Source organism: Sphaerisporangium flaviroseum (genome assembly GCF_039537005.1).
GTDB classification, from domain to species: Bacteria; Actinomycetota; Actinomycetes; order Streptosporangiales; family Streptosporangiaceae; genus Sphaerisporangium; species Sphaerisporangium flaviroseum.
Genome location: NZ_BAAAZR010000039.1, coordinates 57,672 through 99,225, shown reverse-complemented (window position 1 = coordinate 99,225; position 41,554 = coordinate 57,672). Strand labels below are relative to the sequence as shown.

Sequence of the window (41,554 nt, the reverse complement as noted above, 5' to 3'; positions counted from 1 at the left end):
CCTCACCGGTCATGATCATCCGCGTTTGGGGCTGGTGACACGTTCGTTAACGGCACCCCTGGACGCGCCGGTATGGGCCATGCTGGCGGTATTCGCGATAGGCGGGTTCGCCTGCGGGTTCCTGAACCCGATCCTTGGGGCGATCTCATACGAGCGGGTGCCGCGGCACCTGCTGGGTCGGGTCAACGCGCTGAAGGACTCCCTTGCCTGGGCCGGGATCCCGCTCGGCGGGCTGGTGAGCGGGGTGGCGGTGGCGGCCGCGGGGCTGGCGCCGGTGCTGCTCGCAGGCGGGGCGGCCTACGCGCTGACCACCAGCCTGACGGGGCTGCGGCCCGAATGGCGGGAGATGGATCGGCTGCGAGGCCAGGCCCCACCCGCCGTACCGGCGCAGAGCGAAGTGCTGACGACGGACGCACGCTGAGCGACGGTCACCTTGAGCGGACCTGGCGCCACCGCGGCCATGCATCACGTCGAACGTCAGACCGTCATCGCTGTGCGTCGATCAGGACTCGGCCCAGGAAGCTGACCAGGGTGGTGTCCTGTGCCCTGTTGAGGTACTGCCGGCGGACGAGCTGCGGCGTCAGCGCGGCTCGTACGGCGGGTTCGGTGTCGGGTCCTGAGGTGACCGGCTCCTCCGGGCGCCCCTGCCCTCGGCCGGATGGTGTCCTCGGTGACCTTTACGAGACCAGGTGATGCGGATCGAGGAAAGCCGCAGGCCAGGGCCTTGCGGGCGGCGAGGGGTCAGCGGGTCCACAGCGTCTCCTGGACGGCGTGAATCAGGGTCATCACCTCCGGTGAGACCCGTTCGGGGGACCAGGCCAGCCCGTAGGTCATGCGCAGGTCGCCGCCGTCGAAGGGGACGAAGCGGACGTCCTGGCGGCGGATCCAGGTGGCCAGCAGCTGGGGCACCGGCAGCAGTCCCGTTCCCGCGGCGACCAGGTCGAGCATGGCGGCGAAGTCGTCGATGTCGTCGGCCACGACATGGTGCTGGTGGGGGCCGTTCAGCGTGGCGGCGACCCGTGCCCACATGCCCCCGTGGGGCCGGTTGGCGGGGAGCAGGACCTTGTACCGCCCGAGCAGTCCGGGGGTGATCTGGGACAGGGCCGCCAGGGGGTCGCCCGCCGGTACGGCCAGGTGGCCGACCCGAACGCCGAACCGGGCGCCGGTGGTGAAGCCGGTGGGGAACGGGGCGCTCAGCAGGGCCACCGCGACCTCGCCGCGCGTCAGGGCCTGCGTGGCGGCGCGCCAGCCCGCCGGGCGCAGTTCCACCTCGATCGCCGGCTCGCGCTGGGCCAGCCGCCGTGCGGCCCGCGCCGCCAGGCTGCCGACCAGGGGTGCATAAGCAAGGCGAATGATCGGGCGGGGCGGTTCGGCCAGCCGCGCCGCCTCGGCGGAGAAGGCGGCGGCGGTGTCCAGCAGCGTGCGCGCGTACGGCAGCAGGGCCTTTCCCGCCGCCGACAGCTGGACCTCGCGGCTGGTGCGGTCGAACAGCCGCATGCCCAGCGACTGCTCTAAGCGGCCGATGGCCTGGCTCATCGCGGGCTGGGACATGCCGAGATCGGCCGCTGCGCGCGAGAAGCTCAGGTGCCGGGCCACGCGGGCGAAGCAGTGGATCTCACGAAGCGGCGGGGCTGGTTGCACGCTCCAAGTATGGTCACCCGGCCGGACTCCCCCGCCGGCCGATCCATAAGTGATGTGAATTGATCGCGGTGGTGGTGGTCGTGATCGGGGAGGATGCCCGCGTCCGATCCACCGCGACGCAGGGAGCCCGCATGACCACCGCACGCACATCGCCTTTTCCCGACTCCACGGTGCTGGGGTACCCGAGGATCGGGCCGCGCCGGGAGCTGAAGCGGGCGCTGGAGTCGTACTGGGAGGGCCGGTGCACCCTTGAGGACCTGCGGAGCACCGGGCGTGAGCTGCGGGAGCGGACCTGGCGGCGGCTGGAGGGGCTGGGTCTTGGCGCGGTGCCCTCCAACACCTTCTCCTTCTACGACCAGGTCCTCGACACCGCCGTGTCGCTCGGGGCGGTGCCCGCCCGCTACCGCGCCGGCTCCCCCGAGGACACCGTGTTCGCCATGGCCCGGGGCACCGACGGTGTGGCACCGCTGCGGATGACCAAGTGGTTCGACACCAACTACCACTACATCGTGCCGGAGATCGGCCCGGGCACCGAGTTCGCGCCCGCCGGGGACAAGCCGGTGTCGGAGGTGCGGGAGGCGCGGGCGCTGGGCCTGCGGACGCGGCCGGTGCTGCTCGGCCCGGTGACGTTTCTGCTGCTGTCGCAGGCGGCGCCGGGCAGCCCGGCCGGTTTCGTCCCGCTGGACCGGCTGGCGGACGTGGTCGGGGTGTACGAGCGGCTGCTGGGCGAGCTGGCAGCCGAAGGGGTCGAGTGGGTGCAGCTGGACGAGCCGGCGCTGGTGGCCGACCGCACCGGCGCTGAACTGGAGGCCGTCCGCACCGCCTACCAGCGGCTGGGCTCGCTGACCGAGCGCCCCGGGCTGTTCGTGGCCTCCTATTTCGGGCACCTGGGCGAGGCGCTGCCGGTGCTGGCGGGAACCCCGGTGGAGGCGATCGGGGTGGACCTGGTGCACGGCGCAGCCGGATACGGGTTCAGCGGGCAGGGCGAGACGGCGGAGCTGGAGGTTCTGGCGGGCAAGACCGTCGTGGCCGGGGTGGTGTCGGGGCGGGAGGTGTGGCGTACCGACCCGCAGCGGGCACTGGCCGCGCTGGTGGCCCTGCGCGCCCACGCCGGCCGGGTGGTGGTGAGCACCTCGTGCTCGCTGCTGCACGTCCCCTACGACGTGGAGCTGGAGAGCGACCTGGATCCGCGGCTGCGCCGGCGCCTGTCGTTCGCCGACCAGAAGGTAGGCGAGGTGGTGGAGCTGGCGGGCCTGCTCGACGCCGCTCCCCTGCCGGCGGCCCCATCGGTGGCGGCGGCCGGGCCCGCGACCGAGGAGCCGGGCCGCGAGGTGATGGGACCGGCGAGCCTGCTCGACGCCGCCGGGTCCCCCGGCGCCCACCTGCGGGTGACCCCACCCGGACCGGTGGCGGCGGCCCAACCGGTGGCGGCGGCCGGACCGGTGGCGGCACCCGGACCGGTGGCGGCACCCGGACCGGTGGCGGCGGCCGGGGCCGCGGCCGAGGAGCCGGGTCGCAGCCCTTATCCGGTGCGCGCGGCCGCGCAGGCCGAGCACCTGCGGCTTCCCCCGCTGGCGACCACCACGATCGGGTCGTTCCCGCAGACCGGCGAACTGCGGGCCGCGCGCGCCGCGCTGGCGGCCGGGCGGCTGGATCAGGACGCCTACGACCGGCGGGTGCGCGCGGAGATCGAGCACGTGATCGCCCTGCAGGAACGGCTGGGCCTGGACGTGCTGGTCCACGGCGAACCCGAGCGCAACGACATGGTGCAGTATTTCGCCGAGCACCTGGAGGGTTTCGCCGTCACCCGGCACGGGTGGGTGCAGTCCTACGGCTCGCGTTGCACCCGACCGCCGATCCTGCACGGCGATGTGCGCCGGCCGGCGCCGATCACGGTGCGCTGGGCCTCCTACGCGCGGTCGCTGACCGCCAAGCCGGTCAAGGGGATGCTCACCGGGCCGGTCACCATCGTGGCCTGGTCGTTCGTCCGGGACGACCTGCCCCTTCGCGATGTGGTGTTCCAGGTGGCCGACGCGGTGCGCGCCGAGGTCGCCGACCTGGAGCGGGCGGGCATCTCGATCATCCAGGTGGACGAGCCGGCCCTGCGTGAGCTGATGCCGCTGCGCCGGGCGTCACAGGAGTCCTACCTCGAGTGGGCCGTCCGGGCCTACCGGCGGGCCACCTCGAGTGCGGGCGACCGTACCCAGATCCATACGCACCTGTGCTACTCCGACGCCGAGCAGATCCTGGCCGCGGTCGACGCCCTGGACGCCGATGTGACCAGCATCGAGTCGGCACGATCGCACGCGCGGATCCTGGCCGAGCCGGCTGTGGCCGGTTTCGGGCGGGGGCTGGGCCCAGGGGTGTACGACATCCACTCCCCGCGCGTGCCGGGCGTCACGCAGGTGGAGGCCTGGCTCAGGGCGGCGGTGGAGGCGTTGCCGGCGGCGCGGGTGTGGGTGAATCCCGACTGCGGGCTGAAGACCCGTACCTACGCGCAGGTGGAGGCGGCGCTGGCCGCCATGGTCACGGCGGCCCGCCGCGTGCGGGAGACGGTCCCGGCGGGACGGTCCTGACGGTGGTCCTGGCAGGACGGTCCCGGCGGTGGTCCTGGCAGGACGGTCCTGGCGGGAGATCTCAAGGTCCCGGCGGGCCGAACCTGGCAGGACGGTCCTGGCGGGCGGGGCGGCCCTAGCCGGACCGTCCTGGCGGCGTGGTTCTAGTCGTGGGGCAGGCGGGCGGCCTGGGCGTGGAGGTAGCGCTGCTGGGGGAGGTTGGTGGTGCGCCGGGCCGCCTCCTGGTAGGACTCGCGCGCCGCCCGGTGCTCACCGGTCATCTCCAGCAGGTGGGCGCGGACCGCGTACAGGCGGTGGTCCCCGGCGATGCGCTCGTCGGCCTGGAGCTTGTGGAGCAGGCTCAGCCCGGCGTGCGGGCCGTGGGCCATGGCCACGGCGACGGCGTGGTTGAGGGCGACCATGGGGTTGGCGGACATGCCCATGAGCGCCTCGTACAGCGCGGTGATCTGTGGCCAGTCGGTCGCCTCGGCGCTGGGCGCCTCGTCGTGGAGCGCGGCGATCGCCGCCTGGAGCTGGTAGGGGCCGGCGGGTCCCCGGCCGAGCGCGCCGGTGATCAGCGCCACGCCCTCGGCGATGTGGCCGGCGTTCCACAGACGGCGATCTTGCTGGGCCATCGGTATCAGCCCGCCGTCGGGCCCGGTACGTGCGGGCCGGCGGGCGTCGGTGAGCAGCATGAGCGCCAGCAGGCCGGTGACCTCGCCGTCGTCGGGCAGCAGCCGGTGGACCATGCGGGCCAGCCGGATCGCCTCGGCCGACAGCTCGTCGCGGTGCAGGCTGGGCCCCGAGGTGCTGGCGTAGCCCTCGTTGAAGATCAGGTAGAGCACGTGGAGGACCGCGCCGAGCCGTTGGGCGCGCTCGGCGCCCGCCGCCAGGCGGAAGGGGATGCCGCTGTCCTTGATGCGTTGCTTGGCCCGGCTGATACGGCGGGTCATGGTGGCCTCGGGGACCAGGAAGGCGCGGGCGATCTCGGCGGTGGTCAGGCCGCCGACCGCCCGCAGGGTGAGGGCGATCTGTGAGGCCGGTGACAGCGTGGGGTGACAGCACATGAACAGCAGGATGAGGGTGTCGTCGGATTCGGCCGGTGGCCGGTCGGCGGCGGGTGTCACCCATTGGCCGGGGGGTGTCCAGCGGGCGAGGGTGTCCTCGCGGTGGCGGCGGGCCTGGTCGCTGCGCAGAAGGTCGGTGAGCCTGCGTGAGGCGACCGTGATCAGCCATGCGCGGGGGTTGTCGGGGATGCCGTCCTTGGGCCATTGGGTGGTGGCGGCCAGCAGCGCCTCCTGGGTCGCGTCCTCGGCGGTGTCGAAGTGCCCGTAGCGCCGTACCACCGCGCCGAGGACCTGCGGCGCCAGCCGGCGCAGCAGGTCCTCGGCACTGGTGTCGGGCATGGAAGCGGTCAGAGATCCATCTCGGCGTGGGATTCGGCGATGGGCCGTATGTCGGCGTAGGCGCGTGCGGCGACGTGGTCGGGGGCGGGGCAGTCGCCCAGCCGGGCGGCGATCTCGGTGGCCCGGTCGAAGCTGTCGCACTCCACGATCCAGTAGCCGGCCAGGACCTCCTGGGTTTCGGCGTAGGGCCCGTCGGTGACGACCGGGGTGCCGTTGTGCGATCCGATTCTCCTGGTGTGGACCGGGGCGGCCAGACCCCGCGTCTCGACCAGTTCGCCAGACTCCTCCAGGTCCTTGTTGAACGCTTCCATGAAGGCGCCCATCGCGGCGAAGTCCTGCGCGGACCAGGCCGGCTGGCCGCTCGCCTGACCGGCCATGCCGTCGTAGTCCTGCTGGGACCCGTAGGTCAAGATCATGTATTTCACGGTCTCTCCTTTCACCGGCACTGCGGTCTGTGCCTGTTCACCGGAGACGTCGGGACCGCCGGCCGATCCCGGACCTCCGCCGCCACCCGGTTCGCGAAAATCGCGAAAATCTTCGGAGCGCCGCCATCTCACGCGTGCGCACCCGAGCCTATGAGTTCCGGCGCGCTGCGGGAGTGGCGGCCTGCCCTGCCAGAGGCTCGGCAAGGTGGCCTGGATGGGGCGGGCCTGGCCGGTGAGGCCGGTGAGGCCCTTGGGTAGGGCTGGGTTATGGACCGTTCCGAGGAACCCGGTCGCGAGCCCGCCGGCCCGCGCGATCACTTGTATCGTCCGCCGCCGGCGGACCGGCTGGTGTCCCGAGGCCCGCGCCGGGCCGGCACGGCGGGCCGGGACCGCCGTTCGCCGAGTGCCGCGCTGGTCGCCGCGTGCGCCGGCGTGCTCGTCTTCGTGGTGCTGGCCGTGTACGGGGCGCTGCAGCAGGTCTGGTCGGTGTTCTTCGTCAGTTGCGTGCTGACCGCGGTGTCGGCGGCGTACGCGATCGTTGAGGGCGAACGGTGGCGCGGGGTCGAGCAGGCGGGTCAGGCCGACCTGCCGGGCCGCCGCTGAGGCGCGCATCACGCCTCGGAGCGGCTGACCGGTCAGGACGTGGGACCGGACTGCGCGGCAGGGCCATGGATGATCTGTTCCAGACAATCGCGGAACAGATCGTCGACGGTGCGTCCGGGTTGGAAGTACTCGGCCACACCGGCCGTTACGGTGGGGTACGCCGCGGCGTACGCGGCCATGTCGAAACCGTCCAGGGCGTCCGCGTCGGGGCGGCCGACCTGTTCCTCCAGGACGTAGCCGACGGTGAAGCGCAACACCGTCAACACGATCAGGCGAGCCTGCCGCAAGGGAATGCCCCGCCCGACCAGTGTGCTCATCGCCAGTTCGGAGATGGCGGCCATCTTGAGGGACAGCTGGGAGGCCGCGATGATCCGGGCTCCGTCCGGGTGGGCCAGCAACGCGCGCCGCAGCCGCCCGGCCAGGCCGATCAGCCAGTCCTGCCAGCACTCCTCCGGCGCGGCCGACGCCGGCTCGGGGAACTGCTGCTCAAGAATCGCCTCGGCGATCGCGGTGACCAGCGCCGCCTTGTTCGGGATGTGCCAGTAAAGGGTCGGCGACTGTACGCCGAGCCGGGCGGCCAGCTTGCGCGTGGTCACGCCGTCGAGACCCTCGGCGTCCAGTAGCGCGACGGCCTCGGTGACGATCCGCTGCTTGTCCAGAGCCAATTCCCGGCACCTCCCTTCCGGACTCTATCAGTGGTAGAGTCCTCTATCAGTGATAGAGACTGATGTACCAGGGGAGGCAACGATGAGACACCGGCACTCGCTCCGCGATCTGCTGCACTGGGCGACCCATCGCATTCCGGGGATTCCCGCGCACATCGAGCGGCCGGCCGGCCACCAGGGCCAGGGCCGCCACGGCCATGGGTGGCGGCACTCGCTCACGCACCACCGTTCGCACCACCACGGGTTCAACCACTCGCCGGCCCGTCCGCCTCGCGTCCTGGCGGCGTGGCAGACGCGGATCGCCCGCTTATTCGGTCAGGAGCTGGGATGAAGGCAGCGGTGCTCCACGAGGCCGGCGGCATCCCACGCTATGAGGACTTCCCCGATCCGGTGGCCGGCGACGACGAGGTGATCATCGACGTCAAGGCGGTCGCCGTCGAGAACGTCGACAAGGCGATCGCGGCCGGCACGCACTACGCCAGCGAGAAGTACATCGGCCGGTTTCCGGCGATCCCTGCCTTCGACGGCATCGGCGCCCTCCCAGACGGCACTGTCGTCGGATTCGGGAACATCCGCCTGCCCTACGGCGCGCTCGCCGAGAAGGCCGTGGTGCCCCAGGGCTCCTACGTGCCGATCCCCGACGGCATCGACCCGGCCGTGGCGACCGTGATGGCCTCGGGCATCACCGCAATGTCGATGAAGACGGCCGCGGGGTTCGTTCCCGGGGAGACGGTGCTGGTGCAGGGCGCCACCGGGGTCGCCGGGCGGCTCGCGGTCAAGGTGGCCCGGCTGCTGGGCGCCGGCCGGATCGTCGCCACCGGCCGCGACGACGACCAGTTGCGCGGGGTACAGGCCATCGGGGCCGACACGGTGATCAACACCGCGGTCTCCGACGAGGCTCTGGCGCAGGCGTACCTCGACGCCAGGGGGGACGGCTACGACGTCGTCGTGGACTACCTGTGGGGCAGGCCCAGCGAGATCCTGCTGCGCGCGCTGGTGCCGCGGTCGTTCGCGTTCGGCAAGCCGACCCGGGTGGTCCAGATCGGCGAGTCGGCCGGCACCGAGCTCGCCCTTGCCGCGTCGAGCCTGCGCACCTCCGGCGTGGAGATCTACGGCGCGGCCAAGGGCCTCGGCCCGCAGACCATGGACGAGGTGTACCAGCAGATCGTGACGTGGACGCGGTCCGGCGAGCTCACCTTCGACGTGGAGAAGGTCCCGCTGAGCGACATCGAGACCGCCTGGCAGCGAACCGACCTCAAAGGCAGGCGGCTCGTCGTGATGCCATGAACGGCCCGCGCCCATGACACACCAGCGATGATCACCGGTCAGCGTTCCGTCGCCGTCCTCACCCATTCAAGACCGCCAAGGACGAGCTGTCGCCGTCGCACCCGGTCGGCGGTGCCGCCAATCCCGCAGGGATCACGGGCGGGATAGGGGTGCCGGCCGGGTGGCCGATCAGTCCTCGACCGCGCCGGTGGTGTCCTTGGGCGGTGTGGTGAGCATGGCGCGGGCGGTCTCTTCCAGGATGTCGCGCATGGCGCGTTCGGCGGCCTCGGGGTCGCCCGCCTGTACGGCCTGCGCCACCTCGGCGTGCCGGCGGATGGCCTCCGGCTGGGGGTGGGCGGGCATGAGGTGGTGGTGGGTGCGGGCGGTGAGCACCTCGGCGACCACGTCGGTGAGCGCGCCCAGCATCTCGTTGCCGGACGCCCGCAGCAGGGTGCGGTGGAAGACGATGTCGGCGGCCAGGTAGGCCTCCAGGTCGCCGGCCTTGCCGTGCACGGCCATCTGCATGACGGCGCCGGTCAGCACCCCGCACTGCTCGGGGGTGGCGTGGCGGGCGGCCAGGGCGGCGGCCACCGGCTCGACGCCGCGGCGCAGCTCGCCCAGTGACAGCAGCAGCTGGTGGCGGTCGGCGCCGTCCAGGCGCCAGCGGATGACGCGCGGGTCGAACAGGTTCCATCCGGCGCGGGGGGCGACGGTGAGGCCGACGCGGCGCCGGCTGCTCAGCAGGCCCATCGACTCAAGGACGCGGATGGCCTCGCGGATGACCGATCGCGACACCCCGAAGCGGTCTTCGAGCTGCTCGATGCGCAGGACGTGACCGGAGGGGAACGCGCCGGAGGTGATCAGGACGCCCAGCTGGTCGAGCACGCTGGCGTGCAGCCCGGGATTGATCCGGTCATTGGCTCCCACGGTCGCCCATCTTGCCACGATACAAGCTCAACGCCGCCCAAACAGCTAAAAGATATGATTAATTAGGCGTTACCCCTTGATTACAGATGATTATTCGTGAAACCCTGTCGGGCAGTTCCATCCGAGAGGGCGTCCAATGAACCCCACCGATCCCCCGCCCCCGACTCCCCCGGCCGCGCCGCCTCAAACCCCCGCGCCGCCGCTGCTGGTGGTCATGGGCGTGACCGGCTCCGGCAAGACGACCGTCGGCGCGGCCCTGAGCCGTCGCCTGCGGGTGCCGTTCGCCGACGCCGACGACTTCCACAGCGCGGCCAACGTCGCCAAGATGTCGGCCGGCACCCCCCTGGACGACGACGACCGGCTGCCCTGGCTGCGTTCGGTCGGCGCCTGGCTGGCCGAACACGCCGTCGGCGGCGGGGTGATGAGCTGCTCGGCGCTCAAGCGCGCCTACCGCGACGTACTGCGCCAGGCGGCGCCGCAGGTGGTCTTCGTCCACCTGCACGGCGAGCCGGAGCTGGTGCGCCGGCGGGTCGCCGGCCGGCCCGGCCACTTCATGCCCGCCACGCTGGTCGCCTCGCAGTTCGCGATCCTGGAACCGCTGCAGCCCGACGAGCACGGCCTGGTGCTGGACCTCGGCAGGAGCGTCGACCAACTCGTGCAGGACTACCTCGCCGCCACGCCCCCGTCCCCCACCGCCCCCGCCGAGCCGTCGCCCGGCCCGCAGGGGGACTCAGGAGAGCCGAGATGACCCCCTCGTTGATCGCGCTGGCCGCGCCGCAGGCGGCGGTGTCCAGCGGGCGGCTGGTGCCGGCCGCGCTGATCGGCATCGCGCTGATCGTGGTGCTGATCACCCGTTTCCGGCTGCACCCCTTCCTCAGCCTCACCCTCGGCTCGCTGGCCGTCGGCGCCATCGCGGGCCTGCCCATGGCCGATGTCATCACCAGCTTCACCAACGGGTTCGGCAGCACGGCCGCGGGTGTGGGCACGCTGATCGCGCTCGGCGCGATGTTCGGCAAGCTGCTGGCCGACTCCGGCGGCGCCGACGAGATCGTGGACACCATCGTCGGCCGGTCCAGCCCTCGATCTCTGCCGTGGGCGATGGCGGCGGTGGGGTCGCTGATCGGCCTGCCGATGTTCTTCGAGATCGGCCTGGTGCTGCTGATGCCGGTCATCTTCCTGGTGTCACGCCGTTCGGGGTTGTCACTGGTCCGGGTGGGCATCCCGGCCCTTGCGGGACTTTCGGTGATGCACGGGCTGGTGCCGCCGCACCCGGGGCCGCTGGTGGCCATCGACGCGCTCAAGGCCGACCTCGGCATCACCCTGGGCCTTGGCGTGCTGATCGCGCTGCCGACGGTGGCCATCGCCGGCCCGCTGTTCGCCCGGTACGCCGCCCGCTGGGTCGATGTCCCGGCGCCGGAGCTGTACCAGACCCGCGATGAGCGCGAAGGCGCGCGCCGCCCCTCGTTCGGCGTCACCGTGGCCACCGTGCTGCTGCCGGTGGTGCTGATGATGGGCAAGGCCGTCGCCGACCTGGTCGCGGCCGAGGGCACCGTGGTGCGCACCGTATTGGACTTCCTCGGCACCCCGCTGGTGGCGCTGCTCATCGCCGTGCTGGTCGCGATCTTCACCCTTGGCCTGGGCGCCGGCATGGACCGCAAGGCCATCGCCACCTCGCTGGAGCGCGCGCTGCCGCCGATCGCGGGCATCCTTTTGATCGTCGCCGCGGGCGGCGGGTTCAAGCAGACCCTGGTCGACACCGGCATCGGCAAGCTGGTGGCCGACTGGGTGCAGAACAGCGGGCTGTCGGTGCTGTTGCTGGCCTGGCTGGTCGCGGTGCTCATCCGCCTTGCCACCGGGTCGGCCACGGTGGCCACCGTCACCGCCTCGGGCATCCTGGCCCCGCTGGTCACCACCTTGGACACCGGGCAGACCTCGCTGCTGGTGCTGGCCATCGGCGCGGGGTCGCTGTTCTTCTCGCACGTCAACGACGCGGGTTTCTGGCTGGTCAAGGAGTACTTCGGGCTCAGCGTGGGCCAGAACCTCAAGACCTGGTCGGCGATGGAGACGGTGATCTCGGTGGTCGGGCTGGTGCTGGTCCTGGCACTCAGCGTGGTGATCTGACGGTGTTTGTCCGTGTTAGCCTCGCAAGGGTCCACCCGCCGCCCGGCCGTTCGCTCCGGCCCTGTGCGGGTGGGCGCGACCGGACGACCGAAGGGGGGCGGGCCTGGTGGAGATCGAACAGACCGCGCTGCCGGGCATAGGGCTCAAGCACGAGTTCACCACCCACGCCGGCCGCAGGATCGCGGTGGTCTCCCACCGCACGGGCCGCCGCGACCTGGTCATCTACGACCGGCACGACCCCGACCGGGCTTGTGAGGCCATCCAGCTCAACGACGAGGAAGCCGACGCGCTGGTGGAGCTGCTCGGCGCTCCTCGCATCGTCCAGCGGCTCAACGCCCTGCACCGCGAAGTCGAGGGGCTGGTCAGCGTCCAGCTGCCCATCCTGGAGGGCTCGCCCTACGCCGACCGGCCGATGGGGGACGCCCGCGTGCGCACCAGGACCGGCGCCTCGATCGTGGCCGTGGTGCGGGGCGGGCAGGTCCACGCCAGCCCCACCCCCGACTTCCCGCTCGCCAGCGGGGACGTGGTGGTCGTGGTGGGCAGTCCCGAGAGCACCACCGCCGTCGCCGACATCCTGTCCAACGGATAGGCCGGCGTGCACACGGCGATACTCTTCATCGAACTCGGCGGCATCGTACTGGCCCTCGGCGTGCTCGGAGCGCTGGCACTGCGAGGGGGCATCTCCCCCATCCCGCTGTATCTGATCGCCGGGCTGGCCTTCGGCCAGGGCGGCATCCTGCCCCTCGCCACCAGCGGGGAGTTCATCTCCGTCGGCGCCGAGCTCGGCGTGGTGCTGCTGCTGCTGACCCTCGGCCTTGAGTACAACGCCGACGAGCTGGTGACCAGCCTGCGCGGCAACGCCCGCGGCGGCCTGGTGGACCTGGTGCTCAACGCGGCACCAGGGGTGATCGTCGCCTTGGTGCTCGACTGGGGGCCGGTCGCGGCGGTGGCGATGGCCGGGGTGACCTACGCGACCTCCTCCGGCATCACCGCCAAGGTGCTGTCCGATCTTGGGTGGATCGGCAACCGCGAGACCCCGGTCGTGCTGTCGCTGCTGGTCTTCGAAGACCTGACGATGGCGCTGTACCTGCCGGTCCTGACCGCGATCCTGGCCGGGGTCAGCCTGATCGGCGGGGCCGTCAGCGTGGCCATCGCGCTGGCCGCGGTCAGCGTCGTGCTGCTGGTCGCGCTGCGCTACGGCCGCATCATCGAGAAGTTCGTCGCCAGCCCCAACTCCGAGGTGCTGTTGCTGAAGGTCGTGGGCCTGGCGCTGCTGGTGGCCGGAGTGGCACAGCAGTTGCAGGTGTCGGCCGCGGTGGGCGCCTTCCTGGTGGGCATCGCGCTGTCGGGCGAGCTGGCCCACGAGGCGCGCACCCTGCTGATCCCGCTGCGCGACCTGTTCGCCGCGGTGTTCTTCGTCTTCTTCGGGCTGCAGACCGACCCCGCCGCGATCTTGCCGATGGCCCCGGTGGCGGTCCTGCTGGCCGTGGTCAGCATGGCCACCAAGCTGGGCACCGGCGTGTACGCCGCGCGGCGCGCCGGGGTCGGCAGGGCCGGGCAGGCCCGGGCGGGCATCGCGCTGATCCCGCGCGGGGAGTTCAACATCGTCATCGCGGGGCTGGCGGTGGCGGCCGGAGCGCATCCCGATCTGGGGCCGCTGGCCGCGGGGTACGTGCTGATCCTGGCCGCGTTCGGGCCGCTGGCGGCCCGGCTGCTGCAACCGCTCATCACCGCCGTCGCCCGGCGGGCGTGACCGGCGCCCACCAGGGCTGCCGGGCGGAGCCCGAAATGCGTTGGCGTCACGATCCTCCAGCGGGCTAGCGTTGGCCTTCGTCCTGCGCGGCGGGAGGTGCCCTGTCTGCGCCTTTGAGTCGACACTTTGGAGATGCGGGAATGACCTGTCAGCTCGTCGCGCTCTGCTTCGATGCGAACGACCCGCCGCGTCTGGCGCGCTTCTGGGCCGGAGTCCTGGGCTGGGAGATGGCCGACGACGCTCACGATGGCATCACGCTGCTGCCCAACGACGACACCGGGTTCCGGATCCGATTCCTTGCCACCGAGGAGAAGAAGACCGGCCCGAACCAGATCCACTTCGATCTGACGAGCACCTCCGTTGAGGACCAGCGGCAGACGGTGGCCAGGGCGCTCGAACTGGGTGGGCGGCACATCGACATCGGGCAACTGCCGGAAGAGCGTCATGTGGTGCTCGCCGACCCCGAAGGCAACGAGTTCTGCGTCATCGAGTGGGACAACAAGTTCCTCGCCGACTGCGGTTTCATCGGAGCGCTTTCGTCCGACGGTTCGCAGCAGGTCGGGTACTTCTGGAGCCAGGCGCTGGGCTGGCCGCTGGTCTGGGACCAGGACGAGGAGACCGCCATCCGCTCGCCGCACGGCGGCCCGAAGGTCACCTGGGGCGGCCCGCCGGTGGCGCCGAAGACCGGGAAGAACAGACTGCACTTCGACCTCGCCCCACCTGCGCATGGTGATCAGCAGGCGGAGGTCGACCGTCTCATCTCCCTCGGCGCCACTCGCATCGACATCGGCCGGCACGAGGACGGTCAGGTGACGATGGCCGATCCCGACGGCAATGAGTTCTGTGTGCTGACCCCCCGATAGCGTGACCGAGCGGTCACCAGGGCGTGGCCGTCGCCGGGCGCGGCAGGGGCCCGGTGGTCTTGACGCCGTCCGGACGCCAGACGTAGCAGAACGCCTGGCCCCCCCGGTTCCGGCGCTCGAAGTAGCCCCAGTACAGCGTGGGCGGGCCTGATCCCTCCTCCGAGGGCGTCCGTACCCCGGGGAACAGGCGATGCACTTGGGAGTGACAGCCGCCCTGTTCGTTCGCCCCGTCGGCGACGACCTCGAAGGTGTGCGGGGCGGAGCAGTCCAGCCGCAGCACCCGCCGCTGGTCCGGGCCACGCTCGAAGCAGTCGCCGATGCGCAGCAGGTCCACCTCGACCGGTGTCGGCGTGGTCGCCGTGGGGTCGGGCGTGGCGTAGGCGGGGGTCACCGGGCCGGGGATGGGCGAGGTGGGGCGCACGGCCTGCTCCTCGTCGGCCGGCGGCCCGCAGGGCGGGCTGTAGGTCCGTCCGGGCACGTACTGGCCCCACTCCGGCTCGCTGATGGGGGCGCCGAAGGACGCGCAGAGCCGGGCGACGAGCCGTTCGGGCGCGGTGGGGTACAGGGAGACCTTCCCGTCGGAGGCGGCCGCCAGCAGTCCGCCGGGCCCGAACGCCACGGCGGTGGCCTCGCCGTCGTGGGCGTCGAGGGTCGCCACCAGGTGCGGCGCGGCGGGCGTGCTCACGTCCCACACGCGGGTCTGGTCCACCCCGGCCGCCGCCAGCAGCCTGCCGTCCCGGCTGAACGCCACCTCGTTCACCCAGTCCTGGTGGTCCTGCACGCCGACGAGCGGCCGGTGGGAACGCGGCCGGGACAGGTCCCACAGCTGGAGCCGCCGCTCGTCGGACTCGAAGTCCAGCGGGTTGCCCCCGGAGGCGGCGAGGATGTGGCCGCCCGGGCGGAACGCGAGCGTCGACACCTCATCGCCGGGCGCGCGGAAGCGGGCGAGCGGCTCGGGGTGGCGGGGGTCGGTGATCCGGTACACCCGGATGTCCGCCCTCTGGTCGCCCACGGCGAGCAGAGCGCCGTCGTCGCTGATGGCGACCGCTCTGCTGGGCGTGATGGGGTCCCCCGGGAGGCGGGCCAGCAGTGGAGGTTCGCCGTCCTTCGCCGGCGAGGCCAGGTCCCATAGCGCCGGGGTACCGCCGCTGGTGGCCAGGACGCGGCCGTCCGGGCTGACCGCGGTCCACCAGACCACGCTGCCGGGGTCGGGGGTGAACTCGGTGAGCCGGCGCATCTCCCCCTGCGGGCTCACGGCCGAGACGACCACGTCGGCGTCCTTGCCCGCGGTGACGAGCAGGCGGCCGTCGGGGGTGAAGGCGGCGCTGTTGACCCAGCTGCCGTGCTCGTCCAGGGTCTGCCGCAGGACCGGGCGCCGCGGATCGGCGACCGACCAGACGTGGGTGGTCCCGTCCATCGCGGCCGCCACCAGCGTGCGGCCGTCCGGGCTGAAGGTCACGTCCAGCAGGTCGTCCTGGCCGGTGGTCTCCCGCGGGTCCTTTCCCGGTGTGGGGAACGAGGCGAGGGCCCCGGGGTTGGTGAGGTCCGCGGCGTCCCAGAGCCGGACGGTGCCGTCCAAGGAGGCGGAGAAGTACCCTGCGCCGCCCGGCAGCAGGCCGACGTCGGCGACCGCGTCGGTATGGCCGGACACGACGCGCACCTGCCGGGCCGCGCCGGGGTCCCGGACGTCCCATACCCCGAGCGTGGAGTCCTGGGAGGCGGACAGCAGCAGGGCGCCGTCCGGGCTGAAGACCAGCCCGTTCACCGAGTTGGTGTGCCCGTTCAGGGTGCGGCGCGGGAGAGGACGCTCGGGAGCGGAGATGTCCCACAGCCGGACCGTGTCGACGCCGCCGACGTAGCCATCGATGTTGGAGTCCCCGGTCGCGAGCAGCCGCCCGTCCGGGCTGAAGGCCAGGCCGCTCATCCCGTAGGCGCCGTAGTAGATCTTCGCCAGCCTCCGGGGCGCGCGTGGCCGGGAGACGTCGATCAGGGTGGCGGCCCCGCCCTCGGCCGCGGCCAGCATGCTGCCGTCGCCGTTGAAGAGCAGCCTCTCCGCGGGGCCCTGGCCGCGGGCGACCGACAGGGACAGCCGCCGCGGACGCACGGGGTCGGCGACGTCCCACAGGGCCAACCCTCGGTAGCCGTCGTCCCGGCTGTCGCAGATGGCGAGGATCCGGCGGTCGGGGCTGAGCGCCATCGTCTGGACGGCACGGAACTCCTCGTCGGCCCTGCCCATGACGTCGGTCAGGTCCACGGTGATCGACGGCCGGTCGGGGTCGGACACGTCCCACAGCAGCACGATGCCGTCCCGGGTGGCGGTGAGCAGGCCACGGCCGCCGAGCACGAACTCGGTGAACTTCAGGGCGCCGGGCCCGGGGTTCACCTTCCCGCGCGCCGTCCGGCGGGGCAGGTCCCAGAGCAGCACGGTCCCGCTGCCCAGGGCCATGAGCCGCCCGTCCGGGCGGAAGGCCGTCTGGTAGACCTTCTGCTGCGAGTCGACCACCGCGGGCGCGCTCTGGAGCGCGAACAGCGCGGCGTACGCCTCCGGGGTCGGGGAGATCCGGTAGGCGGTGAGCGCGAGCTGCCTGGCCAGGTTCGGCCGCCGCTCGGCCAGGGCGACCGCCGTCCGCCCCAGCCTCCCGGAGTCGGCGACGTCGCGCTGCTCCACCGCGACCCGGGCCGCCAGCACGGCCTCGCCGCGCTGCCGGAACGCGATCACGCTGGTGGCCGCGACCAGCACGCTCACGACGGCCAGCGCCGCCAGCAGGCGCCGCAGGCGGCGGGTGACCCGCCGCTCGGCCAGGTCCAGCCGCTCACGGTGCTCCAGCCCGGCGTCCAGGAAAGCGGCGACCAGAGGCGGAACGTCGTCGCGTGACCGGGCGAGCGCCACCGCCCCGTCCAGGATCGCGCCCTGGTAGACCGCGCGGTCTTTGGTGTCCGGGTCGGCGGCCTGCCAGGCGGCGGAGTCGACCTCGAGTTGCCCGCGCCGGCGGATCCAGTCGCGGTTCAGCGCGATCACCTCGGCGAGCAGCGGCCAGCTCCCGGTGAGCGAGTCGTGGACGATCGAGACGTTCCGGTCGCCGTCCACGCTCAGCAGGCGGGCGTCGGTGAGGACCTTGAGCGCCTGCCGGGCCGCCGCCGCGTCGGCCTCCGCATCGAGCAACCGCGCCAGCGGGACCGGCCGGCAGATCACCAGCTCGTCGTGCGGGCTGACCACCAGGGCGAGCAGCATGCGCCGCGCCGCGGGCCGCAGCGGCCCGGTCAGCGCGGCGTCCGCCTCCTCGGCCGCCTTGCGCAGGGCGCCGTCGATGCCGCCGGACTCCTCGTACGCCTTGACGGTGAGCACCCGGTCGGCCCGGTGCGCCCAGGTGACGGTCAGCGCGTACGACAACTGCGGCAGGGCGGGGACGCGCCCGCCGCGCAGGAGCAGCGTGACCAGGCCGTCCTGCAGGTCCAGCCCCGCCGCCCGCGCGGGACCCCGGATCGCCTCCCGCAGCTGCGGCTCCGCCATGGGGCGCAGGTAGTACGGCCGGTCGTCGAGCAGGTCGGCCAGCGCGGGGAAGGCCAGGCAGTGCCCGGTGAAGTCCGGGCGGACCGCGAGGACGACACGGACGCGCCCCGGCTCGGCGGGGAGCACGGCCGCGACGAACGCCTCCCGCTCCGCCTCCGGCGCCGAGAACACGGCCTCGAACTGGTCGACGACGAGCAACGCCCGGCCGTCGTCGCCGAGGACCGGCTCCAGCGACCGGCGCACCGCCCCGGCCGGGTCGGCGTCCAGGGCCGCCCGCACGTCGGCGTCGTCGGCGCGGGTCGCCCGGGCGATGGCGCGGGCGAGCGCGTCCAGGGGGACGGCGCCCGGCTCGACGAGGATGTCCACCACGGCCCGGCCGCCGATCCCCCGCTGCCGCACGGCGGGGATCAGACCGGCGCGCAGCAGCGACGACTTGCCGAAGCCGGAAGGGCCGATCAGCATGAACGGGCGGTCGTCCCGGTGCAGCCGGTCGGCCAGCTCCTCCACGTCCTTGCCCCGGCCATGGAAGTAGCGGGCCATGTCGGTGCCGTAGGGCGCCATGCCCGGGTAGGGGCAGGCTGTGTCGGCCACCTCGTCCGGCTCGCCGGTCGGTCCTCCGGGCATCTGCGGTGCCCGATAGGCCGGGTTGTAGGCGACCAGGAGGTTCTGCGCCGAGTCGCCGGACCGATGGTGCGGGCGCACCTCCAGCGTGCGGTCCAGGTGCCGGAAGAGATCGTCCAGCTTCAACGCGTACGGGCCGGTGGGGGTGCCGTCCCGCAACAGATCGATCAGCCGGCCGGTGAAGGCGGTGTGACGGGCGCCGGGCGGCGCGAGCGCGAACTCCGTGGGCCCCGCCGAGGCCAGCAGGTAGTGCGCGCCGCCGCGCAGCGCGGCATGGCCGGAGAAGCAGCAGTCCAGGATGACCACGGTCGAGGCCACCGCGTTCTCGGCGAGGGCACCGGCCACGTCGTCGAAGTCCAGCCAGCGCTCACGCAGGTGGTAGGTCCGCTGGTCGGACTTGGCGGTGCCGAGGTAGAAGCGGTCGGAGGTGAGGTTGCCGTGCCCGGCGAAGTACAGCAGGAAGACGGTAGTGGCACGCCGGCTGACCTCGGAGATGGCGGAGAACAGCTTCTCTGGTCCGTCCGGGTTCAGCAGCTTGGTGATCGACGCCTCCGCGACGCCGCACCGGGCGACCAGCGTCTCGTGCAGATCCTCGACCGTGGTCTCCACGGCGGGGACGTCCGGCAGGTAACGCCGGTCCGCGGCCGGGTACCTGCTCACGCCCACCAGCAGGACCTGGACGCCAGGGCCTGACAGGTCGGTCGGCGCCCAGGACGTCACCCCCGGCCGCCCGGCCGCCGCGCTCCCTGCCCGCCATCTCCGCCCGGCGCCCCGTCGGCGTCCGTGCCGGAAGCACTCTCGGCGTCCATGCCCAGAGCACCGTCGACGTCCATGCCCAGAGCACCGTCGACGTCCATGCCCAGAGCACCGTCGACGTCCATGCTCAGAGCGTCCGTGCCCGGAGCGCCATCAGCGTCCGTGTCCGGAGCGCCGCCCAGGACCTGGCGCTCGGCGGGTGCCGTTTCGTCCGGGCCGGTGGGCGGCGGGGACGGCTCGCCGCCGTCGAGGGCGGCGGCGAGCCGGTCGACGTACGCGGCCATGCGCGCGCCGTCCATGTCGCCGAGGTCGGTGGCGGAGATGGTGAGCTTGGCTCCGTCGGCTCGGACCACCTCGATCGACACGTCCGGGCGGCGCCGGCGCAGCCAGGTGACGAGCACGGCGGCCAGGCTGGTCACCGCGCCCGCCGGGCCGAGCGCCACCAGCAGCACGTCGACGACGGGCGACAGGACGCCCTCCGGCGGCGGCGCCGGCACGGCCTCCACCCGGCCGCGCGACTCCCGTTCGCCTGCCAGCCGTCTGCGCAGGTCGTCGAGGTCCCCGGCCGGGTCGTCCGACCGGACCGCGATCCGCACAGCCATGACCCCACCCATCCCTCTCAGTGACCCCGCGCCCCGATTCACCAGGCGTGGGCGCCCGCGCTAGTTCGACGCCCGTTCACCGCCCGGCGTTGTCACGGCGCCGGTCACCGGCCGCCTGCGCCGGGACCGCCGGTCGGCGCGGACCTGTAGGCGCGCGTGTCGTTCACGAACCGAGGGTGATCTCGGCCAGCTCACGCCAATCGCGCCGCTGACCGGCACGGGTCGCCTCGGCGAACACGGTCTCACCGAGGCGATCGCGCGTGTCCGCGGCGATCCTGGAGACGTCCGGCTGCGAACGATCCGGCGTACCGCGCACGCCCTCGCTCGCCGCGAGCAATCGCACGGCCTGCTCGTACTGTCCCTGGCGCAGCGCGAGATCGGCGATCCCGATCAACACCTCGGCGATCCCGGGTGGATACGCGTACCTTGTCACCACGCGGAACGCCTCGGTCCAATGCGCGCGGGCCTTCTCGAGATCCTCGGCGAGGTAGCCGTACATGTCCATGGCCTTGGCGCGGACCCAGTCGCCTACCTCCGTGTTGTCCAGCATCGCCCGCACCGTGGCCAGGTGCTGGTGTGCCTCGTCCGGCTCGCCGCGCCAGCGCGCCAGCTGCGCCTTCGAAAGCGCCAGCTCGGCGAGCGTGTCCGGCCAGGCGACTTCGTCCGCGCACCGCTGCGCTTCGGCCATGGCGGCCGTGCTGAATCGCTCGTCGCCGAGCAGCCAGTACAGCTGAGCCTGCCGCGCCCGCAGGCCGACCACGTCCTCGGTCGCACCTACCTCGGTCAGCGCCGCGACCGCCTCTTCGTAGTGCTCACACGCGCGTGCGAACTCGCCGCGCATGGCGAGCCGATCGGCCACGAAGGTCAGCGCCGACGAGATCCCCCACCGGTCACCCACCGTGCGGAACTCGGCAAGGGCGATTTTGGCGTCGATGTCCACATCGGTCTCGTCGCCGCCGAGCGTGAGCCGCAATCGGCCACGACTGAGCCTGGCCTGCGCGCGCACCCATGGATCATCGTCGTCGGCGATGAGCGGGTCGAACGCGGACAGGAACTCCGTCGCCCCCTGCAGCATCCGCTCCAGCGGCACGACGAACCCGAGCATCGGGTGGCGATACCCGCTGCGCTGGGACAACCGGTGTGCCTCCTGGATCCACTCCCGCGCCATATACTGATCGCCGCCGGGCCCGGAGGTCACGAACACCGTCACGATGATGTACGCCATCGCCCGCACCTCATCGGACACCTCACCGTGCAGCGAGGCCGCCGCGATGCTCAGCTCGGTGCCCTCGGCCCTGTGCCCACTGAGGTACCAGTACCAGCCCACGGCCCCGACCAGCCGCATCGCCTCCTGTGCCCATCCCTCGGCGATCGCCCCGCGCAGGGCCGCGCTGATGTTGTCGTGCTCGGTCTCGAGCGTGGACAGCCATTCCAGCTGCTCGGCCCGGCGCAGGTGCGGATCGGCCGTCTCGGCCAGCTCGGTGAAGTAGGCAAGGTGCGCCCGGCGCGCCGGCTCGCTCTCCCCGGCCTCGGCGAGCCGGTGTGCCGCGTATTCCCTGATGGTGTCGAGCATCCGGTAGCGCGGCGCGCCCTGGCCGTCGGCGAGCAGCAGCGACTTCTCGATCAACGCGGTCAGCACGTCGAGCACCTGCTCGCCGGCGAACACCTCGTCCCCGCACACCCGTTCGGCCGCTTCCAGGCTCGCCCCGCCGGAGAACACCGACAGCCGCCGCAGCACGCCGCGTTCGGCCGCGGTCAACAGATCCCAGCTCCAGTCGACGACCGCGCGCAGCGTCTTGTGCCGGGGAAGCGCCGTACGGCTGCCGCTGGTCAGCAGACGGAATCGGTCATCGAGCCGATGCGCCAGCTGGTCGATGGACATGGTGCGCAGCCGTGCCGCGGCCAGTTCGATCGCCAGCGGCACCCCGTCGAGCGCCCGGCAGATCCGCGCCATGGCCGAGAGGGTCAGCGCGTCAGAGCCGATGTCCTTGCGCACCAGATCGGCGCGGTCCCGCAGCAGCCGCACCGCGGGTGAGGACCCGACCTGGGAGGGGTCCGCTCCCTTGGCGGGCAGCGCGAGTGGCTCGACCTGCCACAGCACCTCCCCGGTGATACCGAGTGGTTCCCTGCTCGTGGCCACGATCCGCAGGCTGCGGCACTCCCCCAGAAGCCGGTCGGCGAAGGCCGCGGCCGCCTCGATCACGTGCTCGCAGTTGTCCAGGATCAGCAAGATCGCGCGCTCCCTGACCGCGGCGATGAGCCGATCCATCGGCTCCCCACCCCGCGCACCACCGAGCAATGCCTGATCACGCAGGCCGATCGCGGTAAGGGCGGCCTGCGCCAGCTCACCGCCCGCCCGCACCGAGGCCAGTTCGATCAGCCACGCCCCATCAGGCAGCTCGGCGAGCATCGTCCGCGCTGTCTCCGTGGCCAGCCTTGTCTTGCCCGAGCCACCCGGCCCCGTCAAGGTGACCAGCCGGTGTTTGATGGCCAGACCGGCGACCGCGGAGATGTCATCGTCCTTGCCCACGAAACTCGTCAGCTCGGCGCGCAGGTTCGTCCGGTGGTTCTCCGCCCGCTCCCCCAGCTCGCCCCGCAGCAACGCGGTGTGCAGTGCGGAGAGCTCGGCCGACGGATCGGCGCCCAACTCCTCAGCGAGCCGCTCGCGTGTCCGCTGGTACACGGTCAAGGCCTCGGTCCCACGCCCCGCCTCGGCGAGCGCCCGCATCAGGGCCGCCACGAACCCCTCCCGCAGCGGATACGTGGCGACCAGCTCGGTCAGCTCGGAGACCAGCTCCGAGCCCCGGCCGAGGCGGATATCGGCATCCACCCGATCCCCGAGCGCGGCAACGTATAGCTCGTCCAGACGCGCGACCGCGGCGTCGAACGCGTCGCTGTCTCGCAGCGCGATGTCGGCCATGGCCGTACCGCGCCACAATGCCAGGGCCGAGCGCAGCAGATCGGCCCGCTCCGCAGGCTCGGCGGCGCGAGCCTGACCGACCAGGTGCTCGAACCGGCACACGTCCACGGCGTCAGGAGCCACGGCCAGCCGGTACCCGCCGGAATCCGCCTCGATCACACCGTCCGGCAGCGCCCTGCGCAACCGGGACACCAACGCCTGCAAGGCGTTCACTTCGTCCGCGGGCGGCCGTTGTCCCCAGATCCAGTCGACCAGCCTCACGCGCGAGACGATCCGGCCGGGTTCGAGGGCGAGTGCGGCCAGCAGCGCGCGCAGCCGAATGCCAGGAACCTCCACCACGGCCCCATCGCGGTTCCGGATCTCGAACGGTCCAAGCAGTTCAACTCTCACCTCAGTCATTGTGCCGAACGGTGGCGCGGTCCCGAGCCGGTTGCCGGGCTGGTCGGCCCGCTTGATGCGGTGTGGTGTCAGCGGCCGTGTCAGCACGGCGACGGCCCGGTATCAGCGCGGTCGGCGATGGTGGCTGAATGCGACGCCGCTTCCGAGCCGCGGAAGACACGTACTATCGCGATTAGAGCCTCGGGCGATGAGAGGAACGACCATGGAATACACCGTCACCACACTGCCGGCCGCACGTCAGCCCGGCTGTCCCTTTGACCCGCCCAAGGAGCTGATCCAGGCCCGCGAGCACGGCCCCATCAGCCGGTACCCCTTCCCCGACGGACACCAGGGCTGGCTGATCACCGGATACGACCTGCTCCGGTCGGTCCTGGCCGACTCGCGGTTCAGCTCCCGCAAGGAGTTCATGCGTCACCACCCGACCATCGACTTCGGCGAGATCGAGGTCCCTCCGGCGCCGCCCGGCGAGTTCCTCCTCATGGACGAACCACAGCACGGGCGCTATCGCAAACCGCTGGTGGGCAAGTTCACCGTCCGGCGGATGCGACAGCTCACCGAGCGCGTCGAGCAGATCACCGCCGACCACCTGGACGCCATGGAGAAGGCCGGGCCGCCGACCGACCTGGTGACCGCGTTCGCCAAGCCCGTCCCCGCCATCGTGATCTGTGAGCTGCTGGGGGTGCCGTACGAGGACCGGGGCTCCTTCCAGGAGCACATCGACAAGTTCCTCGGCGGGGAGACAAGCGACGAGGACATGATCGCGGCCTACACCGCGACCCAGCAGTACCTCGCGGAGCTGGTGGCCGCCAAGCGCGCGAACCCCGCCGACGACGTGCTCAGCGACCTCATGGACAGCGATCTGACCGATGAGGAGCTGCGGGGAATGAGCCTGATTCTGCTGTCGGCCGGGTTCGACACCACCGCGAACATGCTGGCGCTGGGCACCTTCGCGTTGCTGCGGAACCCGGAGCAGCTCGCCGCGCTGCGCGCCGACCCCGGGCTCACCGACAAGGCCGTGGAGGAGCTGCTGCGGTATCTGAGCGTCGCCAAGACGTTCATGAGGACGGCGCTGGAGGACGTCGAGCTGGACGGCCACACCATCAAGGCCGGTACGATGGTCATCCTGTCGTACAACACCGCCAACCGCGACCCCGAGCGCTTCGCCGATCCCCACGTGCTCGACCTCGGGAGGCAGGACGGCGGGCACCTGGCCTTCGGCCACGGCATCCACCAGTGCCTGGGTCAGCAGCTGGCCCGCGTCGAGATGCGGGTCGCCTTCCCCGCGCTGGTCAACCGCTTCCCCACGCTGCGCCTGGCCGTACCGGCTGACGAGGTCCCCCTGCGCCCGGAGACCGCGGACATCTACGGGGTCAAGAGCCTGCCGGTCACCTGGGACGTGTGACCGCGCGCCACTGACCGATGAGGTCGCGTACGGCCCTGTGGGTGGTGGTGGATTTGCGCCGGTCGCGCTAGATGGCGGCCTCCGCGTCCAGGGCGGTGGTCACCCGGGCGAGCACCTGCCGCAGGTGGGTGAGCTCGCTCTCGTCCAGTCCGGTGGCGGCGAAGACGCGCTCGGGCACCTTGCGGGCGCGGGCGCGCAGGGCCGCGCCGGCGGGCGTGAGGCGTACGTGCAGTGACCGCTCGTCGCGGGTGTCGCGGTCGCGGCGCACCAGCCCCGCCGCCTCCAGGCGCTTGAGCAGGGGCGACAGCGTGCCGGAGTCCAGCCGCAGGGCCTGGCCGAGCCGCTTGAGGGTCAGCGGCGGGTCGCCGGCGGCCGGCTGGTGCTCCCACAGCACCAGCATCACCAGGTACTGGGGGTAGGTGAGGCCGAGCTCGGCCAGCTCGCGCCGGTAGACCCCGTCCAGCGCCCGGGAAGTGGCGTGCACGGCGAAGCAGACCTGGCGGTCCAGGCGCAGCAGCTCGTCCTTCATGTCCAGCAGTCTACAACTTGACTGCGCACAATTATATTGTGCACAATCAGTTGGCCGCCGACAGAAAGGGCAAGCTCATGAGCGCGCTGTACACCGCGATCGCCACCGCCTCGGGCCGGGAGGGACGCGCCGTGTCCTCCGACGGACTGCTGGACGTCACGCTGGCCCCGCCCAAGGCCCTCGGCGGCAGCGGTGAGGGCACCAACCCCGAGCAGCTGTTCGCCGCCGGATACGCCGCCTGCTTCGCCAGCGCGCTCACCCTGGTGGCCCGGCGGATGAAGCACGACGTGTCACAGGCGTCGGTGACCGCCGAGGTCGGGCTGGTGGCCGGCGAGGACCGGGCGTTCGGGCTCACCGTCACGCTGCGCGTGGAGCTGCCCGAGGAACTGCAGGGCGAGCCCGGCCGGGCACTGGTCGAGGCCGCACACCAGGTCTGCCCCTACTCCAACGCCACCCGGGGCAACATCCCCGTCGAGCTCGTCGTGGAGTAGCCCGCCGCCCGGCGTAAAACCGGTTGCGAGGATGTCGGTCGGGTTCGTTAGGGTCGCCTCGTGCCTGAGCAACCTTTGATTCACGCCCGTGGCCTGGTGAAACGCTTCGGCGACTTCACCGCCGTGGACGGCATCGACATCGATGTCGCCCCCGGCGAGGCGTTCGGCTTCCTCGGCCCCAACGGCGCCGGCAAATCCTCCACGATGCGCATGATCAGTTGCGTGTCGCTGCCCACCGAGGGCGAGCTGCGCATCCTGGGCATGGATCCCGCAAGCGACGGCGCCCAGATCCGCGGACGGCTCGGCGTCTGCCCGCAGCTGGACAACCTCGACCCCGACCTCAGCGTGCGCGAGAACCTCACCACCTACGCCCGCTACTTCGGCATCAGCCGCCCAGACGCACGCCGCAGGGCCGATGAGCTGCTGGAGTTCGTGCAGCTGGCCGACCGGGCCGGCAGCCAGGTCGAACCGCTGTCGGGCGGCATGAAACGCCGGCTCACCATCGCCAGGGCCTTGGTGAACGACCCCGAGATCATCCTGCTCGACGAGCCCACCACCGGCCTTGACCCGCAGGCCCGCCACCTGCTGTGGGAGCGGCTGTTCCAGCTCAAGCGACGAGGCACCACGCTGGTGCTCACCACCCACTACATGGACGAGGCCGAGCAGCTGTGCGACCGGCTGGTGGTCATGGACGGCGGGCGCATCGTCGCCGAGGGGTCCCCGCGCTCGCTGATCGAGACCTACTCCACCCCCGAGGTGGTCGAGCTGCGCTTCGGAGACGAGCGCCTGGCCGACCTGGCGGGCAAGCTCGCCGGCATCGGCCAGCGCGTCGACCCGCTGCCCGACCGGATCCTGGTGTACACCACCGATGGCGACGCGGCCACCACCGAGGTCCACCGGCGCGGGCTCGCCCCCTCCAGCGTGCTGGTGCGCCGCTCCACCCTGGAGGATGTGTTCCTGCACCTCACCGGCCGGACGTTGGTCGACTGATGGCCCTGACGACACAGGTCACCGCGAGCTCGACGCTGGCGGTGCTGGAGCGCAGCCTCCTGCTGTACCGCCGGCTGTGGCGGGCCTCGGCGTTCTCCTCCTTCCTGCTGCCGGTGCTGTTCCTCATCAGCATCGGCATCGGGCTCGGCGGCCACGTGGGCGACATCGCCGGCGTGCACTACCTGTCGTGGATCGTCCCCGGCGTGCTCGCCTCGACCGCGTTCCAGATGTCGGTGGGCGAGTGCACCTATCCCGTGCTCGGCGACTTCAAGTGGGTCCGGGCCTACCACGCGATGCGCGCCACCCCCGTCGAGGTCGGCGACATGGTCTGCGGCTGGCTGCTGTACATCCTGATCCGCGTCCAGATCGCCGTGGTGGTGTTCCTCGCCATCACCGCGCTGTTCGGCGCCCTGCACTCGCCCTGGGCCCTGGTCACACCGCTGGTGTGCGCGCTGGTGGCGCTCGCGGTGGCCGCGCCGACGATGGCCTTCTCCGCGAGCATCGAGCAAGACAGCTACTTCGCGATGCTGTTCCGCTTCGTGGTCATCCCCTCCACGCTGTTCGCCGGGGTGTTCTTCCCGGTCGAACAGCTGCCTGTGCTCGCCCGGCCGCTGGCCTACGTGTCCCCGCTGTGGCACGGGGTCGAGCTGAACCGGGCGGCGACGCTGGGCACCGCGCCCCCCTGGCCGATCGCCGCGCACCTGGCCTACCTGCTGGTCTTCGCCGCGGTGGGCGTGACCTTGGCCGTGCATGCCTTCCGCAAGCGACTTCAGGACTGACGACACATGATGACCACGATGATCGCCGCCCGGGTCTCCCCCGGCCGGGTGGGCGCGGTGATCAGCCGCAACCTCGGGGCGCTGCGCTCGGGCCCCGCATACTGGCTGGTGCTGGTCTCGGGCTTCTTCGAGCCGCTGCTCTACCTGCTGTCCATCGGCGTCGGCGTCGGCGCCCTGGTCGGTGACATGCGGGTGGGCGACCGGTCGCTGCCGTACGCCACCTTCGTGGCCCCGGCGATGCTCGCGGTGGCGGCGATGTCGGGCGCGCTGGCCGAGACCACCTACAACTTCTTCTTCAAGATGAAATACCAGAAGACCTTCGACGCGATCCTGGCCACACCGGTGCGCCCCTTCGAGATCGCGCTCGGAGAGCTGAGCTGGGCCATGATCCGGGGTTCCCTCTACACCGGGGTCTTCGTGATCATCATGGTCGCGCTAGGTCTCGCCTCGCCGCTGTGGGCGCTGGCGGCGTTCCCGGCCACCATGCTGGTGGGGCTGGCCTTCGGGTCGATCGGCATGGCCGTCAGCACGCTGATGCGCGGCTGGCAGGACTTCGACCTGCTGGCCACCGGCCAGTTCGCCCTGTTCCTGTTCTCCGGCACCTTCTCCCCGGTCGGCGACTATCCCGTGGCGATCGAGGTGCTCATCCAGGCGACGCCGCTGTACCACGCGGTGGAGCTCGTACGGGGCCTGGCCATCGGCGCCCCAAGCTGGGGCCTGCTCGTGCACACCGCCTACCTTGGGGCGATGGTCCTGGCCGGGCTGCTGTTCGCCGCCGGGCGCCTGCAGCGCGTGCTGTGCGTGTGAGGGCGCCCCTGCCTGCCTGCGCCGGAGCGGCGGGTGCGCGGCGGTCACGGCGTGAACGGCGTCACCGCCACCACGGCCTCCACCGGCAGCGGGCCGTAGATGTGCGGGAAGGCCTCCTGCGCGCCCGGGGGAACCTCGAAGACCACCGGGCATCCCAGGAGGGCCTCCTCGAGGGTCAGCACGACCAGCGGCTCGGTCACACCGGTGTAGTACCGCCCGGCGACGCCGCGCAGCTGGTCCATGCCGGCGCACGCGTGGATGAACCCCTCCTGTGCCAGGGTCCGCCCCAGGGTGGACACCTGATACTCGCCGGCGCTCACCGCGGCGGCCCAGTCGTCGGCCAGCGAGAGATGAAGGAGTCTCACCCGCCCCAGCGTAGAGCGGGTGCCACCGGAATACGGCAGAAACGGGCCGCGTCCCTGATCGCTGGAAATCGCCGGATCGCGCTGGCTGATGGCGGTTTCCGATGGCACCCGAGGCACACGCGATGAGTTCGCCCAGCTCAGCGGTGGTGCTCAGGGACCGTTGAGGGATCGATCGCCGATCGCCGGACGTCGGTGATCGTGCACGGCCAGTATTGATCCGGATTCGTGGGGTTTGCGGCTGCTTGGCTGCCCGCTTCGTGAGTCCTGCCAACCCATGTCACCGTGATCAACCGGTGGACGCGGTTCGGCCCAAGAGAGTTTCGGAGCATCCCAGTCCATGACCGATACGTTCACGACGAAGGCCACCTATGGCCAGGTCTTCGCGGTCACACAGTTCCGTGCCCTATTCGCAGGTCGGCTGCTTGGCGTCATGTCGGACACGCTGCGGTCCGTCGCGCTGGCGGTGCTGGTGTTCAGCCAGACCAACTCTCCGTTGTTGACGGCGGTGGCGTTCACGATCGGCTTCCTCCCCCAAGCCGCAGGCGGCCTGTTGCTCGCCGCGATGGCGGACCGGTTCTCGCCGCGGACCCTCATCACCACGGGCTACGCTCTCCAGTGCGCGGTCGGGCTGCTGCTCGCGTTCGGACACCTCCCGGTCGCGGTCAGCCTGCTCCTCGTCGCGGCCGTGGCCTGCCTGACACCGGTCACCACCGGGGCCGCGGGCCGGGTCCTGGCGGAGGTCCTCACCGGCGATACCTACGTGCTTGGGCGTTCGCTGTCCTACCTCGTCGCGGTTGGGGCGCAGTTGGTGGGCATGGCCGCTGGTGGGGCGCTGATCGCGTGGCTGGGCGTGGAGCGGACGATGCTGGTCACCGCAGGGGCGCACCTGCTCGCCTTGGTGATCAGCCGCCTGTTCCTGCCGCGCACCGAGGCGGTCCGCACGGGCGGGTCGATCGTGCGTAAGACCTTGCAAGGTAACGCCGCGCTCGTCGCCGCCCCCGGGGTCACCAAGCTGATCATGGTCCAGTGCCTGCCCGCCGCGTACTTGGCCGCAGCAGGAAGCCTGCTCATCCCGTACTCCGCGCAGCGTGCGTTCAGCCCGACGGAGACCGGCCTGCTATTGGCGGCCACGTCGGTCGGCATGCTCATCGGCGACATCGTGGTTGGGCGAGCGTTCGCGCCTGCCACCCGAGAACGACTGGTCCTGCCACTGCTGCTGATCATGGGCACGCCCTCGATCGCGCTCATCGTGGACCTGCCGTATCCGGCGATCGCCGCGGTGTACGTGATCACCGGCGTTGGATCCGCCTACCTGCTCGGCCTGCAGCGACGCTTCCTGGAGGCGGTCCCGTCCGACCTCCAGGGACAGGGTTTCGCGCTGCTCAACACCACCACCATGACCATCCAGGGGGTCGGGCCCCTGGTCTTCGGCGTGTTCGCGGAATTCCTCCCGGTCGGCCTCGCGATCGCCCTGACCGGGGTGAGCAGCGTGATCACCACACTCCTCCTGCGCGACGCGATCCGCCTGCGCACGTCGGCCTGAGGCTGTCCCGAGAGCCTGCGTACTGTGGCCGGCCCAGGCGAAATCACGACCTACTCGCAGAGCAATGGCATCTTGCTAAGTCGGCATGAAACTTCGCGGATGTCGGTGAGGTTCCGCACTGTGGAGGCAGGAGTGACAACGAGCTGCCCCAGGTGGACGGCACACAGTGGGACCCGTCGAGCAGGCCGGGGACTTTGGGTCAGTGGGTGCGGGCGCGTAGGTGGGCCCGTTCGCCTTGGGGTCCGAATAGGACGAGCAGTTCTACCGGGTGGTCGTCCTCGGGGCGGAGCCAGTGCGGGAGGTGGGTGTCGAACGCGGCGACCTCGCCGGGGCCAGTACCAGGCGCTGATCCCCCAGCAGCAGGCGCAACCGGCCCGCCAGGACATAGACCCACTCGAAGCCCTCGTGGGTCTTCAGATCCGGCTCGACGCTCGTGGGCCTGGGAGGGATCACCAGCTTGTGTGCCTGTACACCGCCGGGCCCGCTCCTCGCCGAAACCGGCGGGGCCCTGCACGCGGGTACGGCGCTGGACCTGGGCTGCCAGGTGCAGGCCCTGCGCCGCATGCTCTTCACGATCATCGGCGACGCCGAGGACCGGGGATCGGCGCCTATGACTCACCTGGGGAAACGCCGATGGTGTGCAGGGCCTGGACCAGGAGCGTGTGGGCTTCGGTGGTGGCCTCGGGGCGGCTCTCGACCAGGTACTCCATCCACAGCCCGGCCAGCAGGACGCCGATCATCCGGGCCACGTGCCGAGTCGGCGGGTATCCGGCCCGGCGCAGCATCTCCCCCACGATCGCGTCGCAACCGTCGGTCCAGTCGCGGGCGATGGCCTGCAACGCCGGGTCGCGGCCGGCCTGAAGGTAGAGCTCCCACAGGCCGAGCTGGCGCAACCGGTCGTCTTCGTGTCCCGGCCCGGTGTCGGGTGCCATCGCCACGGCCAGCGCGGTGGCGAGCTCCTCTGGGGAGCCGGATCCGGTGGAGGTCACCGCTCGCACCCGGGCGCGCATGCCGTCCAGCTCCCCGGTGACCAGCAGGGCGAAGGCCTCGGCGACCAGCTGATCGCGGGAGGCGAAGTAGTAGGTGGTCGCGGCGAGCGGGAGCCCGGCCCGCTGGGCCACCGCCCGGTGGGTGACGGCGGTGAAACCCCCTTGTTCCAGCAGGCCGACCGCGGCCGCCAGCAGCGCCGCGCGCCGCCGCCGGCCACGCTCCTGCGCGGGCCGCCCGACATGCGAAGCTCCGGCTGGAGCCGACTGCACGACCCGCGAGCCTCCGCCCGCAGACGGCTGCGCGATCTGCGAAGCTTCCACCGCAGGCGGATGCGCAATCTGCGAAGCTCCAGACGCGGGTGATGGCGCGCCGCCGCGCTTCCGCCCCTCGGGTGAAGGGTCGGACGCCGTAGGCGGTGGGGCGGCGGGCTCGGGGGCGGTCAATGGGCGCCGGCCAGGTTGAGCAGGATGACACCGCCGATGATCAGGAGGATTCCGGCGACCTTGGCCAGGTTCATCCCCTCGCCAAGGAACAGCACCCCGATCACCGCGATGGCCGCCGTGCCGGCGCCCGCCCAGACGGCGTAGGCGACGCCGACCTCCATCTGGAGTTTCAGGGCCCGGGCAAGCAGGACGAAGGAGGCGAGGTAGCCGATCACCACCACCACCGCCCAGCCCTTGTGGGCGAAGCCGTCACTCAGCTTGAGCGCTGAGGTGGCCAGCACCTCCGAAACTATCGCGCCGGCGAGCAGCAACCACGGCATGAGATTGGCCTCCCTGCGTCACGACCGGCGGCAATACCGGTACATATGTACCACTTTAACCGGTGAGGCGCTCGACCAGTGCCGGGTGATCGGGCAGCGCGGTCTTGATCATCTGCTCGATCCAGGGCGCCTGCCCGGCCGGATCGACCCCGCTCCAGTCGAGCGCGCCAAGGGGAGGCTCGGGGTCGTACTCGATGACGAGCTGGACCAGCCTGGCCGCCGGCTCGCCCGCCAGTCGTTCCACCAGGTGCAGGGCCAGGTCGATACCCGCCGACACCCCGGCCGCGGTGATGACGGGCCCGTCCCGCACCCAGCGCCGGGTGACCGGGGTCGCGCCGAACCGGCCCAGCAGGTGCCGGCAGGCCCAGTGGGTGGTGGCCTCCCGGCCTTCCAGCAACCCCGCCGCGCCGAGGATCAGCGACCCGGTGCAGACCGAGGCCATGATCTCGGCGTGCTCGGCGGCGTGGCGCAGCCATGCCAGCAGGTTCTCGTCGGCCAGGGCGGCGAACGTCGGCACCTGCCCGCCCGGCACGATCACCGCGTAAGGCTCGCGCACCTGGTCGAAGGTGTGGTCGGCGGCGATCGACAGCGGGGTGTCGGTGGGCAGCGCCGCGATCCGCTCGGCCACCACGACGGTGCGGAAGGAGGGATCGAACTGGGACAGGGCGCTCAGCACCTGCAGGGGCCCTACCAGGTCGAGCGGCGTGATCCCCGGATACAGGACGAAGGCCAAGGTCTTCACCGCCGGCGGGACGCCGGACCCGGACGAGCCGTCCTCAGCGTCCTGAAGTCCCCCGGTTTCCTGCCTGCCCTCGGTGTTCTCGATGTTCTCCGGGCTTCCCTTGTTCTCGATGCTTCCGTTGTTCTGGGTGCTTCCGCTGTTCTCGCTGTTCTGCGCGGTCTCAGGCATGGGCTCACCTTGCCGCCGCCTTCGGCCGCAGGGCAACGACGGCCCGGGCTCATGTCCGGTTTCCTGCGAACCCTGTCCTACTGCCAACCCACCCACGGGCCGGAAGGGCGGTAACGTGCCCATTTAGGCGCCCGGCTGCCGGAGGCGATGACCCCCCTTCCGCCCCGGCGGCCTTGAGGAAAGGAGCGCCACCGTGACCTCGCTCAGGGACGCCGCGCCCACGTCCGCCGCGGGCGCCGGTGTGCCCGCGCATGGCCGGGGCCCGGAGCGCCTGTTCGTGGTCGTCGGGTACGACGACGCCGAACTGCTCGACATCGCCTGCGTGACGACCAGCCTGGAGACGGCCAACCGGCTGGGCGCCCGGCCGCCGTACCGGATCCTGCTGGCCACCCCGGGCGGGAAGGGCGTCGGCTGCTCCACCGGCCTGAAGCTGGAGGGACAGCAGATCCTGGAGCGGCTCAAAGGGCCGATCGACACGCTGCTGGTCTCCGGCGGGTACGGCCACGAGCGTGCCGCCGCCGACACCAGGTTGACCGCCCACGTCCGCAGGCTCGCCGCCGAGAGCAGGCGGGTGGCGTCCGTGTGCACGGGCGCCAGCGTGCTGGCCGCCGCCGGTCTGCTGGCGGGCAGGAGGGTCACGACCCATTGGGCGTGGGCGCGGCGGCTGGCCGACCGCAACCCAGGCGTCGAGGTGGACCCCGCGCCGCTGTTCATCCGTGACGGCCAGGTGTACACCTCCGCCGGTGTCACCAGCGCGCTCGACCTCACCTTGGCCTTCATCGAGGACGACCACGGCGCCCGGCTGTCCCGCTGGGTGGCCCGCGCACTGGTCACCTACCTGCAACGGCCCGGCAACCAGGCCCAGATGAGCATGTTCGTCTCCGCGCCGCCCCCCGAGCACGCCCTGGTGCGGCGGCTGGCCGAGTACATCGCCACGCACCTGGATGAGGAGCTGGACACCGCGACGCTGGCGGCGCGGGCGGGGGTGAGCGAGCGGCACCTGCACCGGCTGTTCCTGGAGCATCTGGGGCACAGCCCTGCCCGGTTCGTCCGCCGCGCCCGGACCGAGGCGGCCGCCCACCTGCTGTCCTCCACCACGCTTCCGGTGTCGGCCGTGGCCCGGCGCTGCGGGTTCGGGTCCGCCGAGACACTGCGCCAGGCCTTTCTCGACATCTACGGCGTGCCGCCCTCGCGGTACCGGATGGCGTACGGGCCGGCCGCCCAGGACGGCGCGGCCGGGGACCCCATGCCACGGGACCCGTTTCCCCTGTCGGCGTGGTGAGATCGCTTGCCATGGGTATCGAATACGTGTTCCACTGTTGGTCATGCGTTTCGACGCCCTTCCCCTTGTCGAGGACACCCCCGTGGCGCGGCCGCGGATAGAGCGGAGAGCGGTTCGCCGTGCCTCGGGTGACACGACCTTCTACGAGGTGCCGGCGCGCACGATCATCGACCGGGTGCCGGAGGCCGTGGGCCTGGACATCTCCTGGGCGGTCAGCCCTTACCGGGGGTGCGCCCACGCCTGCCTGTACTGCGCGGCCCGCCGCGGCCATCGCTACCTGGGCCTCGACGGTGAGCGCGACTTCGGCTCGGCCATCGTGGTCAAGACCGACGCGGCCAGGCGGCTGCGGGCGGAGCTGGCCTCGCCCCGGTGGGCCGGCGAGCCGGTGGGCATCGGCCTGAGCGGCGACTGCTACCAGGAGGCCGAGCAGACCTACCGGCTGATGCCCGGCATCGTGTCCGCGCTGCGTGACGCCGGCAATCCGTTCCGGGTGATGACCAAGAGCGCGCTGATCCTGCGTGACGCCGAGCTGCTGGCAGAGGCGGCCGAGGTGGCCGAGGTCGAGGCGCGGGTGTCCATCGGCTTCGTCGACGACCGGCTGCGCCGCGCGGTCGAGCCGGGTGCGCCCAGCGCGCAAAAGCGGCTGGAGCTGTGCGCCGAGCTCGGCGAGCGCGGGGTGCCGTCCGGGGTGCTGATGGGCCCGATCCTGCCGTGCCTGACCGACTCGGAGGACCAGTTACGGGCGGTGGTGCGGCGCGTGGCCGAGGCCGGTGCGGTCAGCCTCACGCCGTTGGTGTTGCAGCTGCCCGCCGGAGCCCGCGAGTGGTACCTGCGGTGGCTGGCCGAGGAGCATCCCCGGCTCGTGCCGCGCTATGAGGAGCTGTACGGGGCGGGGCCGCTGGCCGCCGATGACTACCGGCGGCGGGTCGTCGGCCGGGTGAACGAGCTCGCCCGCCTGTACGGGATCGGGGCGCGGCGCGCGGCCTGGCAGGCCCGCCGCACCGTCGATCGCCAGCTCGCCCTGCTGTGACGACTCGGCTGGAACGACTTCGCTGCTGTGACGACTCCGCTGTAACGACGCCACTGTAACGACTTCGCTGTGACGGCCGATCGCGGGGCCGTCGATATCTAAGGGCGTGCCCGTGACGGGCGGGGTTGCGGCGAGGGGCGCCGGCTAGCCGTCCAGCGCGCTGCCCTTCTTCCACTGCTTGAAGGGCAGCTGCCAGAAGCCCCAGCCGTTGTTCCACTCCAGCGCGCGGTTCGTTCCGACGATCTTGACGACGTCGCCGCGGTGGAAGTTGTCGTAGTAGAACCTGGCCTGGTCGGGGCGGGCGTTGATGCAGCCGTGGCTGACGTTGGCGCGGCCCTGCGAGCCCACCGACCAAGGGGCGCCGTGGACGTACTCACCGCTGTTGGAGATGCGGACGGCGTGGTTGACGATCTCCTTGTAGTAGCCGGGGTCGCCCTTCTTCTTCCCGGGGGAGATCATGGTGACCGGGTTGCCACGCTCCATCGTCAGGTGGACGCCGTTGGTGGTGGTGTACTCGCGCGTGGTGGCCTTGCCCGCGCTGATCGGCATCCTCTGCACGACCTTGCCGTCCTTGCGGACGACCATGGTGTGGGTGCGGGTGTTGACGGTGCTGATCCAGGCCGCGCCGATCTTCATCGTGGTGGCGTAGTTCTTGACGCCGTACATGCTCTTGCCGGCGCGCACGCCCTCCAGGCGGGCGGAGAACTTGACCTTCTGGTGCGCGGGCCAGTACTTGGCGGGCCGGTAGATGGCCAGGGTGTCGTTGATCCACCGCCAGGCGCCGGTCACCGGCTTTTCCGCGGTGACCTCCAGCGACTCCTCCACGGCCTTCTTGTCGCCGACCGCCTGGTTGAACGTCACCATGATCGGCATGCCGACGCCCACCGTCTCACCCTTGCGGTTGGGCGTGACGTCGGCGATGCGCAGTTCCTGCGCGGGCTTGAGTGTGGTGAAGGAGCTGGTGACCTCCGCTGGGCCTCCGCTGCCGCTGGCCTTGGCCGAGACGGTGTAGTCGCTGGAGGGCTTCAGCGGGCCCTTGGAGATCCACTTGGTGCGGCCGGCGTCGAACTCGCCCTTAAGGACCTTGCCCCCGCCCTGGACGGTGACCTCCTGCAGCTCCCCGTTGCTGGCGGTGACCACGACGCTCTTGTCCGGGCGCACCTTGCTCGCGCCCTTCACCGGGCTGATCTTGATCTCGGGAGCGGGTGTCGCGGGCGCGCTGGTGCCACCGCCACCGGCAGGGCCGGACGAGGAGGGACCGGTGCCGCTTGTGCACGACACGGCGAGCAGACCGGTCATCACCATGGCCAGGCCGGCGATCGGAGTCCTCAGACGTTGACGCATGTCCGGCACAGACCTCTCCCCCACGGCGGCAAAGTGCTATGAAAAAAACCTTAATAGGGATCCGAACCTGAACGTACCGCTTTTGGGGGAGTTAGATTACATTTCGGCCACCTCGCTGCGGGAATGCGGGCACGGAACGGCAACGGCGCGCCGTCAAGCATCCAATGAGACTGTCAGGGATGACACAGTCAAAGGCGTGCAGATACGTAACCCATCGTGTACGCATGCGAAACGGAGCGTTTCTATATCACCGGGGAAACACCTGGGGCTCAGTCCTGGCGTAGCCGGTGGGTCAGGCTGGTGTGCCGGCGCCCCGCCCCGCGTGTCCGTACGGCCTGCGCGAGCGCGCGCCGGGAGCCGACGAGCACCACCAGCTTCTTGGCGCGGGTGACGGCGGTGTAGAGAAGGTTGCGCTGCAACATCATCCAGGCGCTGGTGGCCAGGGGGATCACCACGGCGGGATATTCGCTGCCCTGCGAACGGTGGATGGAAACGGCGTAGGCGTGGGCCAGCTCATCCAGCTCGTCGAAGGCGTATTCGACGCTCTCATCCTCGTCGGTGAGGACGGTCAGTTTGCTTTCCTCCGGGCGCAGGTCGGTCACCACCCCGACGGTGCCATTGAACACCCCGGCGGCGCCCTTGTCGTAGTTGTTGCGTAGCTGGGTGACCTTGTCGCCGATCCGGAACACCCGGCCGCCGTACCGCCGCTCCGGCATGCCTTCCCGTGCGGGTGTCAGCGCCTCCTGCAGGGCGGTGTTGAGGTTTCCCGCGCCGGCGGCGCCGCGGTGCATCGGGGCGAGCACCTGCACGTCGCGGCGGGGGTTCAGCCCGAACCTGCGCGGGATGCGCCGCGCGACCACATCGACGGTCAGCGCGGCGATCTCCTCGGGCTCCTCGCAGGGGAACAGGAAGAAGTCGCCCATGCCCTCCAGCGCCGGATGCAGCCCGGTGTTGATGCGGTGGGCGTTGACGACCACCCCCGACTGCTGGGCCTGGCGGAAGATCTGGGTCAGCCGCACCCGAGGGATGGTGTCGGCGGCGAGCAGGTCGCGCAGCACCTCTCCGGCACCGACCGAGGGCAGCTGGTCGACATCGCCCACGAACAGCAGGTGCGCCCCGGCGGCGACCGCCTTGACCAGCTTGTTCGCCAGCAGCAGGTCGAGCATGGAGGCCTCGTCGACCACCAGCAGGTCGGCGTCCAGGGGGTTCTCGCGGTCGAACGTCGCCTCGCCGCCGGGGCGTAGCTGCAGCAGCCGGTGGACGGTGGTGGCCTCGTGGCCGGTCAGCTCCGACAGCCGCTTGGCGGCCCGGCCGGTGGGGGCGGCGAGGACGACCTTGGCCTTCTTGGCGCGAGCCAGGGCCACGATGGAGCGCACGGTGAAGCTCTTGCCGCAGCCGGGCCCGCCGGTCAGCACGGCGACCTTGGAGGTGAGCGCCAGCCGCACCGCCTCGGACTGCTCGGGGGCGAGGTCGGCGCCGGTCTGCCCGCGCAGCCACCCGAGCGCGGCGGTCCAGTCGACGCCGCCGAAGGCGGCCAGCCGGTCGTGCCCGGAGTCGAGCAGGCGCCGCAGGCTCGCCGCCAGCGACAGCTCGGCGCGGTGGAAGGGCACCAGGTAGGTCGCGGGCACCACGCCGTCGCCGGCCGGGACGTCCTCGCGGATCACGCCCTCGGCGGCGACCAGCTCCTCCAGGCAGCTGCTCACCAGCTCCGGCGCGACCTCCAGGATCTTCACCGCGTCGCCGATCAGGTTGGGCGCGGGAAGGTAGCAGTGGCCGTCGTCGGCGCCCTGGGACAGGGTGTAGCGCAGGCCGGCCTTGACGCGTTCGGGACTGTCGTGGGGGATGCCGACCGCCTGGGCGATGGTGTCGGCGGTCTTGAAGCCGATGCCCCACACGTCGTCGGCCAGCCGGTAGGGCTCGTTTCTGACCACGGTGATGGAGCCGTCGCCGTACTGCTTGAAGATGCGCACCGCGATCGAGGTGGACACCCCGACCCCCTGCAGGAAGATCATCACTTCCTTGATGATCTTCTGTTCCTCCCAGGCGGCGGCGATCATCTTGGTGCGCTTGGGGCCGAGGCCGGGCACCTCCACCAGCCGCTCAGGCGCGCTCTCGATCACCTCGAGCGTCTGCACCCCGAAATGGCCCACGATGCGCTCGGCCATCTTCGGGCCGATGCCCTTGACCAGCCCCGACCCCAGGTAACGCTGGATGCCCTGCACCGTCGCAGGCAGGACCGTGGTGTAGGACCAGACCTCGAACTGCTTGCCGTACTTGGGGTGGGAGCTCCAGCGGCCCGTCAGGCGAAGGGTCTCCCCCACCTGCGCGCCCAGCAGCGGGCCGACCGCGGTCACCAGGTCGGCGCCGCCTCGCTCCACCGCCACCCGGGCGATGGTGTAGCCGGTCTCCTCGTTGGCGTAGGTGATGCGCTCGAGCACGGCGCCGAGCTCGAGGCCGGGGGGACGTCCTTCCGCCGACGTGGTCATGGCGGGTATTCTCCCCCAACCCGGGCCGGGCGCGGTGCGGCGTGCCGGGCGCACCGGCTTGTCTCCCGGCTGTTAGGTAGATCCCCGGTAATGTGGCAGGCGTTTCCAGCAGCGGCTTGGCGAAACGGGGAGGGCGGCCGGATGGCGACGGTTCTGGAGGGTACGGCTCGCGCGCTTCTGCGCCGGGTGGCGATCGAGCAGGCCGAGGCGCGGATGCCCTCGCTGGTCGCGATGGTCCTGCGCGACGGGCGGCCGGTCTGGTTCGGCGCCCGTGGCACGGTCGAGGGCGCGGCCCCCACCACCGCCACCCAGTACCGCATCGGCTCGATCACCAAGTCCATGGTCGCCGTGCTGGTGATGCGGCTGCGTGACGAGGGCCTGCTCGACCTGAACGACCCGCTGGGCAAGCACGTCTCGGCCACCCCCGTCGGGGACGTCACCATCGCCCAGCTGCTCTCGCACACCGGGGGGCTCACCGCCGAGCCGCCCGGCCCCTGGTGGGAGCGCACCCCAGGGGTGGAGATCGACGCCCTGACCGGGGCCCTTGACGCCCAGACCGCCCGGCATCGCCCCGGCCGCAGGTTCCACTACTCCAACCTCGGTTTCGCGCTGCTCGGCGAGCTGGTCGCGCGGCACCGCCGCACCGGCTGGGCCGAAGCGGTGACGGAGGAGATCCTCCAGCCGCTCGGCATGTGCGACACCACCACCCGGCCGCGCGAGCCGCACGCCCGCGGGTACGCCGTGCATCCCTGGGCCGACGTGCTGCTGCCCGAGCCCGAGCACGACGCGGTGGCCATGGCCCCCGCCGGCCAGCTGTGGTCCAGCTCCACCGACCTGGCCCGGTGGGCGGCGTTCATCTCCTGTGGTGATGAGAAGGTGCTGCGACCGGCCACGCTGGCCGAGATGCGCGAGCCCGCCACCGTCGACGACGGCGACGCCTGGAGCGGCGGCTTCGGTCTTGGCCTGCAGCTGTCTCGCCATCGAGGGCGGCGCCTGACCGGGCACGGCGGTTCGATGCCGGGGTTCCTCGCGGTGGTGTGGGCCGACCCCGCCGACGGCAGCGGCGTGCTGTGCATGGCCAACGCCACCTCCGGCCTGCGCGCGTCGGTCGCCACCGACCTGCTGGACATCATGGACACCCTCGAACCGCCCATCCCCCGCGAGTGGGCGCCCGCCCCCGTCGACACCGGCCTGCTGGAGCTCACCGGACCCTGGTACTGGGGGCCGGCCGCCTACGTGCTGCGCCTGCTGCCCGGGCACGACGTGTCCCTGACCCCCATCAGCGGGCCGGGCCGCTCCTCCCGGTTCGCCGCGCAGGCCGACGGCACCTGGCTCGGCCTCGACGGCTACTACGCCGGGGAGACCATGCGCCTGGTCCGCCGCGCCGACGGCTCGGTGAGCCACCTCGACGTCAACACCTTCGTGTTCACCCGGCAGCCCTACGACCCCTCCGCACCCGTCCCCGGAGGTGTGGAGGAGTCCGGCTGGCGCTGACCTCAGGCGCCGTTCACGGGCTGATCAGCGACGTCCGATGTGCACCGTGGACACGCTGAGCAGGAACAGATCGGGGCGGTGGGCGACGCTGAGCGGGTCGGCGGGGTCCAGCAGCCGGTCCAGGGCGGCGAGGTCGTCGGCGGCCAGGTACTCCTCGGCCATCGACCGGGCGTCGCGCAGCCGTTCGAACAGGTACTCGCGCACGTGGGGGTCGACCGGCGCGGGCAGGTCCAGCAGGAAGGACCTGCTGGGGTGCGGCGTGAGCCCGGCGGCCGCCAGCTGCACGGGCCAGTCGTACACCGGCCGAGGAGCCTCCCACGTGGTGTGGTGCAGCCGGGAGGCCACGGCCTGCGACATCGCCGCGTCCAGCCGGCTGAACAGGCCCGGGTCCCCGACGCCGCACTCCCCCGGCAGGAACCGCGGGGACAGTCCCCCTTCGACCGCGACCAGCAGTCCTGCGGGACGTAGCCGCCCGGCCAGGTCGCGCAGGCCATGTGCCTGGTCGGGCAGGTGGTGCAGCACCCGGGCGGCCCAGATGATCTCGGCCTCGGGGAGCACGCTCAGGTCTCCGCCCAGGTCGGCGCACAGGGTGCCCACCCGGTCGCCCAGCCCCGCCCGGCCGGCCCGGGCGGTGGCGCGGTCCAGCAACGCGGCGGTGCCGTCGACCGCGGTGACCCTGGCGGATGGGAAGCGGCCCGCCAGCACGCAGGCGGCCACGCCCGGGCCGGAGCCGACGTCCAAGATGGTCTGGACCGGAGCGGGCACGGCCAGGGAGGCCACCCATTCGGCCGCGGCCTCGATCCAGGGCAGGCCGATCTCGCCCTCACGTTCCAGCCGGGCGCCGCGCGCCTCCCAGTCCCACCCGTCGCCGTGCCCCGCGTGTCGGTGATCTGCCACCCCGCCATCTTGGCGGGCCGTGACCACCGCTGTCACCAGCCATGGTCACCTTCTCGGCTCGCCGATTCCGGCAGGCGTCCTCGGGGGCGTCGCCAGGCGGTGCTCCACGTGGACGGGGTCAGCGGGTGGCGGCTCGCGTCCGCCTGCCAGACCCTGGCGGTGACGGGCCCCGGGGTGGGCCCGTCACCGCTCCGCTCAGGTGGTGCTGCCGGGTGCCGGCGCGGTGGGAGGCCAGGGGATCTCGGCCAGGACCGGGAGAAGCGACTGCTCCTCGTAGTCCAGGTGGGCCACCAGTTCCTGCGACATCCGGTCCAGCTCGGTGCGGAAACGCCCGGGGTCGGCGGTGCCGGCGTCGGCCAGCAGGGCGAGCAGCTCACCCTGGATACGTGCGACCGTCCGGTGTTCCTCGCGGAGCCGC

General features: G+C 71.7%; 34 protein-coding genes and 1 pseudogene (1 of these 35 running past the window's edge). 18 read left to right on the top strand and 17 right to left on the bottom strand.

Annotation, left to right across the window (positions count from 1 at the left end):
* Positions 1 to 421 (top strand): annotated as a pseudogene (locus ABD810_RS33860) (hypothetical protein); the annotation flags it as partial.
* Positions 422 to 741: 320 nt separating this feature from the next.
* Here the strand turns inward: ABD810_RS33860 and ABD810_RS33855 are convergent.
* Positions 742 to 1,641, bottom strand: a complete 900-nt coding sequence (locus ABD810_RS33855; protein WP_344950348.1) for a LysR family transcriptional regulator — start codon at positions 1,639 to 1,641, stop codon at positions 742 to 744.
* A gap of 131 nt (positions 1,642 to 1,772) precedes the next feature.
* On the opposite strand from ABD810_RS33855, the gene metE reads away from it, so the two are divergent.
* Entirely contained in the window at positions 1,773 to 4,217 is a 2,445-nt protein-coding gene (gene metE, locus ABD810_RS33850; protein WP_344950345.1) for a 5-methyltetrahydropteroyltriglutamate--homocysteine S-methyltransferase, read from the top strand.
* Between the two features lie 143 nt (positions 4,218 to 4,360).
* Here the strand turns inward: metE and ABD810_RS33845 are convergent, their stop codons facing one another.
* Positions 4,361 to 5,602 carry an RNA polymerase sigma factor gene (locus ABD810_RS33845; RefSeq protein WP_344950342.1) on the bottom strand — a complete coding sequence of 414 codons (1,242 nt, stop codon included), beginning with the start codon at positions 5,600 to 5,602 and terminating at the stop codon, positions 4,361 to 4,363.
* A gap of 8 nt (positions 5,603 to 5,610) precedes the next feature.
* The gene (locus ABD810_RS33840) at positions 5,611 to 6,018 is read right to left on the bottom strand and encodes a YciI family protein (protein WP_344950354.1); all 408 of its coding nucleotides are present in this window, start codon (positions 6,016 to 6,018) and stop codon (positions 5,611 to 5,613) included.
* Between the two features lie 357 nt (positions 6,019 to 6,375).
* Between ABD810_RS33840 and ABD810_RS33835 the strand changes: the two genes are divergently transcribed.
* Entirely contained in the window at positions 6,376 to 6,630 is a 255-nt protein-coding gene (locus tag ABD810_RS33835) for a hypothetical protein (protein ID WP_344950338.1), read from the top strand.
* 32 nt (positions 6,631 to 6,662) lie between these two features.
* Here ABD810_RS33835 and ABD810_RS33830 read toward each other — a convergent pair whose 3' ends face one another.
* Entirely contained in the window at positions 6,663 to 7,295 is a 633-nt protein-coding gene (locus ABD810_RS33830; RefSeq protein WP_344950335.1) for a TetR/AcrR family transcriptional regulator C-terminal domain-containing protein, read from the bottom strand.
* A gap of 327 nt (positions 7,296 to 7,622) precedes the next feature.
* Between ABD810_RS33830 and ABD810_RS33825 the strand changes: the two genes are divergently transcribed.
* Positions 7,623 to 8,582, top strand: coding sequence for a quinone oxidoreductase family protein (locus ABD810_RS33825; RefSeq protein ID WP_344950332.1), 960 nt, complete (start codon positions 7,623 to 7,625; stop codon positions 8,580 to 8,582).
* A 168-nt stretch (positions 8,583 to 8,750) separates the two neighbouring features.
* Here the strand turns inward: ABD810_RS33825 and ABD810_RS33820 are convergent, their stop codons facing one another.
* A complete protein-coding gene (locus tag ABD810_RS33820) occupies positions 8,751 to 9,488 on the bottom strand; it encodes a FadR/GntR family transcriptional regulator (protein WP_344950329.1) in 738 nt (245 codons plus the stop codon).
* A 214-nt stretch (positions 9,489 to 9,702) separates the two neighbouring features.
* Between ABD810_RS33820 and ABD810_RS33815 the strand changes: the two genes are divergently transcribed.
* From ABD810_RS33815 to ABD810_RS33795, 5 genes are all read left to right on the top strand, one after another.
* Positions 9,703 to 10,236, top strand: a complete 534-nt coding sequence (locus tag ABD810_RS33815; protein WP_425567002.1) for a gluconokinase — start codon at positions 9,703 to 9,705, stop codon at positions 10,234 to 10,236.
* A complete protein-coding gene (locus ABD810_RS33810; protein ID WP_344950323.1) occupies positions 10,233 to 11,609 on the top strand; it encodes a GntP family permease in 1,377 nt (458 codons plus the stop codon). The genes ABD810_RS33815 and ABD810_RS33810 overlap by 4 nt, the downstream gene beginning before the upstream one ends.
* A gap of 106 nt (positions 11,610 to 11,715) precedes the next feature.
* The gene (locus tag ABD810_RS33805; protein WP_344950320.1) at positions 11,716 to 12,198 is read left to right on the top strand and encodes a cation:proton antiporter regulatory subunit; all 483 of its coding nucleotides are present in this window, start codon (positions 11,716 to 11,718) and stop codon (positions 12,196 to 12,198) included.
* Positions 12,199 to 12,204: 6 nt separating this feature from the next.
* Positions 12,205 to 13,362: a cation:proton antiporter gene (locus ABD810_RS33800; protein ID WP_344950318.1), complete on the top strand. Its 1,158-nt coding sequence runs from the start codon at positions 12,205 to 12,207 to the stop codon at positions 13,360 to 13,362.
* A gap of 140 nt (positions 13,363 to 13,502) precedes the next feature.
* Positions 13,503 to 14,225 carry a VOC family protein gene (locus ABD810_RS33795; RefSeq protein WP_344950315.1) on the top strand — a complete coding sequence of 241 codons (723 nt, stop codon included), beginning with the start codon at positions 13,503 to 13,505 and terminating at the stop codon, positions 14,223 to 14,225.
* 13 nt (positions 14,226 to 14,238) lie between these two features.
* On the opposite strand, the gene ABD810_RS33790 is transcribed toward ABD810_RS33795, so the two are convergent.
* The 3 genes from ABD810_RS33790 to ABD810_RS33780 form a co-directional block, all read right to left on the bottom strand.
* Positions 14,239 to 19,077, bottom strand: a complete 4,839-nt coding sequence (locus ABD810_RS33790; protein ID WP_344950311.1) for a caspase, EACC1-associated type — start codon at positions 19,075 to 19,077, stop codon at positions 14,239 to 14,241.
* The gene (locus ABD810_RS33785) at positions 19,074 to 19,715 is read right to left on the bottom strand and encodes an effector-associated constant component EACC1 (protein WP_344950308.1); all 642 of its coding nucleotides are present in this window, start codon (positions 19,713 to 19,715) and stop codon (positions 19,074 to 19,076) included. The genes ABD810_RS33790 and ABD810_RS33785 overlap by 4 nt, the downstream gene beginning before the upstream one ends.
* A 163-nt stretch (positions 19,716 to 19,878) precedes the next feature.
* On the bottom strand, positions 19,879 to 23,025 hold the full coding sequence (locus ABD810_RS33780; RefSeq protein ID WP_486387630.1) for an AfsR/SARP family transcriptional regulator: 3,147 nt from the start codon (positions 23,023 to 23,025) through the stop codon (positions 19,879 to 19,881).
* Between the two features lie 211 nt (positions 23,026 to 23,236).
* Here ABD810_RS33780 and ABD810_RS33775 point away from each other — a divergent pair, with 211 nt between their 5' ends.
* On the top strand, positions 23,237 to 24,436 hold the full coding sequence (locus tag ABD810_RS33775; protein WP_344950302.1) for a cytochrome P450: 1,200 nt from the start codon (positions 23,237 to 23,239) through the stop codon (positions 24,434 to 24,436).
* 67 nt (positions 24,437 to 24,503) lie between these two features.
* On the opposite strand, the gene ABD810_RS33770 is transcribed toward ABD810_RS33775, so the two are convergent.
* A complete protein-coding gene (locus tag ABD810_RS33770; RefSeq protein ID WP_344950300.1) occupies positions 24,504 to 24,965 on the bottom strand; it encodes a MarR family winged helix-turn-helix transcriptional regulator in 462 nt (153 codons plus the stop codon).
* Between the two features lie 77 nt (positions 24,966 to 25,042).
* On the opposite strand from ABD810_RS33770, the gene ABD810_RS33765 reads away from it, so the two are divergent.
* From ABD810_RS33765 to ABD810_RS33750, 4 genes are read left to right on the top strand one after another with little or no spacing between them, the layout of a single operon-like run.
* On the top strand, positions 25,043 to 25,456 hold the full coding sequence (locus ABD810_RS33765; RefSeq protein WP_344950351.1) for an organic hydroperoxide resistance protein: 414 nt from the start codon (positions 25,043 to 25,045) through the stop codon (positions 25,454 to 25,456).
* 60 nt (positions 25,457 to 25,516) lie between these two features.
* Positions 25,517 to 26,446 (top strand): ABC transporter ATP-binding protein, encoded by a 930-nt coding sequence (locus ABD810_RS33760; protein WP_344950297.1) that lies wholly within the window; start codon positions 25,517 to 25,519, stop codon positions 26,444 to 26,446.
* Positions 26,446 to 27,225 (top strand): ABC transporter permease, encoded by a 780-nt coding sequence (locus ABD810_RS33755; protein ID WP_344950294.1) that lies wholly within the window; start codon positions 26,446 to 26,448, stop codon positions 27,223 to 27,225. The genes ABD810_RS33760 and ABD810_RS33755 overlap by 1 nt, the downstream gene beginning before the upstream one ends.
* Before the next feature lie 6 nt (positions 27,226 to 27,231).
* Positions 27,232 to 28,032, top strand: coding sequence for an ABC transporter permease (locus tag ABD810_RS33750; protein WP_344950291.1), 801 nt, complete (start codon positions 27,232 to 27,234; stop codon positions 28,030 to 28,032).
* Positions 28,033 to 28,076: 44 nt separating this feature from the next.
* Here the strand turns inward: ABD810_RS33750 and ABD810_RS33745 are convergent, their stop codons facing one another.
* Positions 28,077 to 28,397: a DUF952 domain-containing protein gene (locus ABD810_RS33745; RefSeq protein ID WP_344950288.1), complete on the bottom strand. Its 321-nt coding sequence runs from the start codon at positions 28,395 to 28,397 to the stop codon at positions 28,077 to 28,079.
* A 337-nt stretch (positions 28,398 to 28,734) separates the two neighbouring features.
* On the opposite strand from ABD810_RS33745, the gene ABD810_RS33740 reads away from it, so the two are divergent.
* The gene (locus ABD810_RS33740) at positions 28,735 to 29,940 is read left to right on the top strand and encodes an MFS transporter (RefSeq protein ID WP_344950283.1); all 1,206 of its coding nucleotides are present in this window, start codon (positions 28,735 to 28,737) and stop codon (positions 29,938 to 29,940) included.
* A gap of 608 nt (positions 29,941 to 30,548) precedes the next feature.
* Here ABD810_RS33740 and ABD810_RS33730 read toward each other — a convergent pair.
* From ABD810_RS33730 to ABD810_RS33720, 3 genes are all read right to left on the bottom strand, one after another.
* Positions 30,549 to 31,199 carry a TetR/AcrR family transcriptional regulator gene (locus tag ABD810_RS33730; protein ID WP_344950280.1) on the bottom strand — a complete coding sequence of 217 codons (651 nt, stop codon included), beginning with the start codon at positions 31,197 to 31,199 and terminating at the stop codon, positions 30,549 to 30,551.
* Between the two features lie 170 nt (positions 31,200 to 31,369).
* On the bottom strand, positions 31,370 to 31,693 hold the full coding sequence (locus ABD810_RS33725) for a DMT family transporter (protein WP_344950277.1): 324 nt from the start codon (positions 31,691 to 31,693) through the stop codon (positions 31,370 to 31,372).
* A 55-nt stretch (positions 31,694 to 31,748) separates the two neighbouring features.
* Complete coding sequence (locus ABD810_RS33720; protein WP_344950274.1) at positions 31,749 to 32,603, bottom strand: DJ-1/PfpI family protein; 855 nt, start codon at positions 32,601 to 32,603, stop codon at positions 31,749 to 31,751.
* A gap of 241 nt (positions 32,604 to 32,844) precedes the next feature.
* Between ABD810_RS33720 and ABD810_RS33715 the strand changes: the two genes are divergently transcribed.
* Both ABD810_RS33715 and ABD810_RS33710 read left to right on the top strand, forming a co-directional pair.
* Positions 32,845 to 33,885, top strand: a complete 1,041-nt coding sequence (locus tag ABD810_RS33715; protein ID WP_425567001.1) for a GlxA family transcriptional regulator — start codon at positions 32,845 to 32,847, stop codon at positions 33,883 to 33,885.
* A 43-nt stretch (positions 33,886 to 33,928) separates the two neighbouring features.
* The gene (locus tag ABD810_RS33710; protein ID WP_344950268.1) at positions 33,929 to 34,915 is read left to right on the top strand and encodes a radical SAM protein; all 987 of its coding nucleotides are present in this window, start codon (positions 33,929 to 33,931) and stop codon (positions 34,913 to 34,915) included.
* A 144-nt stretch (positions 34,916 to 35,059) separates the two neighbouring features.
* Here ABD810_RS33710 and ABD810_RS33705 read toward each other — a convergent pair whose 3' ends face one another.
* Together ABD810_RS33705 and recD2 are read right to left on the bottom strand one after the other, a co-directional pair.
* The gene (locus ABD810_RS33705) at positions 35,060 to 36,259 is read right to left on the bottom strand and encodes a L,D-transpeptidase (RefSeq protein ID WP_344950265.1); all 1,200 of its coding nucleotides are present in this window, start codon (positions 36,257 to 36,259) and stop codon (positions 35,060 to 35,062) included.
* A 269-nt stretch (positions 36,260 to 36,528) separates the two neighbouring features.
* Positions 36,529 to 38,745, bottom strand: a complete 2,217-nt coding sequence (gene recD2 / locus ABD810_RS33700) for an SF1B family DNA helicase RecD2 (protein WP_344950262.1) — start codon at positions 38,743 to 38,745, stop codon at positions 36,529 to 36,531.
* A 141-nt stretch (positions 38,746 to 38,886) separates the two neighbouring features.
* Between recD2 and ABD810_RS33695 the strand changes: the two genes are divergently transcribed.
* Complete coding sequence (locus tag ABD810_RS33695) at positions 38,887 to 40,239, top strand: serine hydrolase domain-containing protein (protein ID WP_344950259.1); 1,353 nt, start codon at positions 38,887 to 38,889, stop codon at positions 40,237 to 40,239.
* A 24-nt stretch (positions 40,240 to 40,263) separates the two neighbouring features.
* On the opposite strand, the gene ABD810_RS33690 is transcribed toward ABD810_RS33695, so the two are convergent.
* Positions 40,264 to 41,136 carry a class I SAM-dependent methyltransferase gene (locus ABD810_RS33690; RefSeq protein ID WP_344950256.1) on the bottom strand — a complete coding sequence of 291 codons (873 nt, stop codon included), beginning with the start codon at positions 41,134 to 41,136 and terminating at the stop codon, positions 40,264 to 40,266.
* A gap of 195 nt (positions 41,137 to 41,331) precedes the next feature.
* Positions 41,332 to 41,554: the 3' portion of a nitroreductase/quinone reductase family protein gene (locus ABD810_RS33685; protein WP_344950252.1), read on the bottom strand. The gene runs 695 nt beyond the window's last position; 223 of the gene's 918 nt are visible here — the last part of the coding sequence; its start codon lies off the right edge, out of view — the gene reads right to left on this strand; it ends in the stop codon at positions 41,332 to 41,334.

What these genes read in the sequence shown, in the direction of transcription:
- metE (WP_344950345.1), top strand. Translation starts at nt 1,773, where the DNA reads ATGACCACCGCACGCACATCGCCTTTTCCCGACTCCACGGTGCTGGGG.
- ABD810_RS33845 (WP_344950342.1), bottom strand. Translation starts at nt 5,602, where the DNA reads ATGCCCGACACCAGTGCCGAGGACCTGCTGCGCCGGCTGGCGCCGCAG.
- ABD810_RS33840 (WP_344950354.1), bottom strand. Translation starts at nt 6,018, where the DNA reads ATGATCTTGACCTACGGGTCCCAGCAGGACTACGACGGCATGGCCGGT.
- ABD810_RS33825 (WP_344950332.1), top strand. Translation starts at nt 7,623, where the DNA reads ATGAAGGCAGCGGTGCTCCACGAGGCCGGCGGCATCCCACGCTATGAG.
- ABD810_RS33815 (WP_425567002.1), top strand. Translation starts at nt 9,703, where the DNA reads ATGGGCGTGACCGGCTCCGGCAAGACGACCGTCGGCGCGGCCCTGAGC.
- ABD810_RS33810 (WP_344950323.1), top strand. Translation starts at nt 10,233, where the DNA reads ATGACCCCCTCGTTGATCGCGCTGGCCGCGCCGCAGGCGGCGGTGTCC.
- ABD810_RS33795 (WP_344950315.1), top strand. Translation starts at nt 13,503, where the DNA reads ATGACCTGTCAGCTCGTCGCGCTCTGCTTCGATGCGAACGACCCGCCG.
- ABD810_RS33785 (WP_344950308.1), bottom strand. Translation starts at nt 19,715, where the DNA reads ATGGCTGTGCGGATCGCGGTCCGGTCGGACGACCCGGCCGGGGACCTC.
- ABD810_RS33775 (WP_344950302.1), top strand. Translation starts at nt 23,237, where the DNA reads ATGGAATACACCGTCACCACACTGCCGGCCGCACGTCAGCCCGGCTGT.
- ABD810_RS33770 (WP_344950300.1), bottom strand. Translation starts at nt 24,965, where the DNA reads ATGAAGGACGAGCTGCTGCGCCTGGACCGCCAGGTCTGCTTCGCCGTG.
- ABD810_RS33765 (WP_344950351.1), top strand. Translation starts at nt 25,043, where the DNA reads ATGAGCGCGCTGTACACCGCGATCGCCACCGCCTCGGGCCGGGAGGGA.
- ABD810_RS33755 (WP_344950294.1), top strand. Translation starts at nt 26,446, where the DNA reads ATGGCCCTGACGACACAGGTCACCGCGAGCTCGACGCTGGCGGTGCTG.
- ABD810_RS33750 (WP_344950291.1), top strand. Translation starts at nt 27,232, where the DNA reads ATGATGACCACGATGATCGCCGCCCGGGTCTCCCCCGGCCGGGTGGGC.
- ABD810_RS33740 (WP_344950283.1), top strand. Translation starts at nt 28,735, where the DNA reads ATGACCGATACGTTCACGACGAAGGCCACCTATGGCCAGGTCTTCGCG.
- ABD810_RS33725 (WP_344950277.1), bottom strand. Translation starts at nt 31,693, where the DNA reads ATGCCGTGGTTGCTGCTCGCCGGCGCGATAGTTTCGGAGGTGCTGGCC.
- ABD810_RS33720 (WP_344950274.1), bottom strand. Translation starts at nt 32,603, where the DNA reads ATGCCTGAGACCGCGCAGAACAGCGAGAACAGCGGAAGCACCCAGAAC.
- ABD810_RS33710 (WP_344950268.1), top strand. Translation starts at nt 33,929, where the DNA reads ATGCGTTTCGACGCCCTTCCCCTTGTCGAGGACACCCCCGTGGCGCGG.
- ABD810_RS33705 (WP_344950265.1), bottom strand. Translation starts at nt 36,259, where the DNA reads ATGCGTCAACGTCTGAGGACTCCGATCGCCGGCCTGGCCATGGTGATG.
- recD2 (WP_344950262.1), bottom strand. Translation starts at nt 38,745, where the DNA reads ATGACCACGTCGGCGGAAGGACGTCCCCCCGGCCTCGAGCTCGGCGCC.
- ABD810_RS33695 (WP_344950259.1), top strand. Translation starts at nt 38,887, where the DNA reads ATGGCGACGGTTCTGGAGGGTACGGCTCGCGCGCTTCTGCGCCGGGTG.